Origin of the sequence: Taylorella equigenitalis ATCC 35865 (genome assembly GCF_000276685.1) — a bacterium.
Taxonomy (GTDB): domain Bacteria; phylum Pseudomonadota; class Gammaproteobacteria; order Burkholderiales; family Burkholderiaceae_B; genus Taylorella; species Taylorella equigenitalis.
Genome location: NC_018108.1, coordinates 634,388 through 692,058 on the forward strand (window position 1 = coordinate 634,388; position 57,671 = coordinate 692,058).

A 57,671-nucleotide genomic window follows, 5' to 3' on the forward strand; every position below is an offset into this window, starting at 1 on the left:
GTCCTTAGCTGTATCTGTCTTATTTGAATTAAATACAGAAGTAAACAAAACCAAATCTAAAGAGCTTTTTAAACTTCTAGTTGCTTTGGGTAAATTGCTCGGGTTATTTAGGGTAAATCCTAGACTATATTTTAAAATCCCAACTCGGTATAGTAAAACTCAAATTGATGGTAGTGGGGGCATTGCCATATCAAATAATGATATCGAGGGTTTAATCGAGGAACGTAAGGCTGCGAAGGCTAACAAAGATTTCAAAAAAGCAGATGAAATTCGGGATTATTTAAAAGCGACAGGTATCGAATTGGAAGACAAACCAGGTGGAATTACGAATTGGCGTAGAACCTAAGTTATATCAAATAAAATAGTGATATTATTACATATTTCAAATTACGGCTAAAGTTATGAAAAATACATTTCTCGAGTTCGAAAAACCTATAGAAGAACTTGAACAAAAAATCGAGCAGCTACGCAATGTTTCTACTGAGGACGTGATTGATATCTCCGAGGAAGTCTCCAAGCTTCAAGCTAAAAGTGAGTCTCTTACTAAATCTATTTATGAAAAGCTTACCCCTTGGCAAACTGCTCTAGTAGCCCGTCACCCACAGAGGCCGTACACGATGGACTACATTAATAGTATATTTACTGACTTTCATGAGTTACATGGTGACCGCATGTTTGCTGATGACCTTTCTATTATTGGCGGTTTTGCTAGATTTAATGGTGACCCTTGTATGGTTATTGGTCATCAAAAAGGGCGAGACACTAAGGAGAGGGCAAAGAGAAATTTTGGTATGCCTAGACCCGAAGGCTATCGCAAGGCTCTTAGGCTTATGAAATTAGCTGAGAAATTTGGTATGCCTATTTTTACTTTCGTAGATACACCTGGAGCCTATCCAGGAGTTGGTGCAGAGGAGCGAGGTCAGTCTGAGGCGATAGGTCACAATTTATATGCAATGGCTGAATTAAAGGTTCCATTGATTGCCACTATTATAGGTGAAGGGGGATCTGGTGGGGCCTTAGCGATTGCTGTAGGAGATTATGTCCATATGATGCAGTATTCAACCTACGCCGTAATTTCCCCAGAGGGTTGTGCATCAATATTATGGAGAAGTTCAGAGAAAGCTTCATTAGCCGCAGAAGCTTTAGGTATTACAGCTGATAGAATTCTGGAATTAGGGCTTATTGATAAAGTCATTCCTGAGCCAGTTGGAGGGGCTCATAGAAATCCTTCACTTGCAGCTAAAAACCTAAAAAGAATTCTTAACGAATCATTAAAACAGGTTGAAGACATTGCCCCAGATCAATTGATTGAGCGCAGAATCCAAAGGTTAATGTCTTATGGTAGAGTTACAGAAAAAGTCTGATCAATCTTTTAATTTTGAAGATAATCAAAATAAATTAAATCAAGATTTTGATACTTCAATTTGCAAATATTTTTTTGATAGCAATATTGATAGTGTCATAAAAGATTTAAGTTCTAAGGGCATTAGAAAAATAGGTATTGCCTTTAGTGGTGGAAAAGATTCAGTAGTCTTAGCAATTCAGTCTAAATATATTGCCACTAGATATGGAATTGAAGTTCATCTAATACATGTTCATCATGGTCTATATGCAGAGGCCGATGAATGGGTTCAGAGAAATTTAAAATTTGCTGAAAGGTTTGGATTTCTTATTCATATACTGTATGTTAATGTCCCTACAGACACTAATAAAGGTGTAGAAGCCGCAGCCAGACAGGCTAGATATAAAGCTATTACAGATAAGTGCAAGGAATTAGGAATTGGTCATGTCTTTACTGGTCATCATATAGATGATCAATCGGAGACTATATTGATACGACTTTTGCGCGGCACTGGAATTCTGGGTATTAAAGGTATACCACCCAAATCAGAAATATACGGAATTAAGTTTCATCGTCCTTGGTTGAATTCAACGCCTACGTACAATATTTTAGAATTAATAGGACATGAATCTATAAAAGACCCATCTAACTTTGATTCTAAATATGCTAGAGGAGCGGTTAGAAACATGTTTGATGCTTCTATAGCCAGTCATTTCCCACTTTGGCAAAAAAATGTCGCTAGGTTTGCACAAGTTTGTGTAGAAGTGGATGAACTCACTAGGGATTTAGCTATTTTAGATGCTGAGTCTGTTGGTTTAACTTTTAACCAAAAAGACGACATGGGTAAAGAAGTTGCTAGCTTAGACCTTCAATTATTTCGATCATTGCCAACTCGTAGACAGATAAATTTAATTAGATATATTTTTAAAGAGTTAAATGTATTAAATCCAACCCATAGTAAAACCACTGAGATAATTAGACAGTTAAATGGTGTTCATCAAATGGGAACAGATAGAAATCTCAATATTCTTCATGAAAATTTAGTTATAAAACTATGTAAGGGGATGGTGGTATTTAACAAGGTGAAGGGAGATTGAGAGCCTATGGCGCGCCCGGCAGGATTTGAACCCACGACCCCTTGGTTCGTAGCCAAGTACTCTAATCCAACTGAGCTACGGGCGCATAAAAAGAAATAAGCTGATATTTTAAATGTTTTCAATACGCATTGCAATAAAAAAATAATATTTCTCTAATTTGTGTTGTATTTAGAATCAAATATATCGTCTTTCATACGTATTAATAAAATCCCTTCATATATGGAATACAAAGCTATTGCGTAGGGTATAGCTGCAATAAACAAAAAATCTTTGTTTTGAGTGATTTGAACCATAAGTCCAGTAGCAATCACACATATTAAACTCATTAATGAATAGGTTAAACCAATCCCAGTCTGGTTTAAATAAAATTTGTGCATACCAATTACGCCACCAAAAATTGCCAATATTCCAGCCATGATTTTGTTCTTTTTTTCATTTTTTGAATAGTTAAAGTCAAAATCATCATCTTCATTCATACGCTAACTTCCTAATAGTGATTTCCCTAGTTTAAGAATCGATTACAAATGTTAATATTTTTCTAACTTTTATTTATAACAATTTATTAGGGGTAATTATGAAATTGTTCAGAACATCTGCAATTATAGCTACTATGCTTGTTACATTAACAGCTTGTGGAGAAAAAGAAGAAGCAAAAACAACTACTGAACCTACAAGTAATACATCTACTTCTGAAACAAAGCCTATGGCTGAAGAAGCTAAATCTAATGAAACTAAATCAACTTCAGATGAATCAAAATCCTCCGACAAACTAGAGACTAAGTTTGTGACCATAGCTACTGGTGGTGCTTCGGGTCCATATAATATTATCGCTACTACATTAGCAGATGAGTACAACAAAGCATATGGTGTTAACTCTAAGACTCAGACTACAGGTGCATCTATCGAAAATGCAAACTTAGTCGAAAATGGTAAAGTTGAAATGGCTTTTTTAATGTCCGATATTGTTTCTGATGCTGTTAAAGGGGAGAATAGTTTTAAAGCACCAGTTAAAAACATAAATCAAATGGCGGTGCTATATCCTAATTTTGTTCAAGTAGTAACTTCAAAAGATTCAGGAATTGAGACACTTGCAGACATTAAAGGTAAACGAGTATCGGTGGGTGCTCCTGGGTCAGGTACTGAAGTTAATGCGCGTAACCTAATCCAAGGATTTGGCATGACTTATGATGATATTAAAGTTGACTACCTTGGTTATGCCGAATCTGCAGATGCACTTAAAACAGGTAAAGTTGATGTAGCATTTTTAACTTCGGGGTTGCCTAATGCTTCATTGCTTGAATTGTCTAAAAGTTTCCCACTAAAACTAGTTTCTATTCCTCCAGAAAAATTAAAAGAAATTGCGGACAAAGCTCCATACTTTAGTTCTATGGAGGTTCCTACAGGCACTTATGGAATAGATAAACCTGTAACCACAGCAGTGATTAGAAATGCAATTATTGTTTCTAGCAAACTTAGCGAAGATGATGTTTATAAATTAACTAAAACTTTCATCGAAAAATTACCAGCTTTACAAAACTCACATCAAGCTATAAAGGCGGTAGATGCTAAGTCTGCCCAGGAAGGTATGGTTGCACCTATTCACCCTGGTGCAAAAAAATACTACGACGAGCTTAACAGTAAGAAATAAATTGATTTAGTATGAGCAAATCAAGATATATTCTGATTTGCTGTGTAGTAATTTTCTTGGCTCTTATTTACCCAGTAAATAGGGCCAAAATTTTGTATCAAGGGAACTCTTGCTATCTTAGGGATGATGAGTTTTCAATATCCTGGATTCACTCAGTTGAAAAAGAAGAGTGGATTGAGAATTACAAAGCAGTATCAGGAAACTTAAATTTAAAATCTACTTTTTTTAAGACTTTTGGTGCAGGTACACCCTCTGACGGTGAAGTTATCAACGCTCCTCAGGGTTACGTTGGATATAAAATAAACAGAAATTATCCCGTATTAAATTGGGTTGTATCACAAAATATGCAAGGCAAAATCATCGTTGACGGTGATGTATGGAATATTAATAAAGAGGTTCCTAGGTTTACAGAGATACAAATGTCTTCTGTTAGGGTTCCAATAATAAATTTGTTGTTTGGAGGTTTTTGTAATGACAAATAATTCAATCAATCAGAATGAATCGAATAGTCAAACTATTTTAGAAAAGTTTGATAGAGAGTCTGTTACTAGACATCCAGATAGTAAATTCTTAAAGCATTTAATTTCTGCTGTTGCGATTATTTATTCGCTATTCCATATATACACGACTTTTTATCCAGTACCAACTCTTACTCTTAGAGCTATTCATGTGGGTCTAGGTGCATTATTAATTTTTCTTATTTATCCACCTTTCAAGTCTAGTAGTCGTCGTACCATACCTTGGTATGAGATATTATTTTGTTTAGGGTCTCTAGCAAGCTTCATTTATATAGCTTTTGAGTACACGGCTATTTCTACTGTTAGAGGTGGAACTCCAAATCAATTGGACTTGGTTTTTGCCATTATCACAGTAATCGTTGTAATTGAGGCTGGTCGCAGGATAACAGGTTGGATTTTACCTGTTTTTGCTTTGATTTTTCTTCTATATCCTTTTATAAGTCACATGGATTTTATGCCTGGTCGTTTACTAACTAGACCATATGATATTGGGGATATATTTGGACAACTTTATTTAAAAACAGAAGGGATATATTCTTCAGCTATTGGAGCCTCTGTTAATTTCATATTTCTTTTTATATTGTTTGGTGCCTTTCTTTCAAGGTCTGGAATGGGGCAATTGTTTAATGATTTAGCCTTAGCTCTTGCTGGAAGCCAAAGAGGAGGTCCAGCAAAAGTCGCAGTCATTTCAAGTGGATTTATGGGTAGTATTAACGGTTCAGCTATAGCTAATGTTGTAGGTACAGGTGCTTTTACTATCCCACTTATGAAGAAAATTGGCTACCATAAAAACTTCGCTGGTGCTGTGGAGGCTTCTGCATCAGTAGGCGGACAGATATTGCCACCTATTATGGGAGCTAGTGCATTCATTATGTCTGAAACTACGGGCGTATCGTATGGGACTATTGCATTAGCGGGTATATTGCCAGCATTGCTTTACTATTTTGGTGTAATTGCTCAGGTTCACTTTAGGGCTGGGAGCACAAATTTAAAAGGTGTTCCTAAAGCTGATTTGCCTCGATTAAAAGAAGTTCTCCTGGCCCGAGGTCACATGCTTCTTCCGATTATATTTTTAGTTTATATGCTCAGTAAGTCTGTGCCTATTGGGTATTCAGCTGCCTATACAATCGCATTTACAATTGTGATTTCTTGGATACGTAAAGAGACACGCATGGGTCTTAAACAGATTTTAGAGGCTTTAGAGGACGGAGCTAAGCAATCGTTGTCAGTAATGGCAGCTTGTGCGGTTGTTGGGATTGTTATAGGTGTCGTTAGTCTTACTAGTTTTGGTTCTATTTTGACAGGTACGATTGTGAGTTTAGGTCAAGGATCGTTATTTATAACCTTATTTTTAACGATGATTGCATCTATGATATTAGGGATGGGTCTGCCGTCAATCCCAGCATATATCATAACTGCGACTATGGCTGCACCCGCTTTAGCTCACTTTGATGTGCCAGTATTGGTAGCTCATTTCTTTGTATTTTATTTTGGTATATTTGCAAACATTACACCTCCAGTTGCGTTGGCCTCATTTGCTGGTGCTGGTATAGCTGGCGGTAATCCTATGAAAACTGGCTTTATCTCTTTAAGGCTAGCATTAGCTGGTTTTATCGTACCTTACATGTTTGTGTATAACCCTGATATGCTTTTAATTGATGTTGAGGGCTTATCAGTAACTGCTAAAGAATTTCCATTACCAGGGATTATGGATATTGTTACTGTTATAGTAACTTCATTCCTAGGGGTTCTTAGTTTATCTTCAGCATTAGAGGGGTATTTATTTAAGCATGTCCCTATTTGGCAAAGAATACTATTCGCAGCTGCTGGTTTAATGCTTATTTTCCCTGAAATGATTACTGACATAGCTGGAGTAGCATTGTTTGTGGTATTGGCTTTTTTAAATAAAAATTCGAAGGAGTTTGAAGTTTTAGGGACTTAACTAATTTAAGCATATATGCTTAAACCCAAAATAAAAAAGCTAGTGCCAGAAGGATACTAGCTTTTTTTATAAATCAATTGGCGGAAACGGAGGGATTCGAACCCTCGATACAGATTTAAGTCCGTATGCTTCCTTAGCAGGGAAGTGCCTTCAGCCTCTCGGCCACGTTTCCAAAAGAATTAAAGATTTTAACCTCTAAGAGGGCTAAAATCAATTTGAAATTAATATTTTTAATTTCTAGCAAGATAATCTATTCATATTGTAGTACCTACGTATCCTCATCTAATTTAATATGATAGTCATGCCCAAATCCATGAGGAAAATGGTGGGAAAATAAAATAATCGTAGACTCTGGAAGTTTATTGCAAAGTAAACTAAGCATTTTTTCTTCACTGTCTTTATCTAATGCACTTGTAGCCTCATCTAGAAAAAGCCATTGAGGTTTGAGAAATATAGCTCTAGCTAGCACCAGACGTTGTTTCTCTCCACCAGAAAGGTTGTTTAGAATTCGTTGTTGTTCTTCATTAGACATAGTTACATAATCGCATAAATGATCTAAATCCACTGAACTCAATAGAGTTTTAGCTTCATAAGTACTTAATGAATTTTTATCCTTAGGGTAGCAGATAGCCTCGAGAATGCCTTGATTTGGGATGTATGGAGACTGGGGCAAAAACAAACTATCTTCTTGAGGCAAATTTATAGCTCCACTTGCATAGGGCCACAGACCAGCTAAGCATTTAACAAGTGTACTTTTTCCTAATCCAGATTTCCCTTGAATCCAAATTTTATCGCCAACATTTGCGTGAAATTTTTCTATATTAATTAGATGATTCTTTGAAGGGGTGTATATGTCCAAATTCTCAATAACTAAATTTTTCGATAAATTAGTTTTTAGGTCGCTCCCTACATCCTGATTATTATTTAAATTCTGAAATAGCTGATCTAAGCGTCGTGTTGTAGCAGCCAGTTCAGCTAGATTTCCATATGAAAAAATAAACCATGAGAGCGTAGTAACTACATTTGTAAAGGCACTCGCTAATTGCATTAGCCCACCTAATGTAACTTTTCCAGCTATAAACGCTGGCAATGCTAAAAACGTCGGAATGCGTAGAACTGTTTGAAAGTATGGTCGGGTAAAACTGCCTAAAATTAAATTACGAATATTTAATTGACGCCAATTTTTCTCTATAGCTGAAAATAATTTTTCAAGATTTTTTTGTTCTTGTTCCTCGCCTCGATGCAATGCAATAGCTTCACTTGAATCTCTAACGTGTGTAAGTGCATACCTAAAATCACCTTCCTTTCGATGTTGCTCTACTGTTAATCTTTTTAGTGGAGCTCCTAGATAGTGTGTGATTCCACTTGAAATTAAAACGTAAATTGGAGCGGCCCAAACCATATAACGGGGTATTTGAAAGGCATATCCAAAAACACTGAATGATAGTGAAAATGTTGATAGGGACCATAAAACTGAAAAGTAAGAAATCACGGAAATTATTGCCATAATAAGGTCATGAACTTCTGTGACAGTTAAATTTATAAAGATACGACAGTCGTCTGCAATCCGCTGTTCTGGATTATCAAGTAAATTTGAATGTTTATTTAATTTTAAAAACCAGTGATTGTTTTTACTAAGCCATTTTTCGATTATCGATTGTGTGATTTTTTTTCGCCAACGAATTTGAAGTAGTTTTTGTATATATTCTCCTATAAGATGCAGAGATGCACTTGCAAGTATCAATAATGCAAATATTCCAATTTGGTTGACTATCTGTGCTCCATTGATTTGTTGAAGAGCATTGTAGAAGTCTTTGCTCCAAGTAATCATGCGAATAGAAATGCCCAAACCAAAAAGACTTAATATTAAGACTAATATAAATTGAAATAACCCATATATACCTGTTTTGTCAGACAGGCACAATCTCATAAGTCTGAAATAGGGATAGAAAAATTGTTTCATAGCTTTATACAAAAATAAAACCACTTTTTTGAAAGTATTCTTGAAAGTGGTTTTTAAAATAGAAGTTAGTATGAGAGAGTTGAATATTTAGAATCTAGCTTGAACGCCTGCTTTAAAAGTGCGTCCTCGACCTGTTTCGGATTCATAGGTCATGGAACCGGCATAACCATATTTTTTATCCTCAAGGTTTTCGATAGTAAAGTAAATATCAATGTTCTTGTTGATTTTAAAATCCCCGTAAAGGTCTAAAAGGCTATAACCTGGTAGTTCCTTCCAATAAGACTCATCTGTAAATTGCCCCTTCGCAGCTTTACTACTGCTATATTGACGATGTCTAGCCCCGATATTAAGTCTCTCATTTAATAAACGAGTTCCTAAATTTACAGTCCATATAGTTTCCGGGGCAATGCTTGCTGTACCCCCATTAATTCCCGTTCCTAAACCAATAGGTTGTTTGGTAATTTTGTTATTGGAATAGCTTATGTCTAGATATACTAAATGGGCATCGTAATTAAAGGATAATTCGTAGCCCTTCGTATGCACATCACTTTTAGAATTAACCCACATAGCTAATGGGTACGGAAGCCCTTCAACTTCATTGATATCATTAAAAATAAAGTCTTTTATTCGATTATTAAAATAGCCTAAACGAAAATTTAAATAATCATCCTTAAACAAAACATTATTGTGTTGGTAGGACAAAGCTAAGTCAAAACCATCACTGGTCTCGCCTTTAAGTTTTAGATTATTCGTAGCACCAGTTCCTTTTTGGTTTCTAAAAGGAGTTCCCGCATAAAAAACTTCGTGTGTGCTAGGGGGACGATATGTGCGTGCATACATACCATAAAAGCTTAGACCATCTACTATGTCAAATTTAAATCCTATGTTTGGCAATACTTTACTGTCTGAAATATGCTCCCATAAATCCCCACACATAGAAGCTGAAGACGGACAACCTGCAATACCAGGAGGGTAGGGTGGACGATAACCATTAAGTCTGAAATAATCATAACGTAGACCTGCTAAAAGTGAGATTTTGCCAAGCTGCCACTGCATATCAGTAAATACACTTGCTTTATCCATTTTGCCTGGATGGTTGCCACCACGTTTTCGCTTAGGGATATAGGAATTATGATCCCATGCAACTCCATAATTGAGTCTTAAATCGTATTGATTAATAGTATTGAGATAGGATGTATTGCTAATGTTAAATCCCCAGGTACTATTTTCAATTTTTCGACCTGCGTATCCTCCACCGATTCCTTCTGCATAGTCGAGTACTGTTTTGTTGTAATAGGAATTGGCTGATAAATTAACTAATGGAGTATTAGGTGTATACGCATACTGAGCTGTTAATGTTGTGTTTTTAACATCCCATTCGTAATTCGAATTATTAAAAGTATTTTTATAAACAATAGAACCTATATCAAATTGGTGCTTTTCATTTGGCTTGTATCGTATTTTGAATAAACCACTTAGAGGGGAGTTAGATGATGAATTACTACTTGATAAGTTTTTACCTTCACCAGTTTTGTAGTTGTCTTCATTTTTAAAAGCTCCAGCTACAACAAAGCTTAATGTTCCCTTTTCGCTTCCAACATTTGTAAATCTATGACCTATTGCGAGTAAACCTTGAGCATCTGCACCATTATTGCCAAATTGAATTCTACCCAGTCCTCCAGAGTTAGAGGAAGCTAACAAATCATCTTCACTTAATGTTTGGATGTTTGCGGAACCACCTAAGGTACCAGTTCCATGAGCTCCAGACACAACTCCCTTAGTTACACTAACACCGCTTACAAGTTCGGGAGCAATGTATATGAGATTATTGCCACTTGAGGTATGACCAGAAACATTTTTAAAATTTTGAGGTACACCATCAATCATTGTGTTTATGCGTCCGTACCCACTTAAGCCACGAATGCTAATTTCAATACCAGGTTGATTGCTACTTTGATTAGTAAATACACCAGGCATTGTTCTGATGCTTTGTTGTAAATCGCCACCAGATTTCAGATGAATATCTTCATCATCAACTGTTACATCGTTGTCTGTTATTTTGATACCAATTACGTCAATATTAGAGATAGTAGCTTGATTATTGGGCGTTATATTATTTTGTGCATAAGAGCATACCGATAAGACGGCAAGCAAAGAGGGGGCAGTAAACTTGAAATTCATCAAAAACCCTTAAATAAAAATGAAAATGATAATGAGAATCATTATCATAACATTGGGTCTTTTAAATTGTTAAATTATTTTTGAAATTGTTATCCTGGTAAAGGCAATTAAAGAACAGTTTAATGTAAATTAAAAAGCCCTCATTTCAGAGGGCTTAAAAATAAGTTAAATATTAATGTTTTGAAGGCTCTTTATCTAATTCAAATGCTTTGTGCAGAGCTCTAACTGCAAGTTCCATATATTTATCTTCAATAGCAACCGAAGTTTTGATTTCACTAGTGCTGATCATCATGATATTTATACCCTCTTGCGATAAAGCACGGAACATCTTAGCCGCCACACCACTGTGGGAGCGCATGCCAATACCCACGATAGAAACTTTTGCGATTTTATCGTCGGCTATCATCTCACGAGCACCTATAGAACTTACAATTTGTTCTATAACTTCACGTGCTCTTGCAAAATCGCTTCTATTAATAGTAAATGAGAAATCTGTAGTTCCATCAACTGAAGTGTTTTGAATAATCATATCTACATCAATATTTGCCTGAGCAATTGGATCTAGAATGCTATGGGCTACCCCAGGATTATCTGGTACCCCTAAGAGGGTGATTTTCGCTTCGTCTCTACTAAATGCGATGCCAGATACAACAGCTGCTTCCATATTTGAACTATCCTCAAGTGTGATTAATGTGCCTGAATTTTTTTCAACTTCTAGATCCATATCTGGATCGGTTAATGACGATAAAACACGTAATGGTACATGATACTTACCTGCAAATTCTACCGCACGGATTTGAAGTACCTTTGAGCCTAAAGATGCCATCTCTAGCATCTCTTCGAATGATACAAATGGCATTCTACGTGCCTCTGGCTCAATTCTAGGGTCTGTAGTGTAGACTCCATCTACGTCAGTAAATATTAAACATTCTTCTGCTTTAATAGCTGCAGCGATGGCAACGGCTGAGGTATCTGAGCCCCCTCTACCTAAAGTTGTGATATTACCGTCTTCATCTACGCCTTGAAATCCAGTAACAACTACAACTTTACCTTTATCTAGGTCTTTTTTGATTCTGTCACCATTAATAGATTCTATTCTAGCCTTTGTATATGACTTATCCGTACGTATGGGTAACTGCCAACCTGCATAGCTTCTAGCTGGAATTCCTTCGTTTTGTAGGGCAATGACTAAGAGGGCACTACTAACTTGCTCACCCGTAGCAGCAAGCATGTCTAATTCACGTCTATCTGCTAATTCATTTATGTCTTTAGCCATGCCTAAAAGTCTATTTGTTTCACCAGCCATAGCAGAAGGAACAACCACAATTTTGTGACCTGCGGCATACCATTTAGCAACTCGCTTAGCTACATTTTTAATACGCTCAAGTGAACCCATTGAGGTTCCGCCGTATTTATGAACAATCAAAGACATATGTTGATTAAATTGTTATTATTAAAAACTTATTATTTTAAACTTTTTAACCCTTATATTGAATAGTTATCCATCAATTTCCATTGAAAAAAATATAAAAAACCTCATATAAAGTACAATACAAAATTAGATGAAATTTGAATAAATTATGAGTTTAAAAGTTTTCAACCTTAGTTGTGAGCATGGTCACGATTTTGAAGGTTGGTTTGAATCATTGGAAGCTTTAGAAAAGCAAGCGAGTCTTGGATTAATTGAGTGTCCACATTGCCAAACCTCCAAAGTTTTTAAAACGGTTTCTGTACCTCATTTTTCTTCTTCTACTATTAAAACTACAAAGGTTGAGCCTGAGGTAAACACAGAATCTCCAATTACAGAGGAAGTTGTTGCAGAAGTTTTTAAAGCAATCGAAAAGGCAATTACATCGGCTGAAGATGTGGGGGATGGATTTACTGATGTAGTTATCAGAATTCACAAAGGTGAGGAACCCGCTAGAGCCGTAAGGGGTAGGGCATCGATTAAACAAAGAGAGATGCTTGAGAAAGAGGGTATTGCCACCCTTGCATATCCAGATTTTATGGACCCAGATTTTAAAAAGAAACTTAACTAGTAGGAGTTTTTATGCCTTCATTTGATGTTGTAAGTGAACCAGACACTATAGAAGTTAAAAATGCCATTGAGCAGGCAAATAAGGAAATTTCTACAAGATTTGATTTTAAGGGGTCGGATTCTAGAATCGAGCAAAAGGATTTGAGTTTATCTATATATGCAGACGATGAATTTAAGCTAAATCAAGTAAAAGATGTTTTGCATAACAAGATGGCAAAGCGAAATGTAGATTTGCGTTTTCTTGAATATGGTAAGCAGGAGAAAATTTCGGGCGACAAAATTAAATTGCTAGCAACTATAACTAAAGGTGTTAGTTCTGAGCTGGCTAAAAAAATTGTAAAGACCATTAAAGACAGCAAGCTTAAGGTACAGGCTAGTATACAGGGAGACACCGTGAGAGTTACTGGCCCTAAAAGAGATACTCTTCAAGAAGCTATCGCTCTTATAAAAAAAGAAATATCTGATGCACCTTTAAGTTTTAATAATTTTAGAGATTAAATTTTTGTGTTGTAAGCAAAAATCCCAACCATGAAGTTGGGATTTTTTGTAATTGGAAATATCGTAAACGACTTATACGCGACTTCTATACTCGTTTGTACGGGTATCGATTTCGATTTTATCGCCGATATTACAAAATAGAGGAACTTGTAGTTCAAAACCAGTATTGATTTTTGCTGGTTTCATAACTTTACCTGAAGTGTCGCCTTTTACAGCTGGCTCAGTGTACACAATCTCACGAACGATAATAGTAGGCAATTCAACTGAGATAGCCCTTCCTTCGTAGAAAACAACTTCGACAGTCATACCTTCTTCAAGGAAATTAAGAGCATCCCCCATATTATCTGCTTCTACATCGTGCTGGTTGTATTCTTCGTCCATAAAAACATACATAGGGTCAGCGAAATAAGAGTATGTACACTCTTTTTTCTCTAACATCACTACGTCAAATTTTTCGTCGGCTTTATAAACAGATTCTGAACCAGAAGAGGATAATAAGTTCTTGAATTTTAGTTTTACAACGGCAGCGTTGCGGCCTGATTTGTTGTATTCAGCTTTTTGTACTACCAACGGCTCATTGTTAACCATAACAACGTTTCCGACGCGTAATTCTTGTGCGGTTTTCATAGAAAAAGTGGCTCCGATATGGAAAAAAACTAATCCGTATTTTACTTGTTTTGTGTAATCTTTGTAAAAAAATCCTTTATTTCTCTACATAAGTTGGGTACTTTATTTTGGCAATAATCCCTAAAATCATCAAATTCTTTATTTACATTTTTGTCTTCAAATACACTTTCTACATATTTGACTAAATTCTCAATAGGCATTTTCGGATTGTTTAGAGATAAAGTGGCTTTTTTATAATCATCAGAAAATTTACCAATTTCAAGCCAAGCTTCTAGTTTTTTTAAATGTGTGTCTTCAGTTTGTGGATATATATTCCATAAAAATGGACTGTGATTCCATATAGCTCGAACCATGCTATCTTCGCCTCGCACAATATTAAGATTACCTACTCTTAATAAATAATCAAAATCTGAATGTGGGACAAAATCACAAACGTATATCTGATGATTTTTATTTAAATGTATTTTGCTTATGCAAGGCGATTTTTCGAATACACTTTTCGGGATGAGATAGGCAATTTTTTTGTCTCTTAATTTTGAACTTTGAATTTTCTCTATAAGTCGAGAAATAGGTGCCTGAGGGTAGGTGAATATCGTGATGATTCCATCACCATTTTTTTTGTGAATCGATAAGCTTTCCCCAATATGTTCGCTAATCCAATCTAATAGACTTTTACTGCATGAATTATTTGAAAACTCATCATTTATAAAGTCACAATTAGATAAATCAGCATGAAGTAAACCTCCACTTTTCGCAGTGAAGCCAGGCATAAAGAAGAATTTTTTTACACCATTTTTTTGGATTGATGGCATCAAATGATATGACTCTATCCATTTTTCAGCACTTATATATTCAAGATTGATCCATAATTTTGTATTGGACGGCATGTTTTTAATATAGGTTTGAGGTAAATCGCACCCAAATGCTTCAATAACTAAATCAGCTGGTATAAGATCTTGAAATTTAGCATCATGAAGATCTTCGTAAAATTCTACAACTATATTTTTTTCATTAAGTTTTGGAACTAAAGTTTTAAAAGTTGATTTTTTATTAGTAAAGAAACGAACCTTAGTAGGATTTATATAAAGGGGTAGGGCCTTAGAAAGTCTCCAACTGACACCGATATCTCCGTAATTATCAATCACATTACAGAAGATATCGATGCTTGTAGGTGTTTGGGTCATCTAAGAAAAAGAGTTTTTGATTGATTTTGATAGCTGTTCCACACCACGACGGATTTTATCTTCAGTAACTGTCACAAAACTTAGGCGAAGTTCATTATGTTTGACTTTAGCTGGATCTGAAGCAACATAAAATGCACTACCTGGTACGTAAGCAACCTTATAGTCATTTATAGTAGACATAAGAGCTTTAGTGGCATTAAATTCCTGTGGCAATGTCAACCATATAAACATCCCTCCTTGAGGTATAGTCCATTTAGCATCCATATCAATAAAGTTTTGCTCTAGAGCTTCCAACATATAACCACATTGATTTTTATAGATGTCTCGAATTTTTGGAAGATGCTCTTGAAGGAATCCATCCCTAACAGTTTCGTAAACAGCCATTTGTGTAATAACCGAAGTATGTAAATCTGTAGCTTGTTTTAATTCAGTCAAAGCATTAATAATGTCTTCATCAGCTACAACATACCCAATTCTCATACCTGGAGATAAAACTTTTGAAAACGAACCCAAGCGTATGACGGTGCCTCCATGCTCTTCTGAAAGAGCATATAATCCAGGTAAACTCTCGCCGTCATAGATTAATTCTCCATATGGGTCGTCCTCAACAATAGGAACGTTAAGAGAAGAGCATTTTTTAAGTAGATCAATCCGTCTTTCAATGCTTAACGTTCTACCAGTAGGATTGTGAAAGTTTGGCAATGCATATAAAAATCTTGCATCTTTTGCTAATGATTCGTCGATAGAATCTGGAATTAAGCCACCCTCATCAGTTGCGACTGTTACATAGTTAGGAAAATACTGATCGAAACACTGCAAGGCTCCAAGATATGAAGGAGCTTCTACTAGAATTTTTGAACCTTCATCTATAAATAATTTAGAAATTAAATCTAAAGCTTGCTGAGATCCAGAAACAATCAAAACATTTGACGGTTTGATATGGGCACCCTTAGTGAGCATATACTCCACAACCCATTCACGAAGCTTACTGTAGCCATCTGCTGAGTTGTACTGAAGAGCAGTATATGGATTTTCGTTTAGAACTTTGTTGTAAGCTTCTTTAATTCTTTCGATAGGAAAACCTGCTGGGGATGGTAACCCCCCAGCTAGAGAAATAACTTCTGGATTCACTGTGAGTTTAAGAATTTCTCTAATTACAGATACTTCCTCAAGATTTACTCGCTTAGAAAATTTTATATTGTTCATTTAGACTTCAACTGTGTTAGCTATGTCAGCAAATTCTTTGATTTGGTCAAAATTCATATATTGATATACCGAACTACCGTTTTCATTAATTACATTTATATCACGGTGATATTCCTCAAGAGTTGGTATATGTCCAAGTTTTGAACAAATAGCAGCTAATTCAGCGGAACCTAAAAATACATTTGAGTTTTTGCCTAGTCTATGTGGGAAATTGCGTGTACTTGTAGACATCACTGTAGCTCCCTCATGAACTTGAGCTTGATTGCCCATACATAATGAGCAACCTGGTAGTTCGGTACGTGCACCTGCAACACCAAACACTCCATAATGTCCTTCAGCTGTAAGTTGTTGCTCATCCATCTTAGTTGGAGGTGCTACCCACAAACGAACTGGGATATCTCTTTTACCTTCAAGAAGTCTTGAAGCAGCTCTAAAGTGACCTATATTAGTCATACAGCTACCAATAAATACCTCATCAATTTCTGTGCCAGCTACATCAGACAATTTTTTAATGTCATCAGGGTCATTAGGGCAAGCAACAAGTGGCTCAGTAATTTCATCCATGTTGATTTCTATTACTTCTGCATATTCCGCATCACTATCAGCTTTAAGCAATTCTGGATTTGCAAGCCAATCTTCCATAGCACGGATACGTCGTTTAATGGTTTCAGCGTCTTTATAGCCATTAGCAATCATAACCTTAAGCAAGGTGATGTTGCTTTTTAGATATTCAATAATTGGCTCTTTATTAAGTGCAACAGTACATCCAGCAGCAGAACGCTCAGCTGAAGCATCGGTAAGTTCGAATGCTTGTTCAACTTTAAGATCAGGTAGTCCTTCAATTTCTAAAATACGGCCTGAAAATACATTTTTCTTACCTTTTTTAGCTACTGTTAAAAGCCCACGTTGAATAGCTACATAAGGGATAGCATTTACTAAATCACGTAAAGTAATGCCAGGTTGCATTTTTCCAGTAAATCTAACTAATACAGACTCAGGCATATCTAATGGCATAGTTCCAGTAGCAGCTGCAAACGCAACAAGACCAGAACCCGCAGGGAAACTGATACCTATTGGAAAACGGGTATGAGAGTCACCTCCTGTACCAACAGTGTCTGGCAATATCATTCTATTGAGCCATGAATGGATAACACCATCTCCAACTCTTAAAGCAATACCACCACGATCGCTCATAAAGTTTGGTAATTCATGATGAGTTTTTACATCAATAGGTTTAGGATATGGAGCAGTATGGCAGAAAGACTGCATTACTAAATCAGCTGCAAATGATAAACAGGCTAAATCTTTTAATTCGTCTCTAGTCATAGGACCAGTTGTATCCTGGCTACCAACAGAAGTCATTTTAGGTTCGCAATAAGTTCCTGGTCTAATGCCTTGACCTTCTGGTAAACCACATGCACGGCCAAGCATTTTTTGAGCTAATGTAAATCCTGCATTACTAGGTGCAGGCTCAGCTGGTTTACGGAACACTTCGGAAGGACCTAATCCTAATGCTTCTCTAGCTTTTGCGGTCAATGCACGACCAATAATTAAATTAATACGTCCACCAGCACGAACTTCATCAAATAAAACATCAGATTTAACTTCAAAGTCTGCTATGACTTCTCCGTTTTTAATAGCTTTTCCTTCGTAAGGACGGAGTTCAATTTCGTCACCCATCTCCATCTTAGAAACATCAAGTTCTATTGGCAATGCTCCCGCATCTTCCATGGTGTTATAGAAAATAGGGGCGATTTTTCCTCCTAAACAAACACCTCCATATCTTTTATTTGGGATAAACGGGATATCTTTGCCTGTAAACCAAAGTACTGAGTTAGTTGCAGATTTACGTGAAGATCCAGTACCCACAACATCACCTACGTAAGCTACAAGATTACCTTTTTCCTTAAGTGACTCAATAAACGCTACAGGACCTCTTTTACCAGGTTCCTCTGGTTGGAATTCCGCACCTTCACGGGCATTTTTAAGCATGGCTAGTGCATGTAAGGGGATATCTGGTCTAGTAGTTGCATCGGGAGCAGGGGATAGGTCGTCAGTGTTTGTTTCGCCTGGAACTTTAAAAACAGTAATTTTGAAAGATTCTGGAAGGGCATCTCTAGATGTAAACCATTCAGCTTCAGCCCAACTATTTATAACTTCTTCTGCGTATTTATTACCCGACTTTCTTAATTCATCTATCTTGCTAAAAGAGTCAAATACAAGAAGGGTTTTCTTAAGAGCTTCAGATGCTTTAGAGGCTAATTTTTCATCAGATAAAGCTTTAACAAGTGGGTCTATATTATATCCACCAAGCATAGTACCCAATAATTCAATGGCTAACTCAGGGGAGATTAAATCAAGTTTTTCCTCACCAAAAGCTACACGAGAAAGAAATTCAGCTTTGACTTTAGCAGCATCATCCACGCCTGCAGGAATTCTATTTTTAAATAAATTTAACAAGTAGTCTTCTTCACCAGCAGGAGGATTTTTTAATAATTCAATTAGTTCTTTAGTTTGAGAAGCACTGAGAGGTAAAGCAGGAATACCAAGGGCGGCACGCTCTGCTTCATGTGTGCGATATGTTTCAAGCATTTGAAATCCCATAATTTGATTTTAAGTAACTTCTTATTATAAATTGTTATGATTGAATTATTTAAATAACAAAAATATAAAATTGTTTTTAAAAACTCTCTTTTTTAATTTAATAGTAATAAAACGCAATTAAAGTAAGAAGCTTATAAATTTCTCATTTGGATTCAACCATGAACGATCAAACTAATCCTCCTAAAAACAATCAGCCTTCACAAAATAATGTGAATGCTAATATTCTAAATCAAAATGTTTCTAACAAAACTAATGCTAAATTCATTCCAAATCAACAACACCCAAATCAAGCTCCTAAACAAAATAATACACTTAACAATCAAAATCTTGGTACAAACAATCCACAACCACCTAAAAAGAAAAACTCTATTCTATTAATGATTGTTGCTTTTCTTGTTGCATTTGCTGTTGTTTATTTCTTTGGGTTCGCAAAAAAAGATAAACAAACTACTCAAGAACAAAAACAAACTACAACTACAGTTCAACCTAAAGGTGATAACACAACAACCACAACTACTACAACAGACCAAAAAGTAGAACCTAAAGAAGAAAAAGGTGGTTTGGGATCTTTGTTTGGTGGTTCTAGTTCTGATGAAACGTATAAAAATATTCAAGAGTTCGTTGCTAAAAATTATAAAGAAGGCGAATTAACTTGGGAATCTAAAACTAATCTTGAAGGTTCAGGCGTAAGATTAAACAATGTAGTTTTCAAAAGCCCAGGTGAAGCTAAGCCATTTAAGTTTGAAAACATAGACGTCTTAGAATTTAAGCCTATTGAAGGCGGATACAATTACGAAATCAAAGGTAAAAACGTGACAATTGATGGTAAGCACCCATTTATGTTTGATGATGAAAGTCAAAAGCAACTTGCGGCTGCTGGTATCACATCATTAGAGCCTCTTGAATTCTATCAAAAAGTCGAAAGAGATATATCTGCAGACGAAGCTGTAGCAAAAGGTGATATCGTACAACCTGGCTTATTTACAATTAAATCTTCAGGTAAAGTTGGTAATATCAATTCTTTCTATAAAGCATTGGCAGAAGATCCTACTGTTGCAGAGGATACAAATCGCATGATTGCACTTTTGACTCCTATGAGTGTTCATGATTTAGATATTGAATTTGAAGATAAAGGTTTAATTAAAGCGGTTGGTGTTCCAGTTCAAGGCTTTGATATAAATACTTGCGTTCAATCATTAGCTATGTTTAAAGTAAACTTAGATAGTAATCAATTATGTGAACCAATCTCTAATTTACTTTCTGGCAAAAGCCAAGATTTAAAAATTAAAATAAAACCATCTTCTCCATATCAAGTGTCTAAACTTATGTCAGTTTTTGCTTCACCAAACCCTGACTTTAAAGCTATCTTTAATGAAATGGGATTAAGCATCACTAACTAATATGAAAGTTAAAAAGTCAGTATTAATTTACGGAATCATTGCCATCCTACTACTTTTAGTGGTAGGGTGGTTTGGGGCTAACTACTGGCTTAGTTATAAAGTTAACTCCCAGGCTAAGGAACTTGTTAAATCTGTAGGCTGGGAGGACAAAATTAAATGGAAGTCAATTGATGCATCATTTAGTAAAACTGCCACAGTTAAGAAGTTAGTAATTAACTTTCCAGAGGTATTGCCTCAACCACTATATATAGAAAAAATATCCCTAAAGAATTTTAATAGAGTAAGACGAACATTTGAATTTGATATTCTTGCAGAGGATATAACCGACTCAAATGGAAAATCTTATTTTTATGTTTTAAAGAATCTATATCAGGAACTTAAACCTTTTGTACTAAGGGATATTCCTGCGATGGATGCGAAACTTCATGTAGAAAATAGTTATATCGAAGATCTACTTTCAATTCAGTTAGATATAGAACAACAAGGTGGACTTAATTTTGACTTTAACACCACCATAAAAAATGTAAATCCATTTTTGGACCAAGTTGATAAGCAAGTTTCGCCTAAATCAAATGATAAAGAAAAACCCATTTCTGATGCTGAGCTTCAAATCCTATTAGGATCACAGCTAGCTCTAATTCAAATTGTTAATAGTGAGATTTATATTGAAGATGCTGGACTTATAAAGGGCAATAGAAATCATGCTAGAAACTATATGCATAAATTACATTGCCCAAATATATTGAATAGTTTTGAATATAAAAACCCAGAAGAGCTATGCGAACCCGTTCATAATTTTTTATTGGCACGAGAAAAAGATGTTAACTTCTCAATATCACCTGGGGGAGGTTATAACATAACTAAACTTGCAGAATATTATCCATTTAATAAATTAAATGGTCATAGTGCTGGTCAGTTACTACGAGCTTTACAATTCAAAATAAGCAACACAACAGAAATTTTCAACAAATACATTGTTAGATGAATAAAAATAAAAAAAGAGTACTTACTGGAATTACAACAACAGGAACTCCACACTTAGGTAATTATGCTGGTGCCCTAAGACCAGCTATAGAAGCTAGTAAAAATCCTGAAATCGAAGCTTTTTATTTTTTAGCAGACTATCACGCCTTAATTAAATGTGATGATCCAAAAAGAGTTTCTAAATCTAGACTTGAGATAGCTGCTACTTGGTTGGCTGCTGGTTTAGACCCAGAAACTACTATATTTTACAGACAGTCTGACGTGCCGTTTACAACGGAATTGTCGTGGATTCTGACCTGTATGACACCTAAGGGGCTCATGAATAGGGCTCATGCATATAAAGCAATCTATGATCAAAATGTTGAGCGTGAATTGGATGTGGATGAGGGTGTAAGCATGGGGCTTTACTCCTACCCAATCCTAATGGCTGCAGATATTTTGCTTTTTAATGCACATGAAGTTCCTGTTGGCAAAGACCAAGTTCAACATCTTGAAATGACTAGATTCATAGCACAAAGATTCAATCATCATTACGCTAAGGATGAGGATATTTTTGTTTTACCTGAAGCTAAGATTGATGAGGAAGTTGCTACATTGCCAGGGTTAGATGGCAGAAAAATGTCTAAAAGTTATAACAACACAATCCCTCTTTTTGAAGGTGGGTCTAAACAACTACTCGCAACCATTAAGCAAATTCAAACCGATTCTAAGCTACCAGGTGAACCTAAAGATCCTGATACATCTCATCTGTTTATGATCTATAAGGCATTTGCAAGCTTAGAACAAACATATTCCTTTAAAAAGTTACTTCAAGATGGCTTGTCCTGGGGAGAAGCTAAAGAGCAACTATACCAATTGCTTGACGGCTTATTATCACCCATGAGGGATCGGTATGAAGCATTGATTTCTAAACCTGATGATTTAGAAGATATTCTAAAAATGGGGGCACAAAAAGCTATAGATTATGCTCGACCACTTTTAGATAAGGTTAGGGAGGCGGTTGGATTGTCCTCCTTTGGTTCAGTGTGTAAAACAGAATCGGATAAATCAAAGAAAAAAAATAAGAAATCATCAAAATTTTTAAGTTTTAAAGATCAGGATAATTCATTTAAATGGAAGTTAATCTCTGCAGATGGGATGGAGCTTCTAGTTTCTAAACCGTTTTCAGATCCAAAATCTGCAGCTATGTCTTCCAAAAATTTACTACAAGCTGAAAGTTTAGAGGTTGCCGATTCTGTCTTGAGTGTTGAGGGAGAGGGCATTGCCACTATAAACAAGGAGCTAAATTTTTCTTCAGAACAGGTGTTGGAGTCAATTCAAAGGGCACTTGATCAAATCAAAAATAAATGATCAGAAATCACACATTCAAAAACGTTTGGGTTGGTCCTAATAAGGAAGAACTCGTTATTATTAGTGAAGAAGAGTTTCCTGTAAAAATTTCATTGGCATACGCAACTAAGGAAAATATAACAGGGTCTGAGATTTATAAAAATCCAATCTGTGCTCTTCATCCAGAAGCTGCACAAAAGCTCATGAATGCGGCTTTGCATGCCCAGTCTGCGGGTTATATGTTAATAATTTTTGATGCTTATAGGCCTTACGAAGCTCAAGAGAGACTTTGGGCTTTTCTGCCTGATGATAAATATATTTCGAATCCGTACACAACTGGGTCTAATCACACACGTGGGATTGCTGTTGATTTAGGGCTGCTTGATTCCAATGGTTGTGAAATTGCAATGGGAACTGGTTTTGATGAAATGACCGACCTATCACACATGGATAGTCCAGATTTACCCACAGAATTTAAAAAGAATAGATTGTTGCTTATGGGTATTATGCTTCATGCAGGTTTTAAAGAAATAAAATACGAGTGGTGGCATTTTCAGTTACCGAATTCAAATATATATCCTTTTATTAAATCGGATTTAATAGGTGTAAACTAGATTGAAAAACACATTGAGACTTATTGGATGAAATTCCCACTTCCAGAAACTAGTGCATTGGAATTGCGATTCTTTTTTTGGTTGCTTTCGCTAAATCAGATTAAGTACGTTACTAAAACTAGCAGGCTTATTTCTAAGCTGGGAGATGGTCAGTTTTATGTAATTTCTGGTGTTTTATTTTTAATCTTGGGTGGTGACCATGGGGTACAGATGTTTTTGATTGGATGTATTGCATATTCAATTGAGTTACCTCTTTACTGGTTTATTAAAAATAGCATTAAGCGAGACAGACCTTTTAGAACGTACGAACACGTATCTGCTGTGGTTATTCCTAAAGATACTTTTAGCTTTCCATCAGGACACACTGCAGCTGCATTTGTATTTGCAACTATGGTTAGCATATATTTCCCTCCGTTTACATTGCCAGTGTATACATTGGCTTGTCTAATAGGATTATCAAGGGTTTTGTTGGGCGTTCACTATCCAACAGATATTGTTGCAGGTGCATTGCTTGGTAAATTGTCGGCATGGATTGCACTGGTGGTGGCACAATGAAAATTCTATATGGCGTTCAGGCCACGGGTAATGGTCATATAACTAGGGCTCGTCAGATGCTGCCTTATTTAATTGATCAAGGCTTTGAGGTGGATTTTATTTTTAGTGGTCGACCTAAAGATGCTTATTTCGATATGGCTCAGTTTGGGGACTTTATTACTAGACACGGATTTACCTTTGAATATAAAGGCGATAAGGTTTCTATAACAAATACTGTACTTAAATCCAGACCTATTGAATTTATTAGGGATTACATATCTCTAGCTCGACACTTAGATAAGTACGAGTTTGTGCTTAATGATTTTGAACCCATATCGGCATGGGCAGCTCGACGTGCAGGTGTTCCATCGGTGGGTTTATCTCATCAGTATGCATTGTCATACCCTATAGCAGATTATGATTTTCCAATAGGATTTAGGGCAGGCTTAAAATTTTTTGCACCTGCAAAGCATAGGCTGGGGGTTCATTGGGATAGTTTTGGTTATCCGATATTGCCACCCTTAATTAGTTTGCATTCCGATATAGAAACAAAAAATGATGGGTTTACTTTAGTTTATTTGCCTATAGATTCATTGGAAAAGCTGATAGATGTTTTTGTTCAAATTCCTGAGCAAAAATTTGTTTTGTACACAAAAATAAATCAACCCTACACAAAGGCAAATATAGAAATTAAACCGCTTAGTCGTGAAACATTTCCAATTGATTTTGCTCACTGTGATGGTGTAATTTCAAATTCTGGCTTTGGTTTATGTAGTGAGGCAATGGTCCTGGGTAAAAATATCCTAACGATACCTTTAAAATCACATACAGAACAACAGTCGAATGCAGCAGTTTTAAAATTATTGAATCGAGCTACCGTAGTACATAGTTTAGAAGCTGAAGTAATTCGTTCATGGATTGCCAAACCCGATCCGCCAAAGGCCGTTTTTCCTAACGTCGCACTTGAAGTATCTAGATGGCTTAAGAAGGGCGATTTCTCTACTACTCAAAAGCTCTCTGATGATCTTTGGGCCCAAACCTATAATGTTAAAATCTAAGCCCATTTGAAAATCCAAAAAGGATAATATATGGCAAAAAATTTCGGAAATGAATCTCAAGAACTTGAACAATTAAGTGAAACTCTTAGGATTCAATTCGCCTATCCTAATTCTGAAAGAAAATTTATAGAAGGGACTCGAGCAGATATTAGAGTTCCATACAGGATAATTCATCAAGATTCTACTATTACCGACCGTGGTGAGGAGCTGAATCCACCCATACCTGTTTACGACACAAGTGGTATGTACGGTGATCCAGAATCTAGTATTGATTTAAAAAAAGGTTTGCCAGATATAAGAGCAAATTGGATCGATGAAAGGGGTGATGTTGAGACTTTATCTGGTTTAAGTAGTCACTTTGGCAATGAGAGGCTTAAGGATTCGTCTGCCGATCATCTTAGATTTAAGACCATCACAAAACCAAGACGGGCTAAATTTGGTCAAAACGTGACTCAGATGCACTATGCCCGTAAGGGTATTATTACACCAGAGATGGAGTATGTGGCCCTACGTGAGCAGATGAAGTTACAAGATCTTTATGATGATGCACGATACGCTTCGCTTATAAAGCAACATCCAGGGGAATCTTTTGGGGCAAATATTCCTAAACATCCCAATGAAATTACACCTGAATTTGTACGTAACGAAGTTGCCTCTGGGCGTGCAATAATTCCAGCAAATATAAATCATACAGAACTTGAACCTATGATTATTGGACGTAATTTTAGGGTCAAAATAAACGGAAATTTAGGAAATTCTGCTGTAAGTTCAAGTCTTACTGAAGAAGTTGAAAAAATGGTTTGGGCGTTACGTTGGGGCTCAGACACTATTATGGATTTATCCACTGGTAAGCACATTCATGAAACACGAGAGTGGATTATTCGTAATTCTCCAGTACCTATTGGGACAGTTCCTATTTATCAGTGTTTGGAAAAGACTGGAGGTATCGCAGAAGATTTAACTTGGGAGTTATTTAAAGATACTCTGATAGAACAAGCGGAGCAAGGCGTTGATTATTTTACTATTCATGCAGGAGTGCGTTTACCGTTTATACCTATGACCGCAAATCGAGTGACGGGCATTGTGTCACGTGGTGGATCAATTATGGCAAAATGGTGTCTTGCTCATCACAAAGAAAATTTCTTATATACGCATTTTGATGAAATATGTGAAATTATGAAAGCATATGATGTTTCATTTTCATTAGGTGATGGTTTAAGACCTGGATGTGTGGCTGATTCAAACGATGAAGCACAATTTAGTGAATTGTATACATTAGGTGAACTTACTAATATCGCTTGGAAGCACGATGTACAAGTGATGATTGAAGGTCCTGGCCATGTGCCACTTCAAAGAGTAAAGCAAAATATGACAGAAGAGCTTTTGCATTGCTACGAAGCTCCATTTTATACTCTCGGACCTTTGGTAACTGATATTGCCCCAGGATACGATCATATTACTTCAGGTATTGGAGCAGCTAATATAGGTTGGTATGGTACCGCTATGCTTTGTTATGTAACTCCTAAAGAGCATTTGGGCTTGCCTGATAAAGAAGATGTTCGCACAGGCATTATTACATACAAATTAGCTGCTCATGCTGCTGATCTTGCAAAGGGGTGGCCTGGAGCTCAAATTAGAGATAATGCATTATCAAAAGCAAGATTTGAATTTAGGTGGCGCGATCAGTTTAGGCTTGGGCTTGATCCTGAAAGGGCGGAGAGCTTTCACGATGAGACATTGCCAGCCGAAGGAGCAAAGACGGCACATTTTTGTTCAATGTGCGGACCTAAATTTTGCTCCATGAAAATTTCTCAGGAGTTAAAACACGATGCAACCACTATGCGTGAAGGGATGGAAGAGAAATCGATAGAATTTATAAAAAGAGGATCTAAGATATATAGTTAAGTTGGGTGCCCATCACAGATACAATCTATGAATCCATCTGTGCCATTAGCATTTAACGATAAATTGCACGCATACTTATAAAAAAAGCCCCAAAATAATGGGGCTTAATATATGGTCCTCCCGGCTGGACTTGAACCAGCGACCAAAGGATTATGAGTCCTCTGCTCTAACCAACTGAGCTACAGGAGGTAAAAAAAGAAATAGATTATACAAGCATTTAATATTTTTGTAAAACTTTGAATAACTATTTTTTCATAAGCTCATAGAATTCTTCGTTGGTTTTCGTAGCACGAATTTTATCCATGATAAATTCCATAGCCTCAACTTCATCCATATCGTGTATAAACTTACGAAGTACCCAAGTTTTTTGTAGGTCTTCAGGTCGCATTAAAAGTTCTTCACGACGTGTACCGCTCTTATTAAGATTGATTGCAGGATAAACGCGTTTTTCTGCAAGTCTACGCTCAAGGTGTATTTCACAGTTGCCGGTTCCCTTGAATTCCTCATAGATTACCTCATCCATGCGACTTCCAGTTTCTATCAAAGCGGTACCGATTATAGTAAGAGAGCCACCTTCTTCAATATTTCTAGCAGCACCAAAAAATCGTTTTGGTCTTTGAAGTGCATTTGCGTCCACACCGCCTGTTAGAACCTTACCTGATGAGGGAACAACAGTATTATATGCACGAGCTAAGCGGGTGATGGAATCAAGCAAAATAACAACATCTTTTTTAAGCTCAACAAGTCTTTTGGCTTTTTCTATAACCATCTCAGCAACTTGAACATGTCGAGTCGCAGGCTCATCAAAAGTAGAGGCTACAACTTCGCCTCTAACAGTTCTCTGCATTTCAGTAACTTCCTCTGGACGCTCATCTACTAACAATACAATCAGAGTGGCTTCGGGATAGTTAGCTGTGATGGAATGAGCTATATGCTGCATCATAACGGTTTTACCAGATTTTGGGCTGGCAACGATTAACGCCCTTTGTCCTTTTCCTATTGGTGCAAAGATATCCAAAATTCTACCTGTATAGTTTTCCTCACTGCGAATATCTCTTTCAAGTCGTAAAGGCTCATCTGGATGAAGTGGTGTTAAATTTTCAAACATAATACGGTGCTGAACTTTTTCTGGTTCAAGACCGTTAACTTTTTCAACTTTAACTAATGCGAAATAACGTTCTCCATCTTTTGGTACCCTTACTTGTCCTTCAATATGATCACCAGTGTGCAAATTAAATTTGCGCATCTGAGATGGGGAAATATAAATATCATCAGTGCTTGCTAGATAAGAGGAGTAAGGAGAACGCAGGAATCCAAAGCCATCTGGCAATACTTCAAGGACTCCATCACCAAAAATTTGTTCACCGTTTTTAGCTCTTTTTTTCATGATTTGGAACATGAGTTCCTGCTTACGGAAACGGTTTGCGTTTTCTATTTCAAGGCCTAAGGCCATATCAAGAAGTTGAGATACGTGAAGGTTTTTTAATTCGTTAAGATGCATTTTTGAATAAAAGGTGAAAGTGGCTTAAGGAGAATAACGTATAGAATTACGAATTAAGCCACTTAGAAAAAATTAAATATTTGTGTTAATAAAATTAGTTAAGTCAGATTTAGTTACGGCACCTACTTTAACTGCAGATTGATTTCCATTTTTAAATAGCATAAGAGTAGGTATGCTACGGATTCCAAATTGTGCGGCTAAATCTTGATTATCATCAACATTAACTTTTACGATTGAAATTTTATCTGTTAATTCTGAATCTAATTCTTCAAGAATAGGTGCAACCATCTTGCAAGGACCGCACCAAGGAGCCCAAAAATCAACCAACACAGGTTTAGTTGATTCTAAAACATCAGCTTTAAAGCTATCTATATTTGCTTCTTTAATCATATTAATCTCACATAAAGATGAAGGATGAGAATGGGAGGTATTGAATTCTAATTTTTATAATTCGTGTGAATCCAATAATTATAATAGTATGCTAGATAAATCATATAGCATTTAGCAAATTTTACGTTTTTTTCTTACAATAGTCGAATTTTGCATAACATTGCTAAAAATTTCAATATTACCAACTAGAGCATATAGTGAGCAGTAAAGATTACGATAAATATGACGAAGGTTCCATAAGGGTTCTAAAGGGTTTAGAGCCTGTTAAGGAGCGCCCTGGGATGTACACCCGTACGGATAATCCTCTCCATATAATTCAGGAAGTTATTGATAACTCTGCGGATGAAGCATTGGCAGGCTTCGCAAAAAAAATATCCGTAACGCTAAATGAGGATTTAAGTGTAACTGTTGAGGATGATGGAAGAGGTATACCCATAGGGTTGCATCCAGAAGAACATGTTCCAGTTGTAGAAATTGTTTTTACTAGGCTTCATGCAGGTGGAAAATTTAATAAAAAAGATGGCGGTGCATATGCTTTTTCTGGTGGATTGCATGGAGTAGGTGTTTCAGTAACTAATGCATTGTCTACCAGACTTGAGGTTACCGTTACTCGCGACATGGGTGTACATCAGTTGGTGTTTGAAAATGGGGGTGATGTAGCTACTCCATTAGAAAAAATTGATATTGCCCCTAAAAGAAAATCTGGTACAGTTGTACGCGTTTGGCCTGATTCAAAATATTTTGATAGTTCTGTTATTCCAATTAATGAATTAATTCACTTATTACGAAGCAAAGCTGTATTGTTGCCAGGTATAGAAGTTTCCCTAAAAGTTGAAAAAACTGGTGAAAAGTATAAATGGCAGTATGAATCAGGTTTGATTAGCTATTTATCGGAAGAGTTAGATGGTTCAGAGTTATTGATACCTCTTTTTAGTGGACAAGATTACGTTCAAGAGGGGCATGAGTCATTTGAACTTGGTGAGGGGGCTAGTTGGGTAGTAGCCTGGTCACAAGAGGGTCCCCTCGTTAGAGAATCGTATGTAAACCTTATTCCTACCACAAATGGTGGAACCCATGAGTCAGGGTTGCGCGAGGGCTTGTATCTAGCATTGAAGTCCTTTGCAGAGATGCATAGTCTAATTCCTAAAGGTATAAAACTCCTTCCAGAAGACTTGTTTTCCCGTGCTAGTTTTGTTCTTTCAGCGAAAGTCTTAGACCCGCAATTTCAAGGTCAAGTCAAAGAGAGATTAAACAGTAGAGATGCTTTACGCTTAGTTAGTAGTTTTGTTAAAACATCGTTCGAACTATGGCTAAATTCCAATGTGGATGAAGGAAAAAAACTTGCTGAATTTGCCATTAAGCAAGCACAATCTCGTACTAAATCAGCTCAAAAGGTTGAAAAAAGGAAAAGTTCGGGTGTGGCTGTATTGCCAGGAAAATTAACTGATTGTGAGTCAAATGACGCTTCTAGAACGGAAGTGTTTCTTGTTGAGGGAGATTCTGCTGGTGGCTCCGCTAAAAAAGGAAGGGATAAAGAGTATCAGGCTGTTTTACCACTTAGGGGAAAAGTATTAAATTCTTGGGAAGTTGATAAAGACCAATTATTCTCAAATAAAGAAATTCATGATATATCTGTGGCAATAGGAGTTGACCCACACTGTCCAACAGATTTTCCTGATATGTCGGGATTGAGATATAGAAGGATATGTATTTTGTCTGATGCGGACGTTGATGGTTCACATATTCAAGTCTTGCTATTGACGCTATTTTACAAACATTTTCCACGTTTGGTCGAAAATGGTTTTGTATTTATCTCCCAACCACCACTATTTAGAATTGATGTGCCAGCTCAAGGCAAACGACCCGCAAGAAAATTTTATTGCTTAGATTCTGAGGAATTACAAGGCACAAAAGATAAGCTTATAAACAAAGAAAATATCAAGGAAACATCTTTGACTATTAGTCGTTTCAAGGGACTTGGTGAAATGAGTGCTGAGCAACTTTGGGAAACGACCATGAACCCAGATACTCGTAGGTTATTACAAGTGTCATATGGATCAAATTCTCTTGATGAATTAAACCGCATTTTTGATACCTTGATGGGTAAAAGCGAATCGGCTAGTCGCAGAGCTCTGATAGAAGAAAAGGGTAATCTTGCGCAATTGGATGTGTGATGGAAGATACTGAATTAGAACTTGATTTTGAATCCAACTCTCAGGAGAGTGTGGATTTAGGTACTTATGCGAGCAAAGCATATTTGGATTATGCGTTTTCAGTGGTTAAGGGGAGGGCATTGCCAGATGTAGGTGATGGTCAAAAACCAGTGCAACGTAGAATCTTATATGCTATGGATCGTATGGGGTTGCGGGCTGGTGTTAAACCTGTCAAATCTGCAAGGGTGGTAGGTGATGTATTAGGTAAGTATCATCCACACGGAGATCAAGCTGCTTACGATGCCATGGTTCGTATGGCACAAGATTTTTCACTACGATACCCTTTGATAGACGGTCAAGGAAATTTTGGTTCACGTGACGGTGATGGTGCTGCAGCTATGAGGTATACGGAAGCCCGTTTATCTCCTATAGCAGAGCTACTACTAGATGAACTCGGTGAAAAAACAGTAGAGTTTATCCCTAATTATGATGGTCAAGAGCTTGAACCAGCCATGCTTCCAGCTAGGTTGCCGTTTCTACTTTTAAACGGAGCTTCGGGAATTGCGGTTGGTATGGCTACAGAAATACCTTCACATAATCTAGGTGAAGTTGCTAATGCTTGCATTGCCATAATAAAAAATCCAAATATTAGCTCAGATGAATTGTTCGACATCTTACCAGGTCCAGACTATCACAGCGGTGCTCAGATTATTTCTCAACCTGAGGTTTTAAAACAAATTTATGAAACTGGCAAAGGAACTGTAAAAGTTAGAGCTAGATGGGAGTTTGAGGAACTTGCACGTGGTCAATGGCAGATGGTTGTAACTGAACTTCCTCCAAATACCTCATGTCAAAAGGTTCTTGAGGAAATTGAGGAGCTTACTAATCCTAAAGTTAAACCAGGAAAAAAATCCCTAAACTCTGAGCAACAAAATACAAAATCCATGATGCTTGGATTGCTAGATGCTGTCAGAGATGAGTCGGGAAGAGAGGATTCAGTACGACTTGTTTTTGAACCTAAAACTTCTAGGATTGATAGAGAGGAATTTGTAAATGCTCTTTTAACTCACACAAGTATGGAAGGGAATTCTTCTATAAATTTAGTATGTATAGGGATTGATGGAAAACCTCGTCAGCGTAATCTAAAAGAGATATTGATTGAGTGGGTGCAATTTAGAACTGAAACGGTTATTTCTAGAACTAAATATAGATTAGAAAGAGTATTGGATAGGATTCATGTACTTGAAGGTCGTGAGATTGTGCTTTTAAATGTCGATGAGGTTATAAGCACAATTAGAAATTCTGATGAGCCTAAACCAGCATTAATTGAAAAATTTAATTTAAGTGACAGACAAGCTGAAGACATTCTTGAGATGAAATTACGACAGCTTGCAAAATTGGAAGGTATCAAAATCCAACAAGAACTTGAAGATAAGCGTTTAGAGCAAAAGAAACTAGAAAACCTTCTAAATAGTAATAGTTCACTTAAAAAACAAATCATTAAGGAAATTGAATCGGATGCTAAAAAGTATGCGGATGCCAGACGTACATTAATTAAGCATGCTGAAAAAGCTACTTTAGAGGTTAAAGTTGTGGATGAACCTGTGACTGTTATCATTTCAGATAAGGGGTGGGTACGTGCTCGCCAAGGTCATGGAGTTGAAGAGTCTGCATTAAACTTTAAATCTGGTGATTCCTTGTATGGAACTTTTGAAGTCAGAACAGTCGATAATCTTATAGGTATTGGTTCAAATGGTCGGGTCTACACTGTGCCAGTAAGCTCATTGCCATCAGCTAGGGGTGACGGTCAGCCTTACAGTGCTATGATCGATCTTGAATCTAAAACTCAAATTTCTCATTATGTTTGTGCAAAAGAGGATTCGGTTTGGCTTCTAATGCAAGATAATGGGCTTGGATTTGTCACTACTTTCAAAGATATGGTTTCTAGAATTAAGGCTGGTAAATCTTTTATTAGTATGGAAGAAGGGGCAAATTTACTTAGACCTATTCCTGTAGGCTCAAGTGCTCGATATATTGGTATGCTATCTAAAAATGATAGATTTTTAATTGTTCCAATCCAGGACATCAAGCATTTGAACTCTGGGGGCAGGGGTACTATTTTGATGGGATTGGATCCTAAAGATAAAATTTCTCAAGTGGTTACAGTTACTGAGTCTGGTATACAAGCAACAGGAATTTATAGAAATAAACAAGTTGAGGAATTAATAGCCCTTGGCGATTTACATGAATACATTGGTAAAAGAGCTCGCAAAGGTAAAACTTTAAAACTCAAATTAAAGCAAGCTACTTTATTGCCACTTGATTGAGGATGATATGGCACACAAAGTTTTAATTGAATCTACTGGAGATGAATTTTTAGTTAATGAGGGGGCTAATATTATCGATGCTGCCCTAGATAATAAAATTGTCCTCCCATATAGTTGCAGAACTGGTTCTTGTGGTACCTGTAAGGGACGTGTTGTATCTGGTAATTACAAATTAGCTGATTCCGCTGAGGATTTGATCACGGACGAGGAAGCTGTGGAGGGTTACGCATTATTATGTTCGGTTATACCTTTGTCGGACATGGTTATACATCCTACAGATGTTAAAAAAGCTGGTGATATCGAGATAAAAAAAGTTCCAGTTAGGGTCTCAGAATTAACTAAGTTATCTGATGATGTTATGAAGGTCAAACTTCAAACTCCTGCAACGGAACCATTTAAATTTTTGCCTGGCCAATATATAGACTTACTCCTTAAAAATAATGTTCGCAGGTCGTACTCTTTAGCCTCAAAATCATCTGAAAATTCTCAAATTGAACTTCATATAAAACATATGCCTGGTGGTTTATTTACTGATCATGTATTTGGGGCAGGTGCTACTGAAATGAAAGTTCGAGAAATCCTTAGAATTGAAGGACCTCTTGGTACTTTTTATTTGCGTAAGGATTCGGATGCACCCATTATATTTCTAGCTACGGGTACTGGCTTTGCACCTATTAAAGCAATTCTTGAGGATATGGTTGAGTCTGGTATAAAAAGGTCTTCCACTTTGTATTGGGGTGGTAGAAATAAAAAAGATATCTATATGATGGATTTCTGCAAAAATTTTGAAGCTCAGCATAATTGGTTTAAATTTGTTCCTGTTCTATCGAATCCAGATGCCTCAGAAGCATGGGATGGACGTGTAGGATATGTGCAAGAAGTTGCACTTCAAGATTATCCAAGTCTAGAAGGTTTTGAAGTTTATGCATGTGGATCTCCTACTGCTATGGAGTCTGCTAAAAATGCTTTTGAACTAGTTGGAAACCTGCACCCAAGTAAATTCTACGCAGATCTATTTATTTCACAAGCCGATATAAATAACTAGGGTGGATATTTTTATCCGTACGTTTTTTTGCGAATTTTAATTAATTTATAAATCTATGAATATATAGACTCTCAGAAAGGAGTTTATATATGGGATTGATTAAATTTGCATTGATTTGTTTAACAAGTAGTTTATTTGTGGCTTGTGGTAGTCAGCCTGGTTGGCTTATGAAGAAGCGTTTTTTTCCAGGTTGGCAGCATTCACCTCGGTATGTAAATAATTACGATTTCAACTGGCACACTAAGGGCTCGCAAAAAGCATTGCCAGTTCAGGTATTTAGTACCGATAATGAAGTTTGGATGGAATTTCCAGATTTAAATGTTATTGATGGTTTGCCGATTATTTTTTCTTTAGATCCTTTTACAGGAAAGGAAAAAATTATGAAAGTACATCAGAATCCTCCTTATCTTGTAATTAAAGGACAACACTCTCAAATCAAAATAAGGTATAGGAATAATGAAGCCGTTGTATGGAGAGAGCTAAAGTAAGCTAAAATAAAAGGTTTTAATATTTCTCACATTTTGAAATGAAAGCTTCCGAAATACGTCATAACTTTCTTAAATTTTTTGAATCTAAAAACCATACTATTGTTTCTTCTTCTCCGCTTATACCAGCAAATGACCCAACTTTACTATTTACAAATGCTGGTATGGTTCAATTCAAAGATGTATTTTTAGGTAAGGAAAAAAGGACATATTCAAGGGCTACTACTTCTCAAAAATGTGTGCGTGCTGGTGGTAAACATAACGATTTGGAAAATGTGGGTTACACCGCTAGGCATCATACTTTTTTTGAAATGTTGGGAAATTTTAGCTTTGGCGACTATTTCAAAGAAGAAGCTATTACATATTCTTGGGAGCTATTAACAACTGTATTTCAATTGCCAAAAGAAAAGCTATTAGTAACTGTATACGCAGAGGATGATGAAGCTTTTGGTATATGGAGAGATAAAGTTGGGGTTCCAGAAGAAAAAATTATTCGCATAGGAGATAACAAAGGATCTCGATATGCCTCAGATAATTTTTGGCAGATGGGTGATACTGGTCCCTGTGGTCCTTGTACAGAGATATTTTATGATCATGGTCCTGAAATATGGGGTGGTCCTCCTGGGTCTCCAGAAGAGGACGGAGACAGATTCATAGAGATTTGGAATCTTGTATTTATGCAATTTGAAAGGGACAGCGAAGGGGTTTTACATCCATTGCCAAAACCATGCGTAGATACTGGGATGGGACTTGAGAGGATTGCAGCTGTACTTCAGCATGTCCATTCTAATTACGAAATTGATTTATTTAAAAACTTAATTAAAGCTGCGGCCGTCGCTACCAATACATCAGATTTAGAAAACAATTCCCTTAAAGTTATAGCTGATCATATTAGGGCATGTAGCTTCTTGATTTGCGATGGGGTAATCCCTGGTAATGAAGGACGTGGATATGTATTAAGAAGGATAATTCGACGTGCTTTAAGACATGGTCATAAACTAGGACAAAATAAAACTTTTTTCCATACTCTAGTTCCTGCACTTACTAAGGAAATGGGCGAAGCATTTCCTGAATTAATAGAATGGCAGGACAGAATAAGCTCGATTCTAAAACAAGAGGAAGACCGCTTCCAAGAGACTTTAGATCATGGTATGAAGATTTTAGAATCATGTTTATCTAATTTGGAAAAGGGGCAGAATATTGATGGTCAAACCCTGTTTATTCTTTATGATACTTATGGTTTTCCTGTCGACTTAACTGCTGATATTGCTCGTGAAAGAGGAGTCGGTGTAGATCTAGATGGCTTTGAAAAAGCTATGGATAAGCAAAAGGAAACAGCCCGTGCGAGCGGTAAATTTAAAGCTCAGGAAAATCTTTCATATAGTGGTACTGATACTTCTTTTAGCGGTTATGAGCATTTGGTTGAATCAAGAGCAAATATCCATGCTATTTATGTAGATGGTGCTTCGGTTGAATCAGCAGATGAGGGTCAGGAAGTCGTTGTAGTATTAGATAGAACTCCATTTTATGCAGAGTCTGGTGGTCAAGTTGGAGACAGTGGCTTCTTGATTGGAAGTGATACTGATAAACAAGTTTCGATTTCAGATACTAGAAAAATTACACCAACCGTATTTGGTCATTACGGTAGAGTTGAAAAAGGTTCTATCAAACTAAATGATTCAGTGGATGCTATTGTTAATGCAGAGAATAGAGTTTTAGTAACCGCACATCATTCTGTGACACATCTAATGCATTTAGCGTTGCGAGAAGTGCTGGGAGACCATGTTAAACAAAAGGGTTCATTGGTTGATTCCGAGAAAACAAGGTTTGACTTTTCTCATAATAGTCCAATGACTGAAGAAGAAATTCGTAAAGTAGAACTTCTTGTTAATAATCAAATCCTTATGGGTAGGGATACGTATGTAGAAGTCATGCCCTATGATGATGCATTAAAGTCGGGTGCTATAGGTCTTTTCGGTGAAAAATATGGCGATTTTGTTCGTGTTATGCAAATTGGCGATTCGAGAGAGTTATGCGGTGGCACACATGTTTCTAATACAGGTCAGATTGGTTTATTCAAGATTATTAGTGAATCAGGAGTGGCTTCTGGAGTTAGAAGGATAGAGGCAGTGGCAGGGTTTAAGGCCCTTGAATGGATTCAAAATACGTATCGAGTTATAAATCAAAGTGCCAATCTGCTTAAATCATCTCCAAAAGATTTAGTAAGCAAAATTAAAATACAAATTGATCAGATATCAGCCCTAGAAAAAGAAATTACACATTTAAAACAAAAACTAATTTCTGCTTCCAGTGGTGATTTATTAAGCTCTCTTAAGGAAGTTTCTGGTATTAAAACTTTGGCATGTGAGGTTAAGGATGTTGAAACTAAAGCATTACGAGACTTAGTTGATCAAATGAAATCTAAATTGGGCTCAGGTGTTGTAGCAATTTTTCTTGTTGAGGGTGATAAAGTCACTATTGCTACAGGGGTTACTAAAGACCTTACCCATAAATTAAAAGCGGGTGATTTGGTTTCACGCCTATCTCAAATATTAGGTGGAAAGGGCGGGGGTAGACCTGATATGGCAATGGGTGGTGGCACAAAAGTTGAATTTTTACAAAAAGCTATATTAGACGTTGAAGCCTGGGTAAAAGAATTGATTTAGAAATGGATTACGATTTATTTATCGATACTAGCGGTTTACTTTGTCCGCTTCCATTATTAAAAACTAAAAAGGGGCTGTCTGAGATTGAAAGTGGTCAGGTTATTTGCGTTAAAACCACTGACCCCCACTCTTCAAAAGATTTCGAGCTATTTTGTAAGCAAACAGGTAATAAATTGCTTAAACAGGAAGCAGACAGTGACGGAATGAAGCACTGGATTTCTAGAAAATAATTATTCCCTTTTTGCTACAAACTGCATGCAAGAGCTTGATTAATAGTGGTATTTTTTATAAAATAGTAGGCTTTACTATTTTAATTTAATAAGAGAGAGGATAATTTCCTATGGTCGTGATTAGACTATCACGTGGTGGCTCAAAAAAGCGCCCTTTTTATAATATCGTAGTAGCAGACTCACGCAATCGTCGTGATGGTCGTTTTATTGAGCGTTTAGGTTTTTATAACCCAGTAGGTAACCCAGATATTGAGAATCTTCGCATTAATCATGAGCGTGTTGATTATTGGGTATCTGTAGGTGCTCAAGTTTCTGATGCAGTTGCACGTTTAGTTAAAGATAGCAAAAGCGGTAATAAAGAGCAGTCAGCTGACTCTAAAAATGAAGAGTCAAAAAAAGCTAAAGTAGAAGAACCTAAAAAAGAAAATACACCTAAAGTTGAAGAGCCTAAAGCAGAAGAAAAATCAGCTTCTGATGAAGAGTCTAAAACTGAAGAGTAAAATTTAATTTCCTCTTATCTTCAATGAACCGCCTTATTGAGTGGCGGTTTTTGCATTTATGAATACTAATAATCATAGCCCTCGTAATGACGTAAATATACCAAGCGATCTTGTTGTCGTAGGTAGAATCGCTGATGCTAATGGGGTGAGAGGAAAAGTAAAAATATTTCCACATTCAAAGCAAAACACACAACTTTTGGATATTAAAAATTGGTATATACAAAAGTTTGATTTAAATGATCATCCTCTAGGTCCAGTAAGGGCAGTTAAGGTTAAATCGAAAGTTATAAATGGTGATGTCATATTAGCTTCATTCGATGGTATTGAGGATAGAGATCAGGCTCTTGAACTTAAGGGGTATTCTATCCTAGCTTCTCGTTCAGAGTTTCCTACAACAAATTCTGATGAGTTTTACTGGATTGATTTAATTGGATGTTTTGTTTACTCAAATGATCCTTCAAATCCTACTTTGCTAGGCATTGTAAAAAATCTTTCAGAAAGCGGTGCCCATACGCTTTTGCATATTCATCAAATTAATTCAGAGGACGATCTGTCTCCTAGGTTAAATTCAAAAGGAAGACCCATTGAGGTCTTAATACCTTTTGTTAAAGATATTGTTCCAGAGATAGATATAGAAAATAAAAAAATCTTTGCTAACTGGACACTGGAGTAAAGATTGCGTATTGATGTAATCACATTATTTCCTGAATTGATAAACAGTGTCTCTAAGCTAGGTGTTACAGGTAGGGCATTAGAAAAGGGTATTTGGACCCTTAAATGTTGGAATCCGCGTGATTATACAACTGATATACACCACACAATTGATGATAGGCCTTATGGCGGTGGTCCAGGGATGGTTATGTTGGCAGAACCATTACGTGACGTTTTGCTTGATGTAAAAAAAGATCGTGAAATTAGTGGATGTTCATCTAATTGTAAAGTTGTATATCTTTCACCTTCTGGGGTTTTATTTAAACAATCACTAGCAAATAAATTTTGTGAGACTGAGGGTTTTATTTTGATTTGTGGAAGATACGAGGGCATAGATCAAAGATTTATAGATAAATATGTTGATCAGCAAATTTCTATTGGGGATTATGTGCTTTCCGGGGGAGAACTTCCTGCTTTAGCAATAATCGATACTGTGACTAGATTGCTTCCTGGAGTTATTAACACTCCTGAATCTCATATTAAAGACTCATTTCAGGATTCCCTAAAAGGTCTTCTTGATCACCCTCATTACACAAGACCCGAGGTGTTTGAAGGTATGTCGGTTCCAAAGATTTTGTTATCAGGAAATCATAAGGAAATAGAGAGATGGCGGGAAGAACAATCGATTGAAATAACTCGAAAAGTTAGACCTGACCTAATAAACGAATAAAAATACTTGATTTATATAGGATTTTCATTCAAACTTACTGCTATGAAAACGAGTGTACTTTTTGTCTGTATGGGGAATATATGCCGCTCACCTTGTGCTGAGGGCATTTTGCGTAATCTTGTCCAAGAGGCCGGGTTACAGGACAGTATCTCTATCGATTCAGTAGCTACTCATGATTACCATATTGGTGAACCGCCTGACGGTCGTGCCCAGTTTGTATGTAGAAAGCGTGGTATAGATATATCCCATATTAGAGCTAAAAAAGTGACTCTTGAGGATATTAGAAACCATGATTTAGTTCTAGCTATGGATTGGGAGAGTCTTACATTCCTTCAGCAACTATCTCCAAAAAGCCAGCATTACAAACTTATGCTTCTTATGCGCTACGCTAATGATTACGAAGAAGCCACAGTTCCAGACCCTTTTTATGGGGGCATAGATTCATTCAATAAAATGATGGATTATTTAGATGATGCTTGTCTAGGTGTTTTTGAAGTTGTCAGCAAAAGAGTCGGACAGTATCAGTCATCAGAATTTTAAAAGTAGTTTAAATATCCTAGTAATTTACTAGGATATTTTGTATAATCTCTTACAAATAATTTAACTGGAACAAATATGAGATTAACTACTAAAGGTCGCTTTGCGGTTACCGCTATGATTGATCTTGGATTAAGAAGCCATTCTGGTCCCGTAACTTTATCTGCTATAAGTTCACGCCAAAACATTTCCCTTTCTTACCTAGAGCAACTTTTTAGCAAATTGCGTCGTCATGAGCTAGTTGAAAGTGTTCGCGGACCTGGTGGTGGTTACACACTTGCTAGAAACGCTAAGGATATAACCGTAGCTGATATTGTTTTTGCAGTTGATGAACCCTTGGATGCCACTGGTTGCGGAAATAAGCTACCCTTTAATAACGGCCGTGATGGGAGAGATCACGGTCACTGTATGACCCACGATTTATGGAGTAGCCTTAATGCCCATATGGTAGATTATCTTGACTCAGTATCATTGCAAGATTTAGTTGATCATCAGAGGTTAGGTCCATCTGAAATTTCTAAATTAGAGCAAAAGAATACTCAATTTAGGTCTAAATTCGAGTCAAATAATAGGAATATCGAATCTCCATTGATTTTCAAGGGGTTTGGGGGCTGATATGCAATCTTTGAAATTGAAATTTCCTATTTATTTAGATAACTCCTCCACTACACCCGTTGACCCTAGAGTCGTAGATGCGATGGTACCTTGGCTGTATGAGAAATATGGAAATCCCGCTTCACGCACACATGCATTAGGATGGGAGGCCGAAGAGGCTGTAGAAAAAGCACGCAAACAAGTAGCTGATTTAGTAGGTGCTGATTCTCGAGAAATTATATGGACTTCTGGTGCTACAGAGTCAAATAATTTAGCTTTAAAAGGTGCGGCTCATTTTTATAAAGATAAAGGTAAGCATTTAATAACTGTCAAAACAGAACACAAGGCAGTTTTAGATACCATGCGTGAGCTTGAGCGTCAGGGTTATGAAGTAACTTATCTGGATGTTAAAGAAAATGGACTGATTGATATTGGAGAATTAATTCAGGCTATTAGACCAGATACCATCCTGATTTCTGTTATGTTCGTAAATAATGAAATTGGGGTTATCCAACCTATTGAGCAAATTGGAGAGATAGCTCGTGAAAAAGGCATAATCTTTCATGTTGATTCAGCTCAAGCTACTGGAAAAGTCGATATTGACTTACAAAATTTAAAAGTTGATTTGATGTCTTTTTCGGCTCATAAGTGTTATGGTCCAAAAGGTATAGGTGCACTTTATATCAGACGAAAACCACGTGTTCGGATTGAAGCTCAAATGCATGGGGGTGGACACGAAAGAGGGTTCAGATCGGGAACATTGCCAACTCATCAAATTGTTGGTATGGGCGAAGCTTTTGCAATTTTAAAATCTGAGATGCATGAGGAGATTGAGCGGATTAGAGCTTTGCGTGACAGGCTTTTAGCTGGACTTCAAGCTATACCAGATGTTTATGTTAATGGGGATATGCAATCTAGAATTGCTCATAATTTGAATATCAGTTTTAACTATGTTGAAGGTGAGTCCTTAATTATGGCCATAAAGGATGTTGCTGTATCAAGTGGCTCTGCATGTACTTCAGCAAGTCTTGAGCCATCTTATGTACTTAGAGCTTTAGGTAGGGACGATGAACTTGCACATAGTTCTATAAGATTTACTTTAGGCAGATTTACTACTGAGGATGAAATCGACTACACAGTTGATTTAGTTAAGTCAAAGATAGACAAGTTCCGTGAGATGTCTCCATTATGGGAGATGGTACAGGAGGGTATAGATCTTTCAACGGTTCAATGGACGGATCACTAAAAGGAAAATTATTATGGCATACAGTGAAAAAGTTTTAGATCATTATGAGAACCCTAGAAATGTCGGTTCTTTTGATAAATCTGATGATAGCGTTGGCACAGGCATGGTGGGGGCTCCAGCATGTGGAGATGTTATGAAGCTTCAGATTAAGGTAAATGATTCAGGAATTATCGAAGATGCTAAATTTAAAACGTATGGTTGTGGTTCGGCTATTGCATCTAGCTCTTTAGTGACTGAGTGGGTTAAGGGTAAGTCTCTTGATCAAGCTATGGATATTAAAAATACCGATATTGCGGAAGAATTGGCATTGCCACCAGTAAAAATACATTGCTCAATTTTGGCAGAAGATGCAATTAAAGCTGCCATAAGTGATTATCGTAAAAAAAAGGAAGGTAAGGTTTAATATGGCAGTTACGCTAACTGAAAGGGCTGCTCAGCACGTAATTAAATCTATCAAAAAAAGAGGAAAGGGAATTGGATTACGTGTAGGCGTTAAAACTTCTGGCTGTTCAGGTATGGCTTACAAGTTGGAATATGCTGATGAACAGGATATTGCCGATAGCGTTTTTGAGAGTCATAATGTGCGAGTCTTTGTTGATGCTAAAAGCCTTCCATATATAGATGGTACCGAACTTGATTTTGTTAGAGAAGGCCTTAACGAAGGGTTTAAATTTAAAAATCCTAACGAAAAAGCTTCATGCGGCTGTGGTGAATCATTCTCTGTATGAACTATTTTGAACTCTTGAAACTCCCACAAAAATTTGCGATAGATGAGACACAATTAGAAGATTCATGGAGACTGGCTTCTTCTAAAGTACATCCAGATAGGTTTGCTAAAGCGACACCCTCTGAAAAAAAAGTTGCATTAAATTGGGCTTCTATGATTAATGAGGCTCATACTACTCTTAAAGATGATGTTTTACGTGGTCTGTATCTTTGTTCTTTGAAAGATATAAACACTAAAACCCAAGTAAGTGCTGAATTTTTATCTAAACAATTGCTTTGGCATGAAGAAATTGAAGATGCTGGGTCAGATAAAGTTAGACTGAGGGCATTGGCAAATGAAATATTAAAACTTAAGCATGGGTTAGTGGATTGCATCGCACAACTTATTGATCACCAAGAAGACTACGAAAAAGCTTTTTCTAAGCTTCAGCAATTACAATACATACAAAAAATATTAAGTCTTATTGAATCTAAATTATGACCCTTTTTCAAATATCAGATCCCGATATAAAAATAAAACAACATGCAGTTGGGATTGATTTAGGAACTACTCATTCCCTTATAGCCACTGTCCTTAATGGAGAATTAGTTGTTATTCCTTCATCGGAAGGGAAGAAATTATTTCCATCTGCAGTTCGTTATTTAAAAGACGGAACTATTCATACTGGTTTCGAAGCATTAAAAGCAAAAAACCGAGATCCATTTAATACTCTCCTTTCTATTAAAAGACTACTTGGAAGGTCATATGAAGAGGCGAAGGACTATACATTGCCATACAGATTTGCTCAGAAAGAAGGCACAGTTAATATAGTTACTAATCAAGGAGAGGTATCGCCAATTCAGGTTTCTGCTGAGATTTTAAAGTCATTGAGATTACAGGCTAAGGCGTATCTTGGTGTTGATGTTGAGGATGCAGTTATTACCGTCCCAGCATACTTTGATGATGCACAGAGGCAGGCTACTCGTGATGCTGCTAGAATCGCAGGGTTCAATGTTCTTAGACTGTTGAATGAGCCTACAGCGGCTGCGATTGCCTATGGGTTGGAGAAATCGGTCGAAGGTATTTTCGCCGTTTATGATTTAGGTGGTGGTACATTTGATTTTTCGATCCTTCGGCTTCAAAAGGGGATATTTGAGGTTATTGCCACAGGAGGAGATACCCAATTAGGGGGCGATGATTTCGATAAACTAATTGTTAAGGATGTTTTAACGCACCACGATACAGAACATTTGACTGCACAAGATCATAGGCAGCTGTTATCAATCGCAAAGACAGTTCGGGAGCGTCTAACTAAGCAGCAGAGGGCTTATTTTCAAGTTAAACTTTCTGACGGCTTGCACATAGATTTAAATTACCCTAGATCGCATTTTGAAAATATTGCCTACGGGCTGGTAAATCGGACCTTAGACAAAGTAAATTTCGTACTTAAGGATGCTGGATTAGATCCCGATGAAATAAGCGGTGTTGTTATGGTTGGCGGAGCTACACGTATGCCTATTGTTCAGAAAATGGTGGGTGATTATTTTCAAATGGAACCCCTTACAAATATAGATCCTGATCAAGTGGTGGCAATGGGGGCGGCTCTTCAGGCAAACAAACTTATAGGAAGTGATAGTTCAGAGGATTGGTTGTTGCTAGACGTTATTCCTTTATCGCTTGGAATCGAAACTATGGGCGGTTTAACTGAACGTATTATTCCCCGAAACAGCACCATACCAGTCGCCAGATCTCAAGAATTTACTACATTTAAAGATGGTCAAACAGCCATGAAAATACATGTAGTTCAAGGTGAACGTGAGATGGTATCCGACAACCGTTCACTTGCTCATTTTGAACTGCGTGGCATTCCTCCGATGGTTGCGGGTGCAGCTAGAATTCGTGTGGATTTTCAGGTGGATGCCGACGGACTTTTGAGTGTTACTGCACGTGAGCTGAGTTCTGGAGTTAACCAAAGTATTGTGGTCAAACCTAGTTATGGCTTAAGTGATGAAGTAATTGCAAGCATGCTTCAGGATGGGATCCAAAGATCAAGTGAAGATGCAAAACTAAGAATCGAACGTGAAGAAATATTGGGGGCATCTCAATTGTATGAGGCTCTAAACTCCGCACTGCAAGCTGATTCTGACTTGTTAAACGAAAAGGAGAGGACTACCCTTAATTCGCAATTATCAATACTTAAAGAGGGCATAGATACATCGAATTTAGAGGCCATTCGAAGGACTCAATCCGAAATAGCACCCCTATCAGATGAATTTGCAGCTAGACGTATGAATAGATCGATAAGTAGTGCATTGGCAGGAAAATCTATTGATTCTGTAATAAGAGAGTAATTATTTATGGCAAAAATAACTGTGTTACCGCATGAAACTTTATTGCCAGAAGGACTTGTAATCGAAAACGCTCAAAAAGGTGTATCGCTTTGCAAAAATCTTCTTAATAATGGTGTCGATATTGAGCATGCATGCGAGATGGTTTGTGCATGCACAACCTGTCATGTATATGTCGTAGAAGGTTTTGAGAGTCTTAATGAATCTACCGACGACGAGGAAGATATGCTTGATAAAGCATGGGGGCTTAAGCCTAATTCGAGACTGTCATGTCAGGTGGTTGTGGGCGATGAAGATTTGGTCGTGCAGATACCTAAATATACGATTAACCACGCAAGGGAGTAATATGAGACGTTTATCCGCAATCTTAACTTTAATCTTAAGTAATTTTATGATTTGCGGATCAATCTCCGCTCAAATTAAATTTCAAATCGCACCTCAGCCCGCACCTCAGCCTGCACCTCAGCCCGCACCTCAGCCCGCACCTCAACAACAACCTCAATCTCAACCAGAGTCAAAATCAGAAGAATACGAAAAAGATAGTTCTGGCAATAGAATCAAAAAAATGAATGCTGATTTTATAAATGGGCTTAATTTATATTTTGGCTTTAATACCCCTCAAGACTTTGTAAAAGCACGTGAAATTATGGAACCCTATGCACAGATGGATAACACAACGGCACAAATGTTTGTTGGGGATATGTATGTGTCAGGCTTAGGTGTAAAAAAAGATATGCAGAAAGGTCTAGACCTATTGCTTATTTCAGCTAAAAGATTTAATAAATTATCAGCTAAAAAGTATAGTGACATCCTAGTTTATGGAGTGGATATAAAACCTTTAAAGACTAGATCACCTTCAGGCATAGTAGAAGATGCTCAAAAAGAGTTTATTAATTCTGGATTTCCTAAGGGTTATTCTATCGATCAGACTACAAAAGAAGAATTGCCTCATTCCTTCTTAAATGAACGTGTATCTGTTTTCAATTACTTAAAAGAAATATCAGATGGTGGCAATGCCCTTGCTCAAAATTATCTAGGTGACATGTATTTTTACGGTGTAGCCGTTAATAAAGATCAAACAATGGCTTATAAACTTTACGAAGATTCAGCCGCTCAAGGTAATCCAAACGGTATGATGAATCAGGCTCATTTACTTATGTGTGGTTATGGAGTGTCAGAGGACCGTACAAAAGCAATTAACTTGATGAAAGACGTAGCCCAAAAATATAACGTTTCTTATATTTATAGACAATTGGGCAATATATATCTTTATGGTGAAGGAGTGAATCAGAATTACGAAGAGGCTAAAGCTTGGTTTAAGAAAGCAGGAGATTTAGGTGATGAGGTAGCAACTCGCGATGTTTATTTAATTGAAAACATTGACTCACCTAAAGTTCAATCACAATTAAAAATTTCCAAGCAGTGGAGAGGTCATGAAGCAGCTTGTGATCCTAAATATCCATTAATTATTAAGTAATAAGGTGAGATAAAATGATTTTACGTCCTTTACTAAAACTACTTATTGGCAGTGCTTTTGTATTTTCCTCAGTATCAAACGCAACAGTCTTTCCTTTATCTAATGGGTACATGGATAAAATTGAAGCTCATCGCCTATCTAACAATCAAAAGACTGCACAAGGTATTTCATATTTAATCGGTTATAAAACACAGCAAGATCCAAAAAAAGCTTTAGAAATCTTTACATCCTTAGCTGCAGAGGATCATACCACTGCCCAATATTTCCTTGCTCAGATGTATCTTACTGGCTTTGGTGTCCATAAGGATATTGAGGCGGGCATGAATTATCTTATAAAATCAGCTTCTCGAACAAATCCAATTGCAGAAATAACTTTAAAAACCATTGTGGCTGGAAAAGCGGTAAATTTGCCCCATCCATTCTTATTGGATGAATATAAAATCCTCTCAGGATACGTTACAAAAGAAGACCCTTTACCCAGAGCAGGTGATAGAGCATACATGGCATATCCTGGGATATATGCATATCAATACGAAGTTATGGGCTTAACAGAGTTTTTAACAAAAGCCTCTGAGGATGGAAATCCTTTAGCACTCAATTTACTAGGGGATTTAATTATTTCAGATTCTATGATGTCCAACAGTGAAAAAGATGTGTATCAATATTATTCAAAAGCTGCGGATTTGGGCAATCCCAATGCTATGTTAAATCTTGCGTATATGTTAGATTGCGGAAAGGATACGGAAAAGGATAATTCAAAAGCTTTTGAACTTATGAAGACTGTATCTAACAATTATGACGTTCCGTGGATTGATTACCAAATAGGAATTCGACTAGGTTTTGGAATTGGTGTCGATGCAAATATAGAAGAGGCTAAAAATTGGTACACCAAAGCTATTTCTAAAGGGCTGGATATACCAAAAAAAGCATTAGAATTTTTAAATAATTTTGATACCCCAGATAAACGTAGAATTATTGCCGATGTCAAAAAAAATTAGAAGAAGCTAATTGTGATGCTAGATATCCTTTTCTTATTTTAGATACTAAATAGATACCTAAAAAAAGGCTATTTAATTTGATTTAAAGCATCGCAAGACTCTTTAATACCTAATTCACAAGATTGCTTGTAAAGCTCTTTTGCTTTAGCAGGATTTTTAGGTTTACCTTTACCAATTAAATACATTCTGGCTAGATTGTGTATTGCCTAAGGGTAACCTTGAACTTCAGCTTTTTCCTCCCAGATTGCAGCTTCTTCAAAATCAACAGGTTTTCCACCTTGACCTAATAAGTACATGATCGCAGAATCATGTTGAGCTTCGGCCAATATAATCATGTTGAGCTTCGGCCAATCCTTGTTTAGCGGAATTCTCAAATAAATCTCCCGCCATTTTGTAATCTTGATTAACGAGTCCCCCTATGTAGTAGAGAGCACCTAGATTGTAAAGAGCAACAGGATTCCCAGATTTAGCAGCAAGTTCGTGATATTCTAATGCCTTTTTTGCATCGGCAGTTACGCCCTGACCACGCAGATACATGAAAGATAGTGCAACTTGAGCATGTACATTATTTTGTTCAGCTACAGGTTTTAAGTATTTAAAAGCTTCCTCTTAATTTTCCTGAGCATAGAGTTCAAATCCTTTTTTATATAAAGAATCTGCAGATTCATTTTGCTAAAACGCTACAGAAGATGATAAAGCAAGTGAAGATATTAATGTGGCATTGGCTTTGTTTAAGTGTTTCATATTTAACTTCAAAACATGTTAATTAATCCTAAAGGGAATTGTTCCAAACTGTAGAAACATTTCCCAACAACAGCAGAGACTTGAAATACTACTTAAGTGTATTCATTTTTTCACATGCAGGCTTGTACCCACCATCGCACGATTTTGTGTACATTTCTTTAGATTTCTCTAAATTTTGAGGCATACCCTTACCTGTTTCGTACATAACTCCAAGGTTATAAAGAGAGCCAGTATGTCCTTGCGTAGCAGCTTTTTGCATCCAACTAGCAGCTTCTTTTATATTTTCAGGCCGTCCCTTACCAAAGAGGTACATAGCACCATAATCATGCTGAGCATCCCTAAGACCTAATTTAGCTGCGGCTTCAAAATAATCTGCAGCTTTATTTAAATCTAGCTTAACACCCTCACCTTTGTAATACATTGTCCCAATATTGTAAATTCCCTGAGCATTTCCTGCTTTAGCACTTTTTTCAAAATATTTTGTAGCTTCATCATAATTTTTGGGAACACCTAAGCCCTTAAGATACATAACACCAACTGCTACTTGAGCTTGTACTTGGCCTTGGTCAGCTGCAGGTTTTAAGTATTCAAAAGCTTCCTCATATTTTTGTTGTTTATAAAGTTCAGTACCTTTTTGGCTTAATTCGTCAGGTGATGGGTCATGAGCTAAAGATACAGATCCGAAAATAGCTATGGATGCTATAAGGGTGGCAATGCATTTATATATAAATTTCATATCAAACTCTCAAACATATAGTATGAAAATTTTACTTTGTGAACGTTAAAAGTAAGTGTATGGAATTAAATACCTATTTCAGATGAGTTCTTAATTCAACCAATTGAGAGCAACCAGTTTTATCACCTTTGACACAAGACTTCTCTAATAAGTCCAAGGCCTTATTAATGTCTTTCCTTCCACCTTCACCTTTAAGACACATTAGAGCTAAATTAGTTTGAGCAAATGTATAATTTTTTGCGGCGGATTGTTCATACAATTCCCTTGCTTTTATAAAGTCTATATCTCCACCATAACCGTTGTAATACATGACAGCAAGGTTATATTGAGCATCAGCGATGCCTTTAAATGCTAGAACTTCATTCCAATATCTGGATTTTGCTAAGTCTTTCTTTACAAGATCTCCAGTAAAATACATGGAAGCTAAATTTAACTGTGCACCTGTACTTCCATTTTTTGCCGCTTTTTCAAACCAATATACAGCTTTATCAATGTCACGAGGAATATATTTTGCTTTATAGTAGTGATTTCCTAACTCAAACTGAGCATTTTCAAAATTCTGATTTGCTAACATTTCTAGATATTCAATTGCCTTTGAGACATCCTTGGGTGCAAAAGTTCCTCGTAAATATGTATCATATAGAACCTTTTGAGCTTCAGAATTATTTTGTTGAGCAGACTTTGTTAGCCATTTAATACCCTCAGTGGAATTTTTTTCTTTACCATCAAATCCATAAAGATATATAACTCCTATATTAAACTGACCTATAGAATCATTGTATTTTTCAGCTAACAACTTATAAATTTTAAAAGAAGTATCACCTTCAGGATATCTACTAATCAATGAAATCAATTCAATTTTTGACATAGAATCAAGGTCTATATCTTTGCCAACTAAATCTGATTGAGCAAAACTATGAGAGCAAGTAAAAATCAGAATATTAAGCAAAAGGAGTCTGACAAAGTTTTTCATAAAAATTTAATCCATAAAAATATATAAATAAGATTAATCTTAAATAAGATAAATTTATCTCATATGACACCGATATGGATTGAAAAAAGGGTGGACCTAATGTCCACCCTACATAATTAATCCTCTTTTCGTAAATGAGGAAACAACAAAACATCCCTGATAGTGCTACTATCAGTTAAAAGCATCATTAATCGGTCGATTCCTATACCGCATCCACCTGCGTAAGGCATGCCATATTCAAGTGCTCTTATATAATCAGAGTCATAGTACATAGCTTCTTCATCACCAGCATCCTTAGCCTTTACCTGTTCCATAAATCGGGCAGATTGATCTTCAGGGTCGTTTAATTCTGAAAAGCCATTAGCAATTTCTCGTCCTGTTATAAACAGCTCAAATCGTTCAGTTATATCGTGGTTAGCATCAGAAGCACGAGCAAGAGGAGAGACCTCTACTGGATAATCCACAATAAAAGTTGGGTTCCATAACAAGCTTTCAACGGTCTCTTCAAATAATGCTAATTGCAATGCTCCTAAACCCATACTATCCAATGCAGGTGCTTTTAACGCAATTAGTTCATTTCTAATAAAATCCGCATCTTGGAGTTGGGCTTCTGTATATTTGTCACAGTATTTTAAGATCGCCTCAACCATAGTTAGACGCTCAAATGGCTCTTCAAAACTTAATGCACGACCCTGATGAAAAAATTGAGCAGAGCCTAAAGTTCGAACGGCAATTTCACGTAGAAGTTTTTCAGTGAAATCCATCATCCACTCATAATCCGTATATGCAGCATAAAACTCCATCATGGTAAATTCTGGGTTGTGTCGTGGGCTAACACCTTCATTTCTGAAGTTTCTATTTATCTCAAACACACGATCAAAACCACCAACAACTAAACGTTTCAAATACAACTCTGGAGCAACGCGTAAATACATGTCCATATCAAGAGCATTGTGGTGTGTTACAAATGGTTTAGCCGTAGCACCGCCAGGAATAGGGTGAAGCATAGGAGTTTCTACTTCAAGAAAACCATGCTCAGACATGATTTGACGTAAATGCGTCATAGCCTGCGACCTAATGCGGAAGGTTTCTCTTGTAGATTCGTTCATAATCAAATCGACATAACGCTGCCTGTACCTTAATTCCTGGTCTGACAGGCCGTGAAATTTATCTGGCAATGGACGTAATGACTTGCTAATTAGCTCAATAGATTGTGCATGAACGGATAATTCTCCCTTCATGGTTTTAAATACACGACCTGATACCCCAACAATATCACCTATATCCCAACTTTTAAAATCATCATAAGCTTCATCGCCCAGATGCTTTTTATCTAAATAGACTTGGATGCGTCCAGTTGAATCTTGCAACGTAGCAAAACTAGCCTTTCCCATAACACGTTTAAGCATCATCCGCCCAGCAACAATAGCAGGAGTCTCCAAAGGATCTAATTCTTCTTTAGAAATTTCGTCATATTTTGAATGTAGATCAGCCGCTTTGTCCATAGGCTTAAATTTATTTGGATAAGACCAACTCTTAGACTCTCGCAGACCCTTAAGTTTTTCTCGTCTCTCTGCTATAAGACGGTTTTCGTCAATTGCAATTTCACCTGATTCAACTTCTCTAGAATCTTCTGCATTTTTAACTTGATCTGACATTACTTAAACTCCTTGTTTGAGGCTGGCTTCAATAAACATATCCAAATCCCCATCTAAAACTTTTTGCGTATTTGATACTTCAACATTAGTTCTTAAATCTTTAATTCTGCTTTGGTCTAATACATAGGAGCGGATTTGATGCCCCCAACCAACATCTGATTTTGATTCTTCTAGCTTCTGCTGCTCTGCCATACGCTTTCGCAACTCAAGCTCATATAACTTAGATTTAAGCATAGACATGGCTTCGGCTTTATTTCTGTGCTGAGATCTATCGTTTTGACATTGAACAACAATACCAGTAGGTTCATGGGTAATACGAACAGCTGAGTCAGTCTTATTGATATGCTGACCACCAGCTCCACTTGCACGATAAGTATCTATCCTAAGATCGGCAGGATTAATATCTACCTCAATTGAATCATCAATTTCAGGATAAACATATAAACTTGCAAATGATGTGTGCCTTCCATTAACCGAATCAAAAGGGCTTTTTCGAACAAGCCTATGTACGCCACTTTCAGTACGCAACAATCCAAATGCGTAGTCACCTTCAACTTTAATGGTAGCAGATTTTATACCCGCAACATCGCCTGCAGATTCTTCTAAAACTTCAGTCTTAAACCCTTTACGCTCGCAATATCGCAAATACTGTCTCAATAGCATAGATGCCCAATCTTGGGCTTCTGTGCCACCAGCTCCGAATTGAATATCAATAAAGCAATTTAGAGGGTCAGCTGGTTGAGAAAACATACGCCTAAACTCCAGCCCCTCAATTTTCTCTAAATACTTTTTAGAATCCTCTTCTATGGCAATAAGCGTGGAATCATCGTTATCTTCCAATGCCAAAGTGTACAAATCCTTGCTATCACGGATAGATTGCTCTAATTCGGATAAAACAATTACGACATCCTCAAGAGATTTTTTTTCTTTCGATAAAGATTGAGCTTTTTCTGGGTCGTTCCAAATATTTGGGTCTTCAAGCTCCAAATTGACTACTTGTAGGCGTTCAGCCTTAGAATCGAAGTCAAAGATACCCCCTGAGGGATTCCACGCGTGATAAATAATCCGACAGATTATTAGCGATTTGATTACTACGTTCTGCTTCCATTTCTAATTATTCTTAGTGAGGTAAGGAAATTTTACTATATAACATGGTCCTGAATATTTAATTGCAGACTCTCATACCCATTGAATTGATTAACATTCATAGTAAATAAAAATTCCACTTCGTTTGGCAATGCTTCCGCAAAATTAAAATATATCGCTTTAAATTCAGCACCATCTTTTTCTAAACGTAGTCTCGAATGCTTTTCTTTTAAAACCGTTTGATCTAGTACAGTAAATTTGTCATTAAAAAGAGGAGGAGGGAATCCTGCACCCCATACGATTTTCTCAATTTCTTTGGCGGTGTCCAAATGAGCCCAAACAACATCAATTTCGCCATCTGTTTCAACTATTCTATTGAACTCAGTTATACCTGAAATATCTATAACAGCTTTATTAAATGCAACTTTAAATTCTTCTAGATATTTTGCATGCATTGTTAAACCAGCAGCCATCGCATGCCCTCCAAATTTTGTTAAAAAATTAGGATGTCTTTTTGATACCAAGTCTAATACATCTCTAAGATGTACATCAGGAATCGATCTGCCAGAACCTTGAATTAACTCTTCGCCTGCACTAGCAAATACGATTGAAGGAACCCAGTATTTCTCCTTAAGTCTTGAGGCGACAATCCCTATAACACCAGGATTCCAATCTTTACTATAAGATATAAGGGATTGTCCTGAGAAGGTGGTGTACTCATCTCCATTAAGGGCTTCCTGCTTAATAGTGTTTTCTATGGATTTACGCTTTTTGTTTATTTCATTTAGTTCACTGGCGTAAGCATAGGCTTCCTCGGGGTCATCTGTAAGTAAACATTTAATACCAAGAGACATATCAGCCAGTCTACCTGCGGCGTTAATTCTCGGACCTAAAATAAACCCCAAATCTAAACTTGTAGATTTTGCAAAGTTACACGAAGCGACTTGAAATAGTGCAATTATCCCTGGCTTAGCTTTTCCGTGCTTCATAAGGGATAGTCCCTTATCGACTAAAAGCCTGTTGTTAGAGTCAAGCTTAACAACATCAGCCACGGTACCCAAAGCTACTAAATCGACTAAATTACTTATAGGTGGCTCTTGATTGCTACTTTGCCATCTACCTCTTCGGCGAAATTCGGTTCGTAGGGCAATGAGTAAATAAAACATCACACCTACACCTGCTAAAGCTTTAGATGGAAACCTACATCCTCTTTGATTTGGGTTGATTATGCTTAGTGCATCAGGTAGTACATCTCCTGGCAAATGATGATCAGTAACTAAAACTTGGATACCCAAAGAGTTGGCGTATCTAACGCCATCCACACTTGCAATACCATTATCTACTGTGATTATTAAGTCAGGTTTTGATCTTTGAGCAAGGACTAAATCTATGAGCTCAGGAGATAGACCATACCCAGTTTCCGCCCGATTTGGTACATAAAAATCAGCATCATACCCAAACATGCGTAGTCCACGAATTGCAACTGCACATGCTGTTGCTCCGTCGCAGTCATAATCCGCTACTATCAATATATTTTTTTTCTGCTCAATCGCATCAGCAAGATAAGAAGCAGTCATTTCCATATTAAGCATTAAATTTGGATTTAATAGATGCTTCCAATCCGTAGACATTTGTTCTTTGTCAGTAACCCCTCTAGAAGCCAATATCCTAGCAATAAGAGGATTGAATCCCTGGCTTTCAAGTGTACTCGCAATGGTTGGATTGAATTTACGTATTTTTATTTGATTTGATTCCACACTTTTACCCAATCTTTTTTAAATAATTTAGAAATTCCTCTTGGTTTATTTAAAAGCAAAATCTTATCCGTAGTTGTTAAGTAAATATCGTTAAATGTCTTATTTTTTTGATCGATTAAAGAGTCAATCTCGTGCAATTTTTTGAACCATAATTCCCAATCATTATTTAAACTAGGTTCTCTTAAAATATCTATAATTGATATTTCTTTTTTGGGTGGCAATGCTCCCGCACTCACTTCCTCAATCCAAATACCGTTTATATGGCTTTCATCGCTAGAGTATTGATGCATAGCCATAACAATATGATTATAAATTTTTCTAAACTCTTTACTTTCATCATCTTCAGGCCAAAATGATGATACCGAAGTTTCCTCAATTAAAGAAGTGGTAGCCAAGTTGCCCAATTTTCTTTTAGTTTTAATCAGCAGTTGTTTTGCACTTTTATCTATAACTTCTATATCATGATGATTTAGTTCAGATTCAATGATATCGAAAATTTTAATTGGAACCTTAGAATTAGTTCTTTTGAAATTTGTGTTATGGTTTCCTACTTCAATTTTCCCTAAATTTATCTCGTAGATAAATCCATTTGATTCATTAAACTCAAAATTGCTTGTCGATTTGAATGTGATTAAATTTTCTATTTCATTTAGGTCATGATGTACAAGAAATTCTTCCGATGTACATCTAAATTTCTCATAGGGAAAATCTATGACTTTAGCATTTCTAATCCTCATCACGTTTTCTAAATTAGGAAGATTTGCTTTTATATAGCTTGCACAATTAGTAATAAGTGGAGGAGGTGGTATAAAGGCCCTTACAATTAAATCCATTTTTTTGGGGCAATCTGTTCTGCTGTTAAAATTCTAATTTTAACTGGATATTGATAGTGTCATTGCCATACGAACTTTGGGTCGGAACTAGATACGCAGGTTTAACCAAATCAAAAGGTCGAGGTGCAAAACGCGACCGTTTTGTTTCATTCGTAGCTGCAAGCTCCATGGCTGGGATTGCTTTGGGGGTTGCTGCTTTAATTATTGTTCTCTCAGTGATGAGTGGCTTTCAAGTTAAAGTTCGTGATCGCATGCTCTCCGTTATACCTCATATTCAAGTCTATTCTACAAATACAAATGCGGTAGAAGGTTTAAAAGGGTGGGAGCAGTTACGCGATCAAATTATTAAATTCAAAGATGTCACTGGGGCCTCTCCATTTGTTTCGGCTGGAGGTATGTTAGTAAGGGATCAGGTTTTACGAGGTGCTCAATTTAGAGGTATTTTACCTTCCGAGGAGGGTAATGTTTCTGAACTACCAGAACAAATAACAGAGGGCTCTTTGGAGCAGTTAAAACCTAAATCATTTGGAATTGTGCTAGGCTCAAGGGCTGCTAATTTATTGGGGGTTGGAGTAGGAGACACGTTACTAGTCATGAGTCCACAAGGTACCATAAATCCTTCAGGGTTTTCGCCTCGTATGCGACAAGTTACAGTTGTTGCTCTATTTGACTCAGGTCATGCTGAATATGATAGTAATTTAGCATTTATGCATGCAGATGATGTTGCAGTTTTATTTAGAAATACCGCTATTTCTGGTGTTAGAGTAAGGGTTAAAGATATGCTTAAAGCTCCTGAGATTGCTGAGCTTATGACTAATACATTGCCCACAGGATATATTGCTCATGATTGGACCTACGATAATAGAACTTGGTTTGCGGCAGTTAAAGTTGAGAAAAGAATGATGTTTATGATTCTTACTTTAATTGTGGCTGTAGCTGCTTTTAATTTGCTTTCCTCTCTAGTTATGTCAGTTAAGGATAAACAGTCTGATATTGCCATATTAAGAACCTTGGGTGCGAGTCCTAGGTCTATTGGATTAATTTTTCTAATTCAGGGTGCTTTAATTGGGATTATCGGAAGCCTTGTAGGGGTTGCATTGGGTTGTTTGATTGCATATAACATAGAAACTATTATTCCATTTATAGAAAACCTTTTAGGGATTGAGTTTATCAATCCAGAGGTTTATTTCATTTCACAACTTCCCTCACAAGTTAATTTAAATGAAGTTTTCTTTATAGCTACTACTTCTATAATTCTATCTTTGCTTGCTACTATTTATCCAAGCTGGAGGGCATCTAAACTACAACCTGCGGAGGTTTTAAGGCATGAATAATTTGGCCCTAGAAGCAAAAGCAGTTTTCAAGTCCTACTCAGATGGAGATGCAAATTTAGAAATCCTAAAAAATATTAACCTTCAGATTCCCAAAGGTGAAATGCTTGCTATAGTAGGTGCATCTGGTTCTGGAAAATCTACACTACTTCATATTATTGGTCTTTTAGATAAACCCTCAAGCGGACAAGTTGTTATTGATGGCCTTGATACAAAACATTTAACTGAGGCTCAAAAAAGTAAAGTACGCAATGAAAAATTAGGATTTGTTTATCAGTTTCACCATTTGCTCCCTGAGTTTACTGCATTAGATAATGTAGCTATGCCACTTATTCTTCGTCGCATAAATTTTGAAAAAGCAAGAAGTGAGGCAGAAATTATTCTTAAAAAGGTTGGACTTAAATCCAGAGAAATGCACCGACCAGGACAACTATCTGGAGGTGAACGTCAAAGAGTCGCATTGGCACGAGCTTTAGTTACAAAGCCAGTCTTGGTGTTAGCTGACGAACCAACAGGAAACCTAGATACAGATACGGCGGCCTCTATGTTTGACCTTCTTAAAGAAATGAACAATGAGTTAAAGACTGCTTTTGCCATAGTTACTCACGATCAAAAGCTTGCATCTATGGCAGACAGACAACTTAGAATGGAAAACGGTACTTTAAATCCTACTCAGATTTAGTAAGCATGTTAGTAACAAATTTTTTGAAAGGAGGCAAGTTGTTACTAATTCTGAGTATTGCAGATCTAAGGACTTTAACTGGTTCGCTATCGTTTGTAAATATACCAACCACTGCATTTGTACCGTGATATAAAAAGCGAGTTTTAAGCATGTGTTTCTGCTCATATGCACTAAGTACAGCTTGAGATGCAAAGTCTTGACCTCGTCTTTCAGCCTTAATAATCTCGGAACCCAGTATAACGGCTGATGCCAAGCCTAAGTTATATCCGTGTGCAGTGACTGGATGCATACCTACGGCAGCATCTCCTATAACAGCACAGGAAGGTCCTATAAAGCGTTTTGCATGCACACCAACTAGTGGATACGAAACCATTTCGCTATCTACTGTAATTTCACCTAATTTACCATCTAAAAGCTTATATACATCTGCCTCACGTTCCGAAGAAGACATATCTAAAATTTCGTGTGCTCTGTTTGAATCTATAGTAAAAACGCAACTACTTAAATGTTCATCTAGTGGCAATATAGCTAAAGTCCTACCATAGTGAAAACACTCCATAGCTGTATGATTGTTAGAAATTGTATGCTTAATTCTAAAAGTTACAACGGTACGAC

Annotated in this window: 53 protein-coding genes, 3 tRNA genes and 2 pseudogenes (2 of these 58 running past the window's edge); 36 read left to right on the forward strand and 22 right to left on the reverse strand. The window is 36.7% G+C overall.

The window, feature by feature from the left end:
- The 3 genes in view from cysS to tilS are tightly spaced (at most 55 nt apart) and all read left to right on the forward strand, a layout consistent with a single transcriptional unit that may run on beyond the window.
- Positions 1-346: the 3' portion of a cysteine--tRNA ligase gene (gene cysS / locus KUI_RS02955; RefSeq protein ID WP_013522356.1), read on the forward strand. It extends 1,115 nt beyond the left edge of the window; the window shows 346 of its 1,461 coding nt (coding positions 1,116-1,461); its start codon lies off the left edge, out of view; its stop codon occupies positions 344-346.
- Between the two features lie 55 nt (positions 347-401).
- A complete protein-coding gene (locus KUI_RS02960) occupies positions 402-1,364 on the forward strand; it encodes an acetyl-CoA carboxylase carboxyltransferase subunit alpha (protein WP_013522357.1) in 963 nt (320 codons plus the stop codon).
- A complete protein-coding gene (gene tilS, locus KUI_RS02965) occupies positions 1,339-2,439 on the forward strand; it encodes a tRNA lysidine(34) synthetase TilS (protein WP_014840270.1) in 1,101 nt (366 codons plus the stop codon). The genes KUI_RS02960 and tilS overlap by 26 nt, the downstream gene beginning before the upstream one ends.
- Before the next feature lie 7 nt (positions 2,440-2,446).
- Here the strand turns inward: tilS and KUI_RS02970 are convergent.
- Both KUI_RS02970 and KUI_RS02975 read right to left on the reverse strand, forming a co-directional pair.
- Positions 2,447-2,524: transfer RNA gene (locus tag KUI_RS02970), tRNA-Arg, on the reverse strand.
- Between the two features lie 67 nt (positions 2,525-2,591).
- A complete protein-coding gene (locus KUI_RS02975) occupies positions 2,592-2,915 on the reverse strand; it encodes a TM2 domain-containing protein (RefSeq protein ID WP_013522359.1) in 324 nt (107 codons plus the stop codon).
- A gap of 98 nt (positions 2,916-3,013) precedes the next feature.
- Here KUI_RS02975 and KUI_RS02980 point away from each other — a divergent pair, with 98 nt between their 5' ends.
- From KUI_RS02980 to KUI_RS02990, 3 genes are read left to right on the forward strand one after another with little or no spacing between them, the layout of a single operon-like run.
- Positions 3,014-4,087 carry a TAXI family TRAP transporter solute-binding subunit gene (locus tag KUI_RS02980; protein ID WP_014840271.1) on the forward strand — a complete coding sequence of 358 codons (1,074 nt, stop codon included), beginning with the start codon at positions 3,014-3,016 and terminating at the stop codon, positions 4,085-4,087.
- An 11-nt stretch (positions 4,088-4,098) separates the two neighbouring features.
- Positions 4,099-4,569 (forward strand): DUF1850 domain-containing protein, encoded by a 471-nt coding sequence (locus tag KUI_RS02985; protein ID WP_013522361.1) that lies wholly within the window; start codon positions 4,099-4,101, stop codon positions 4,567-4,569.
- Complete coding sequence (locus KUI_RS02990; RefSeq protein ID WP_014840272.1) at positions 4,559-6,547, forward strand: TRAP transporter permease; 1,989 nt, start codon at positions 4,559-4,561, stop codon at positions 6,545-6,547. The genes KUI_RS02985 and KUI_RS02990 overlap by 11 nt, the downstream gene beginning before the upstream one ends.
- 78 nt (positions 6,548-6,625) lie before the next feature.
- On the opposite strand, the gene KUI_RS02995 is transcribed toward KUI_RS02990, so the two are convergent.
- The 4 genes from KUI_RS02995 to KUI_RS03010 form a co-directional block, all read right to left on the reverse strand.
- Positions 6,626-6,719, reverse strand: a tRNA-Ser gene (locus KUI_RS02995).
- A 96-nt stretch (positions 6,720-6,815) separates the two neighbouring features.
- Positions 6,816-8,510 carry an ABC transporter ATP-binding protein/permease gene (locus KUI_RS03000; protein ID WP_013522363.1) on the reverse strand — a complete coding sequence of 565 codons (1,695 nt, stop codon included), beginning with the start codon at positions 8,508-8,510 and terminating at the stop codon, positions 6,816-6,818.
- A gap of 87 nt (positions 8,511-8,597) precedes the next feature.
- Positions 8,598-10,691: a TonB-dependent receptor domain-containing protein gene (locus tag KUI_RS03005; RefSeq protein WP_014840274.1), complete on the reverse strand. Its 2,094-nt coding sequence runs from the start codon at positions 10,689-10,691 to the stop codon at positions 8,598-8,600.
- 172 nt (positions 10,692-10,863) lie between these two features.
- Complete coding sequence (locus KUI_RS03010) at positions 10,864-12,123, reverse strand: aspartate kinase (protein ID WP_014840275.1); 1,260 nt, start codon at positions 12,121-12,123, stop codon at positions 10,864-10,866.
- Positions 12,124-12,271: 148 nt separating this feature from the next.
- On the opposite strand from KUI_RS03010, the gene KUI_RS03015 reads away from it, so the two are divergent.
- Positions 12,272-12,730: a DUF1178 family protein gene (locus KUI_RS03015; protein WP_013522366.1), complete on the forward strand. Its 459-nt coding sequence runs from the start codon at positions 12,272-12,274 to the stop codon at positions 12,728-12,730.
- Positions 12,731-12,741: 11 nt separating this feature from the next.
- Complete coding sequence (locus KUI_RS03020; RefSeq protein WP_013522367.1) at positions 12,742-13,227, forward strand: YajQ family cyclic di-GMP-binding protein; 486 nt, start codon at positions 12,742-12,744, stop codon at positions 13,225-13,227.
- A gap of 72 nt (positions 13,228-13,299) precedes the next feature.
- Here KUI_RS03020 and efp read toward each other — a convergent pair whose 3' ends face one another.
- Genes efp through acnB form a run of 4 tightly spaced genes read right to left on the reverse strand, consistent with a single transcriptional unit; the run spans position 13,300 to position 18,836 of the window.
- Positions 13,300-13,854 (reverse strand): elongation factor P, encoded by a 555-nt coding sequence (gene efp / locus KUI_RS03025; RefSeq protein ID WP_013522368.1) that lies wholly within the window; start codon positions 13,852-13,854, stop codon positions 13,300-13,302.
- A gap of 41 nt (positions 13,855-13,895) precedes the next feature.
- Positions 13,896-15,038: an elongation factor P maturation arginine rhamnosyltransferase EarP gene (earP, locus tag KUI_RS03030; RefSeq protein WP_014840276.1), complete on the reverse strand. Its 1,143-nt coding sequence runs from the start codon at positions 15,036-15,038 to the stop codon at positions 13,896-13,898.
- Complete coding sequence (locus tag KUI_RS03035) at positions 15,039-16,244, reverse strand: aminotransferase-like domain-containing protein (protein WP_013522370.1); 1,206 nt, start codon at positions 16,242-16,244, stop codon at positions 15,039-15,041.
- Positions 16,245-18,836: a bifunctional aconitate hydratase 2/2-methylisocitrate dehydratase gene (gene acnB, locus KUI_RS03040; RefSeq protein ID WP_013522371.1), complete on the reverse strand. Its 2,592-nt coding sequence runs from the start codon at positions 18,834-18,836 to the stop codon at positions 16,245-16,247.
- A gap of 170 nt (positions 18,837-19,006) precedes the next feature.
- Here acnB and KUI_RS03045 point away from each other — a divergent pair, with 170 nt between their 5' ends.
- From KUI_RS03045 to thiC, 7 genes are read left to right on the forward strand one after another with little or no spacing between them, the layout of a single operon-like run.
- Entirely contained in the window at positions 19,007-20,248 is a 1,242-nt protein-coding gene (locus KUI_RS03045) for a hypothetical protein (protein WP_014840277.1), read from the forward strand.
- Position 20,249: 1 nt separating this feature from the next.
- Complete coding sequence (locus KUI_RS03050; RefSeq protein WP_014840278.1) at positions 20,250-21,233, forward strand: hypothetical protein; 984 nt, start codon at positions 20,250-20,252, stop codon at positions 21,231-21,233.
- Positions 21,230-22,582 carry a tryptophan--tRNA ligase gene (locus KUI_RS03055; protein ID WP_014840279.1) on the forward strand — a complete coding sequence of 451 codons (1,353 nt, stop codon included), beginning with the start codon at positions 21,230-21,232 and terminating at the stop codon, positions 22,580-22,582. Before KUI_RS03050 ends, KUI_RS03055 begins: the two co-directional genes overlap by 4 nt.
- Positions 22,579-23,175, forward strand: coding sequence for a D-alanyl-D-alanine dipeptidase (ddpX, locus tag KUI_RS03060; RefSeq protein ID WP_014840280.1), 597 nt, complete (start codon positions 22,579-22,581; stop codon positions 23,173-23,175). The genes KUI_RS03055 and ddpX overlap by 4 nt, the downstream gene beginning before the upstream one ends.
- A 27-nt stretch (positions 23,176-23,202) precedes the next feature.
- A complete protein-coding gene (locus KUI_RS03065; protein ID WP_013522376.1) occupies positions 23,203-23,730 on the forward strand; it encodes a phosphatase PAP2 family protein in 528 nt (175 codons plus the stop codon).
- The gene (locus KUI_RS03070) at positions 23,727-24,767 is read left to right on the forward strand and encodes a glycosyltransferase family protein (protein ID WP_013522377.1); all 1,041 of its coding nucleotides are present in this window, start codon (positions 23,727-23,729) and stop codon (positions 24,765-24,767) included. Before KUI_RS03065 ends, KUI_RS03070 begins: the two co-directional genes overlap by 4 nt.
- A 30-nt stretch (positions 24,768-24,797) precedes the next feature.
- Positions 24,798-26,672, forward strand: a complete 1,875-nt coding sequence (gene thiC, locus KUI_RS03075; protein WP_013522378.1) for a phosphomethylpyrimidine synthase ThiC — start codon at positions 24,798-24,800, stop codon at positions 26,670-26,672.
- A 112-nt stretch (positions 26,673-26,784) separates the two neighbouring features.
- On the opposite strand, the gene KUI_RS03080 is transcribed toward thiC, so the two are convergent.
- The 3 genes from KUI_RS03080 to trxA all read right to left on the reverse strand — a co-directional run bounded on the left by KUI_RS03080 (position 26,785) and on the right by trxA (position 28,563).
- A tRNA-Ile gene (locus KUI_RS03080) sits at positions 26,785-26,861 on the reverse strand.
- A 55-nt stretch (positions 26,862-26,916) separates the two neighbouring features.
- On the reverse strand, positions 26,917-28,173 hold the full coding sequence (gene rho / locus KUI_RS03085) for a transcription termination factor Rho (protein WP_013522379.1): 1,257 nt from the start codon (positions 28,171-28,173) through the stop codon (positions 26,917-26,919).
- A 72-nt stretch (positions 28,174-28,245) separates the two neighbouring features.
- Positions 28,246-28,563, reverse strand: coding sequence for a thioredoxin (gene trxA, locus KUI_RS03090; RefSeq protein WP_013522380.1), 318 nt, complete (start codon positions 28,561-28,563; stop codon positions 28,246-28,248).
- A gap of 197 nt (positions 28,564-28,760) precedes the next feature.
- Between trxA and KUI_RS03095 the strand changes: the two genes are divergently transcribed.
- From KUI_RS03095 to KUI_RS03185, 19 genes and pseudogenes are all read left to right on the forward strand, one after another.
- On the forward strand, positions 28,761-30,737 hold the full coding sequence (locus tag KUI_RS03095; RefSeq protein WP_014840281.1) for a DNA topoisomerase IV subunit B: 1,977 nt from the start codon (positions 28,761-28,763) through the stop codon (positions 30,735-30,737).
- Positions 30,737-33,043: a DNA topoisomerase IV subunit A gene (gene parC / locus KUI_RS03100; protein ID WP_014840282.1), complete on the forward strand. Its 2,307-nt coding sequence runs from the start codon at positions 30,737-30,739 to the stop codon at positions 33,041-33,043. The genes KUI_RS03095 and parC overlap by 1 nt, the downstream gene beginning before the upstream one ends.
- 7 nt (positions 33,044-33,050) lie before the next feature.
- Positions 33,051-34,088 carry a CDP-6-deoxy-delta-3,4-glucoseen reductase gene (locus KUI_RS03105; protein ID WP_014840283.1) on the forward strand — a complete coding sequence of 346 codons (1,038 nt, stop codon included), beginning with the start codon at positions 33,051-33,053 and terminating at the stop codon, positions 34,086-34,088.
- A gap of 89 nt (positions 34,089-34,177) precedes the next feature.
- Entirely contained in the window at positions 34,178-34,576 is a 399-nt protein-coding gene (locus KUI_RS03110) for a TrbG/VirB9 family P-type conjugative transfer protein (RefSeq protein ID WP_013522384.1), read from the forward strand.
- Positions 34,577-34,614: 38 nt separating this feature from the next.
- Complete coding sequence (gene alaS, locus KUI_RS03115) at positions 34,615-37,239, forward strand: alanine--tRNA ligase (protein ID WP_014840284.1); 2,625 nt, start codon at positions 34,615-34,617, stop codon at positions 37,237-37,239.
- A 2-nt stretch (positions 37,240-37,241) separates the two neighbouring features.
- Positions 37,242-37,469 carry a sulfurtransferase TusA family protein gene (locus tag KUI_RS03120; protein WP_013522386.1) on the forward strand — a complete coding sequence of 76 codons (228 nt, stop codon included), beginning with the start codon at positions 37,242-37,244 and terminating at the stop codon, positions 37,467-37,469.
- A 110-nt stretch (positions 37,470-37,579) separates the two neighbouring features.
- Positions 37,580-37,810: pseudogene (gene rpsP / locus KUI_RS08455) on the forward strand (30S ribosomal protein S16); the annotation flags it as partial.
- Between the two features lie 217 nt (positions 37,811-38,027).
- On the forward strand, positions 38,028-38,642 hold the full coding sequence (gene rimM / locus KUI_RS03130; protein WP_014840286.1) for a ribosome maturation factor RimM: 615 nt from the start codon (positions 38,028-38,030) through the stop codon (positions 38,640-38,642).
- Positions 38,643-38,645: 3 nt separating this feature from the next.
- Entirely contained in the window at positions 38,646-39,350 is a 705-nt protein-coding gene (gene trmD, locus KUI_RS03135; RefSeq protein WP_013522389.1) for a tRNA (guanosine(37)-N1)-methyltransferase TrmD, read from the forward strand.
- A 42-nt stretch (positions 39,351-39,392) separates the two neighbouring features.
- Positions 39,393-39,890 carry a low molecular weight protein-tyrosine-phosphatase gene (locus KUI_RS03140; protein ID WP_044953947.1) on the forward strand — a complete coding sequence of 166 codons (498 nt, stop codon included), beginning with the start codon at positions 39,393-39,395 and terminating at the stop codon, positions 39,888-39,890.
- 75 nt (positions 39,891-39,965) lie between these two features.
- Positions 39,966-40,502: an Rrf2 family transcriptional regulator gene (locus tag KUI_RS03145; protein WP_014840287.1), complete on the forward strand. Its 537-nt coding sequence runs from the start codon at positions 39,966-39,968 to the stop codon at positions 40,500-40,502.
- Between the two features lies 1 nt (position 40,503).
- Complete coding sequence (locus tag KUI_RS03150; RefSeq protein WP_013522392.1) at positions 40,504-41,727, forward strand: IscS subfamily cysteine desulfurase; 1,224 nt, start codon at positions 40,504-40,506, stop codon at positions 41,725-41,727.
- 13 nt (positions 41,728-41,740) lie between these two features.
- Complete coding sequence (gene iscU / locus KUI_RS03155; protein ID WP_013522393.1) at positions 41,741-42,130, forward strand: Fe-S cluster assembly scaffold IscU; 390 nt, start codon at positions 41,741-41,743, stop codon at positions 42,128-42,130.
- 1 nt (position 42,131) lies between these two features.
- Positions 42,132-42,455, forward strand: coding sequence for an iron-sulfur cluster assembly protein IscA (gene iscA / locus KUI_RS03160; RefSeq protein WP_013522394.1), 324 nt, complete (start codon positions 42,132-42,134; stop codon positions 42,453-42,455).
- Complete coding sequence (hscB, locus tag KUI_RS03165) at positions 42,452-42,934, forward strand: Fe-S protein assembly co-chaperone HscB (RefSeq protein ID WP_013522395.1); 483 nt, start codon at positions 42,452-42,454, stop codon at positions 42,932-42,934. The genes iscA and hscB overlap by 4 nt, the downstream gene beginning before the upstream one ends.
- Positions 42,931-44,784 (forward strand): Fe-S protein assembly chaperone HscA, encoded by a 1,854-nt coding sequence (gene hscA, locus KUI_RS03170; RefSeq protein ID WP_014840288.1) that lies wholly within the window; start codon positions 42,931-42,933, stop codon positions 44,782-44,784. Before hscB ends, hscA begins: the two co-directional genes overlap by 4 nt.
- A 6-nt stretch (positions 44,785-44,790) precedes the next feature.
- A complete protein-coding gene (gene fdx / locus KUI_RS03175) occupies positions 44,791-45,126 on the forward strand; it encodes an ISC system 2Fe-2S type ferredoxin (RefSeq protein ID WP_013522397.1) in 336 nt (111 codons plus the stop codon).
- Position 45,127: 1 nt separating this feature from the next.
- Entirely contained in the window at positions 45,128-46,258 is a 1,131-nt protein-coding gene (locus tag KUI_RS03180; protein WP_014840289.1) for a tetratricopeptide repeat protein, read from the forward strand.
- Between the two features lie 14 nt (positions 46,259-46,272).
- On the forward strand, positions 46,273-47,256 hold the full coding sequence (locus tag KUI_RS03185) for a tetratricopeptide repeat protein (RefSeq protein ID WP_014840290.1): 984 nt from the start codon (positions 46,273-46,275) through the stop codon (positions 47,254-47,256).
- Between the two features lie 68 nt (positions 47,257-47,324).
- On the opposite strand, the gene KUI_RS08240 is transcribed toward KUI_RS03185, so the two are convergent.
- The 8 genes and pseudogenes from KUI_RS08240 to KUI_RS03220 form a co-directional block, all read right to left on the reverse strand.
- Positions 47,325-47,459 carry an SEL1-like repeat protein gene (locus tag KUI_RS08240; RefSeq protein WP_337587655.1) on the reverse strand — a complete coding sequence of 45 codons (135 nt, stop codon included), beginning with the start codon at positions 47,457-47,459 and terminating at the stop codon, positions 47,325-47,327.
- A 103-nt stretch (positions 47,460-47,562) separates the two neighbouring features.
- Positions 47,563-47,805 (reverse strand): annotated as a pseudogene (locus KUI_RS08045) (tetratricopeptide repeat protein); the annotation flags it as partial.
- Between the two features lie 283 nt (positions 47,806-48,088).
- The gene (locus KUI_RS03195; RefSeq protein WP_014840291.1) at positions 48,089-48,736 is read right to left on the reverse strand and encodes a tetratricopeptide repeat protein; all 648 of its coding nucleotides are present in this window, start codon (positions 48,734-48,736) and stop codon (positions 48,089-48,091) included.
- A 73-nt stretch (positions 48,737-48,809) separates the two neighbouring features.
- On the reverse strand, positions 48,810-49,709 hold the full coding sequence (locus KUI_RS03200; RefSeq protein ID WP_013522403.1) for a tetratricopeptide repeat protein: 900 nt from the start codon (positions 49,707-49,709) through the stop codon (positions 48,810-48,812).
- A gap of 116 nt (positions 49,710-49,825) precedes the next feature.
- On the reverse strand, positions 49,826-51,367 hold the full coding sequence (gene lysS / locus KUI_RS03205) for a lysine--tRNA ligase (protein WP_013522404.1): 1,542 nt from the start codon (positions 51,365-51,367) through the stop codon (positions 49,826-49,828).
- Between the two features lie 3 nt (positions 51,368-51,370).
- Positions 51,371-52,475, reverse strand: a protein-coding gene (gene prfB / locus KUI_RS03210; protein WP_099046148.1) for a peptide chain release factor 2 whose coding sequence is annotated in 2 segments (ribosomal slippage) — positions 51,371-52,393 and positions 52,395-52,475 — 1,104 coding nt in all. Because the reading frame shifts where the segments join, the coding sequence is not laid out codon by codon here.
- 34 nt (positions 52,476-52,509) lie between these two features.
- The gene (gene recJ, locus KUI_RS03215; RefSeq protein WP_014840293.1) at positions 52,510-54,210 is read right to left on the reverse strand and encodes a single-stranded-DNA-specific exonuclease RecJ; all 1,701 of its coding nucleotides are present in this window, start codon (positions 54,208-54,210) and stop codon (positions 52,510-52,512) included.
- Complete coding sequence (locus KUI_RS03220; protein ID WP_014840294.1) at positions 54,192-55,043, reverse strand: hypothetical protein; 852 nt, start codon at positions 55,041-55,043, stop codon at positions 54,192-54,194. Before KUI_RS03220 ends, recJ begins: the two co-directional genes overlap by 19 nt.
- 53 nt (positions 55,044-55,096) lie before the next feature.
- Here KUI_RS03220 and KUI_RS03225 point away from each other — a divergent pair, with 53 nt between their 5' ends.
- Both KUI_RS03225 and lolD read left to right on the forward strand, forming a co-directional pair.
- Positions 55,097-56,377, forward strand: a complete 1,281-nt coding sequence (locus KUI_RS03225; protein WP_044954041.1) for a lipoprotein-releasing ABC transporter permease subunit — start codon at positions 55,097-55,099, stop codon at positions 56,375-56,377.
- Positions 56,370-57,056 carry a lipoprotein-releasing ABC transporter ATP-binding protein LolD gene (lolD, locus tag KUI_RS03230; protein ID WP_013522409.1) on the forward strand — a complete coding sequence of 229 codons (687 nt, stop codon included), beginning with the start codon at positions 56,370-56,372 and terminating at the stop codon, positions 57,054-57,056. Before KUI_RS03225 ends, lolD begins: the two co-directional genes overlap by 8 nt.
- Here the strand turns inward: lolD and ubiM are convergent.
- Positions 57,043-57,671, reverse strand: partial view of a 5-demethoxyubiquinol-8 5-hydroxylase UbiM gene (gene ubiM, locus KUI_RS03235; protein ID WP_225972109.1) — the 3' portion only. Its footprint extends 550 nt past the window's final position; 629 of the gene's 1,179 nt are visible here — the last part of the coding sequence; the start codon falls outside the window, past its right edge; the stop codon is at positions 57,043-57,045. The two genes, lolD and ubiM, sit on opposite strands and share 14 nt — an antisense overlap.

Excerpts from the sequence above, each read along its gene's own strand:
- KUI_RS03180 (WP_014840289.1), top strand. The coding sequence starts at position 45,128 with ATGAGACGTTTATCCGCAATCTTAACTTTAATCTTAAGTAATTTTATG.
- KUI_RS03035 (WP_013522370.1), bottom strand. The coding sequence starts at position 16,244 with ATGAACAATATAAAATTTTCTAAGCGAGTAAATCTTGAGGAAGTATCT.
- KUI_RS03110 (WP_013522384.1), top strand. The coding sequence starts at position 34,178 with ATGGGATTGATTAAATTTGCATTGATTTGTTTAACAAGTAGTTTATTT.
- KUI_RS02990 (WP_014840272.1), top strand. The coding sequence starts at position 4,559 with ATGACAAATAATTCAATCAATCAGAATGAATCGAATAGTCAAACTATT.
- tilS (WP_014840270.1), top strand. The coding sequence starts at position 1,339 with ATGGTAGAGTTACAGAAAAAGTCTGATCAATCTTTTAATTTTGAAGAT.
- KUI_RS03020 (WP_013522367.1), top strand. The coding sequence starts at position 12,742 with ATGCCTTCATTTGATGTTGTAAGTGAACCAGACACTATAGAAGTTAAA.
- KUI_RS03200 (WP_013522403.1), bottom strand. The coding sequence starts at position 49,709 with ATGAAAAACTTTGTCAGACTCCTTTTGCTTAATATTCTGATTTTTACT.
- KUI_RS03010 (WP_014840275.1), bottom strand. The coding sequence starts at position 12,123 with ATGTCTTTGATTGTTCATAAATACGGCGGAACCTCAATGGGTTCACTT.
- KUI_RS03000 (WP_013522363.1), bottom strand. The coding sequence starts at position 8,510 with ATGAAACAATTTTTCTATCCCTATTTCAGACTTATGAGATTGTGCCTG.
- KUI_RS03015 (WP_013522366.1), top strand. The coding sequence starts at position 12,272 with ATGAGTTTAAAAGTTTTCAACCTTAGTTGTGAGCATGGTCACGATTTT.
- KUI_RS03055 (WP_014840279.1), top strand. The coding sequence starts at position 21,230 with ATGAATAAAAATAAAAAAAGAGTACTTACTGGAATTACAACAACAGGA.
- lolD (WP_013522409.1), top strand. The coding sequence starts at position 56,370 with ATGAATAATTTGGCCCTAGAAGCAAAAGCAGTTTTCAAGTCCTACTCA.
- KUI_RS02960 (WP_013522357.1), top strand. The coding sequence starts at position 402 with ATGAAAAATACATTTCTCGAGTTCGAAAAACCTATAGAAGAACTTGAA.
- KUI_RS03050 (WP_014840278.1), top strand. The coding sequence starts at position 20,250 with ATGAAAGTTAAAAAGTCAGTATTAATTTACGGAATCATTGCCATCCTA.
- KUI_RS02980 (WP_014840271.1), top strand. The coding sequence starts at position 3,014 with ATGAAATTGTTCAGAACATCTGCAATTATAGCTACTATGCTTGTTACA.
- KUI_RS03150 (WP_013522392.1), top strand. The coding sequence starts at position 40,504 with ATGCAATCTTTGAAATTGAAATTTCCTATTTATTTAGATAACTCCTCC.
- acnB (WP_013522371.1), bottom strand. The coding sequence starts at position 18,836 with ATGCTTGAAACATATCGCACACATGAAGCAGAGCGTGCCGCCCTTGGT.
- KUI_RS03005 (WP_014840274.1), bottom strand. The coding sequence starts at position 10,691 with ATGAATTTCAAGTTTACTGCCCCCTCTTTGCTTGCCGTCTTATCGGTA.
- iscA (WP_013522394.1), top strand. The coding sequence starts at position 42,132 with ATGGCAGTTACGCTAACTGAAAGGGCTGCTCAGCACGTAATTAAATCT.
- KUI_RS03105 (WP_014840283.1), top strand. The coding sequence starts at position 33,051 with ATGGCACACAAAGTTTTAATTGAATCTACTGGAGATGAATTTTTAGTT.
- efp (WP_013522368.1), bottom strand. The coding sequence starts at position 13,854 with ATGAAAACCGCACAAGAATTACGCGTCGGAAACGTTGTTATGGTTAAC.
- KUI_RS02975 (WP_013522359.1), bottom strand. The coding sequence starts at position 2,915 with ATGAATGAAGATGATGATTTTGACTTTAACTATTCAAAAAATGAAAAA.
- iscU (WP_013522393.1), top strand. The coding sequence starts at position 41,741 with ATGGCATACAGTGAAAAAGTTTTAGATCATTATGAGAACCCTAGAAAT.
- KUI_RS03185 (WP_014840290.1), top strand. The coding sequence starts at position 46,273 with ATGATTTTACGTCCTTTACTAAAACTACTTATTGGCAGTGCTTTTGTA.
- KUI_RS03195 (WP_014840291.1), bottom strand. The coding sequence starts at position 48,736 with ATGAAATTTATATATAAATGCATTGCCACCCTTATAGCATCCATAGCT.
- hscB (WP_013522395.1), top strand. The coding sequence starts at position 42,452 with ATGAACTATTTTGAACTCTTGAAACTCCCACAAAAATTTGCGATAGAT.
- KUI_RS03120 (WP_013522386.1), top strand. The coding sequence starts at position 37,242 with ATGGATTACGATTTATTTATCGATACTAGCGGTTTACTTTGTCCGCTT.
- parC (WP_014840282.1), top strand. The coding sequence starts at position 30,737 with ATGGAAGATACTGAATTAGAACTTGATTTTGAATCCAACTCTCAGGAG.
- earP (WP_014840276.1), bottom strand. The coding sequence starts at position 15,038 with ATGACCCAAACACCTACAAGCATCGATATCTTCTGTAATGTGATTGAT.
- fdx (WP_013522397.1), top strand. The coding sequence starts at position 44,791 with ATGGCAAAAATAACTGTGTTACCGCATGAAACTTTATTGCCAGAAGGA.
- KUI_RS03220 (WP_014840294.1), bottom strand. The coding sequence starts at position 55,043 with ATGGATTTAATTGTAAGGGCCTTTATACCACCTCCTCCACTTATTACT.
- rimM (WP_014840286.1), top strand. The coding sequence starts at position 38,028 with ATGAATACTAATAATCATAGCCCTCGTAATGACGTAAATATACCAAGC.
- KUI_RS03045 (WP_014840277.1), top strand. The coding sequence starts at position 19,007 with ATGAACGATCAAACTAATCCTCCTAAAAACAATCAGCCTTCACAAAAT.
- lysS (WP_013522404.1), bottom strand. The coding sequence starts at position 51,367 with ATGTCAGATCAAGTTAAAAATGCAGAAGATTCTAGAGAAGTTGAATCA.
- KUI_RS02985 (WP_013522361.1), top strand. The coding sequence starts at position 4,099 with ATGAGCAAATCAAGATATATTCTGATTTGCTGTGTAGTAATTTTCTTG.
- KUI_RS03145 (WP_014840287.1), top strand. The coding sequence starts at position 39,966 with ATGAGATTAACTACTAAAGGTCGCTTTGCGGTTACCGCTATGATTGAT.
- rho (WP_013522379.1), bottom strand. The coding sequence starts at position 28,173 with ATGCATCTTAACGAATTAAAAAACCTTCACGTATCTCAACTTCTTGAT.
- thiC (WP_013522378.1), top strand. The coding sequence starts at position 24,798 with ATGGCAAAAAATTTCGGAAATGAATCTCAAGAACTTGAACAATTAAGT.
- KUI_RS03140 (WP_044953947.1), top strand. The coding sequence starts at position 39,393 with ATGAAAACGAGTGTACTTTTTGTCTGTATGGGGAATATATGCCGCTCA.
- KUI_RS03065 (WP_013522376.1), top strand. The coding sequence starts at position 23,203 with ATGAAATTCCCACTTCCAGAAACTAGTGCATTGGAATTGCGATTCTTT.
- KUI_RS03070 (WP_013522377.1), top strand. The coding sequence starts at position 23,727 with ATGAAAATTCTATATGGCGTTCAGGCCACGGGTAATGGTCATATAACT.
- hscA (WP_014840288.1), top strand. The coding sequence starts at position 42,931 with ATGACCCTTTTTCAAATATCAGATCCCGATATAAAAATAAAACAACAT.
- alaS (WP_014840284.1), top strand. The coding sequence starts at position 34,615 with ATGAAAGCTTCCGAAATACGTCATAACTTTCTTAAATTTTTTGAATCT.
- trxA (WP_013522380.1), bottom strand. The coding sequence starts at position 28,563 with ATGATTAAAGAAGCAAATATAGATAGCTTTAAAGCTGATGTTTTAGAA.
- ddpX (WP_014840280.1), top strand. The coding sequence starts at position 22,579 with ATGATCAGAAATCACACATTCAAAAACGTTTGGGTTGGTCCTAATAAG.